Here is a 53,942-nt window from a genome sequence, read left to right as displayed (position 1 = left end):
AACCTTTAACCTTTAACCTTTAACCTTTAACCTTTAACCTTTAACCTTTAACCTTTAACCTTTAACCTTTAACCTTTAACCTTTAACCTTTAACCCTAACTTTTTAACTTCTTCTTTTCTAAAGCAATTATTACTATGATCGTTAACCATTCCACAGGCCTGCATGTAGGCATACACTGTGGTTGGGCCTAAAAACTTAAAACCGCGCTTTTTTAAATCTTTTGCAAATAACGTCGATGCCTCAGTAACTGCAGGGTAATCCGCAAGCGTCTCTAAATCGTTTACCTGAGGTTTATTACCAACAAATCGCCACTGATAATCACTAAAACTGCCAAACTCTTCTTGAATAGTAATAAAGCATTTTGCGTTATTAATTGTTGCGACAATTTTTAAGCGGTTGCGAACTATGCCCGCATTTTGCATTAATTTTTCTATATCGTGTTCAGTAAAGGCCGCTACTTTGTGTACATCAAAGTTTGCAAAGGCGTTTTTATAATTCTCACGCTTTTTTAATATGGTATACCAGCTGAGTCCTGCTTGTGCCGATTCTAATGTTAAAAACTCAAAAAGTAGTTGATCGTCATACACAGGGACGCCCCATTCATGATCATGATATTCTACATAGTCAGGTTTTGTTGTATCTAACCATGGACAGCGATACTGAGCTTCTTCTTTCATGCTTATTCCTTAGCGCGTCATTTTTACGGCACGTATTTTAACTGTTTAAATTGTTGATATTATAAGGAAATAATTTTGGTACATATTGTGCATTATCCAGTGTATCTACATTATTTTAGAGAGTTGATTATGGCCCTTGCAAGTGTGCTAAAACCTCAGTTTATTTCTGCTAATCAGTATAACCCATGTTTACTGCAAGAGGAGTATGTTGGTGAGTTGAGTGATTTGCGTCAACAAGCAAGTTGGCTCTCTCATCTGGTTGATACCATGCCTGCGGGCGTGATTGTACTTGATGGTAAAGGAATGATCGCTAAGGCAAACCAAATAGCTATCGATATGCTCGGCGAGCCATTAGAAGGAGAGAAGTGGTTTAGCGTTATTCAGCGCTCATTTCGTCCTCATCAAGATGATGGTCATGAAGTGTCGTTAAAAGATGGACGCTTAATAAAGCTCGATATTACTGCACTCGCGCCTGAGCCTGGGCAACTTATACTAATGACCGATTTAACCGAAACCCGACGCTTACAAAAGCGAGTCGCGCATATGCAGCGTTTAAGTGCCTTAGGTAAAATGGTGGCGTCTTTGGCTCATCAAGTACGCACACCGTTATCAGCGGCTATGTTGTATGCTGCAAATTTAGGCTCAAAACGCTTACCCGAAGCTTCTCGCGGCAGTTTTCATACTAAATTAATGTCACGTTTAAAAGATTTAGAAACCCAAGTAAACGACATGCTGTTATTTGCTAAAAGTGGTGATCAGCAAGTTGTTGAGCAAGTGTCGATGCAACAGCTACTAAGTGAAGTTAAAGCCGGTGCCGATGCTATGGTAGCGCTCAATGATAGCGAATTAAATGTGAGCTTACCTGAACCCGATATTGAAATTATGGGTAACAAAACAGCATTGGCAAGCGCAATTCAAAACCTAATTCATAATAGTATTCAAGTCATTGGCAGTGGTGCACAAGTACATCTTAGTGCTTTGCGTGATACGCAAGACCCTGATTATGTCCGCATTAGTGTTAGTGATAATGGCCCTGGGATTGACTTAGCGCAAAGCGAAAAAATATTTGAACCCTTTTATACCACTAAAAGTCAAGGTACTGGTTTAGGACTTGCCGTTGTAAGTTCAGTGGCCAGTGCACATCAGGGACGTGTTGAAGCAAACAACAACCCACAAGGGGGAGCAATTTTTAGTATGTTGCTACCTATTAGTGTCACATCTAAATTAGGGGAGTCACAATGAGTAACACTATTTTAGTTGTAGAAGATGACGCCGGACTTCGTGAAGCATTAATTGATACGCTTGAAATGTCAGGTATAGCCTGTATGGCCGCCAATAGTGCCGAGCAAGCCATGGTGCTACTAAAAAAAGAAGCATTTTCATTGGTGGTCAGTGATGTACAAATGGGCGCAATGAGCGGCTTGGATTTATTACGTAGTATTAAATTAAATTACCCTGATTTACCCGTACTAATGATGACGGCCTACGCCACTATTGATGATGCTGTAGAGGCTATGCGTTTAGGCGCGATTGATTATATGGCTAAGCCATTTGCACCAGAAGTGCTATTGAATATGGTGAGTCGTTACTTACCAGAAAAAGAAAAAGAAACAGACGGGCCCATTGTCGCCGATCCTAGTAGTATTCAATTACTCGAACTTGCTAATAAAGTTGCTCGTTCAGATGCCAGTGTGATGGTGCTTGGGCCAAGTGGCTCTGGTAAAGAAGTACTGGCGCGTTATATTCATGACAAATCAAAACGCTGTAATGAACCGTTTGTTGCGATTAACTGTGCTGCTATTCCTGAAAATATGCTCGAAGCCACTTTATTTGGTTATGAGAAAGGCGCGTTTACCGGTGCTATTCAAGCTTGCCCTGGTAAGTTTGAACAAGCACAGGGCGGTACTATTTTACTTGATGAAATCACCGAAATGGATTTAGGCCTGCAAGCCAAGCTGTTACGTGTACTACAAGAGCGTGAAGTTGAGCGTTTAGGTGGTCGTAAAACCATTGCACTGGATGTACGTGTGCTTGCCACAAGTAACCGAGAGTTAAAAGAAGCGGTTGCTGAAAACCAGTTCCGCGAAGATTTATACTATCGACTCAATGTTTTCCCACTGCTGTGGCGACCACTGTGTGAGCGCCCAGGGGACATTATAGTGTTGGCTAAACATTTGATTGAACGTCACTTAAGTAAAAGCAAAGAGCCAATGGCGTATTTAGATAGCAGTGCAGAGCAAAAACTGCTTAGCCATAGCTGGCCCGGTAACGTACGCGAACTAGATAACGTTATTCAGCGAGCATTAATTTTACGCAGTGGGAATAGTATTGATGAGCATGCTATTTTTATCGAAAATCTAGCTCCAACGCATTTTGTGGCAGAAACTAAAGCTGACATTGAGCCTGTAAAAAGTAGTCTCAGTAACGCTTATTATGATGAAAAAGCAGCGCCTGCAGATGAGCAAAAAAATGATTTGTTAGCCGTCGATACTGGTAGTTACAAAGATGAGCTTAAAGATAAAGAACATCGTATTATTTTAGAAACCTTGGCACGCTGCCAAGGAAAACGTAAAGAGGTCGCCGAAACCTTAGGTATTAGCCCGCGTACTTTACGCTACAAATTAGCACAAATGCGTGATTTAGGTATTTCCCTCCCAGCATAACCCCCATAAGCCCTAAGTTCAATCACTTGAATTTAGGGCTGTCAAAACTCTGACTGCTTAATTATTTTACTTAAAGCGTTGTTTTAATTGATTTTAATTTTTGGCATGTTTTGTGCTTTATTCTCTTTAAGAGTTTACTGCATTATCAGAGACAATTATGAAAATTCAAAACAGTGCTTTATTTCAAGAAATGCAATCAATGGCTGCAGAGGCCACACGTAGTAATCAAGTTAATAACTTGCCAACGCAAGTGCAATCAACCTCTACAGCACAGTTTGGTGACATGTTGAGTAATGCCCTTAATACAGTGCATGAACTTCAGCAAGACGCAGGGCAAAAAGTAAAAGCGGTAGAGAATGGCGACAGAAGCGTGTCACTTGCCGAGGCTATGATTGCTTCGCAAAAGTCTTCTGTGGCATTTGAAGCTACGGTACAGGTTCGTAATAAGCTTGTTGAGTCTTATAAAGAAATTATGAACATGCCTGTTTAATTAGGTAGTGGAGAATTATTGTGGCGCAATCTAATCAATCTACAGATCTGGCACTTGCTGATGGCATGATGGAGCAAAGTGAAAACGAAGATCAACAAGAGCAAAAATCAGGCTATTTCAGTGCCCTTGGCGGTGTTGATGTTTTACGTCAAATTACCCTGATTGTTGCATTAGCTATTTGTTTAGCCATTGCTATTTTCGTTATTATTTGGGCTCGTCAGCCAGATATGCGCCCTTTAGGTAAAATGCAAACTGAAGAGTTAATAGAAACACTCGACTTTTTAGATGCACAAAAAATTGACTACCAACTTGATGGCAATGTGGTCTCGGTGGATGAAACTGAATATCAAAATATCAAGTTATTGATGACCCGTGAAGGTTTAGATCAAGGGCCTACATCAGGTAGCGACATTATTATGCAAGACATGGGGTTTGGGGTAAGCCAACGTTTAGAACGTGAGCGCCTTAAACATGGCCGTGAGCAACAACTTGCCCGTACTATAGAAGAGCTAAATAATGTTACTCGCGCCAAAGTATTGTTAGCTATTCCCAAAGAAAATGTATTTGCCCGTAGAGAGAAAAAACCCTCTGCGACTGTTGTACTTACTCTTAAACGCGGTCGCTCTCTAGATGGCGAAGAAGTTGACTCGGTTGTTGATATGATAGCTTCAGCGGTACAAGGGCTTGAGCCTTCGCGCGTTACTGTGACCGATCAAAATGGTCGTTTATTAAATTCAGGCTCGCAAACCTCTTTAGCTGCACGCTCGCGTAAAGAATACGATATAGAACGTAAACGTGAGCAAGAATACCTAGAAAAAATCGACAGTATTTTGATCCCCGTGGTTGGATTAGGTAATTACACCGCACAAGTAGATTTAAGTATGGACTTTAGTGCGGTAGAAGAAACACAAAAACGTTACAACCCAGATTTACCTGCGGTAAGAAGTGAAACGACCTTTGAAGAAAATAATATTGGTGGCCTAGCGGTTGGTATTCCAGGCGCGCTGACTAATCAGCCACCAGTTAACTCAACTATTCCTGAAGATGCGATGGCGGGCGGTGCAGGCACTGCAACCTCACCGAGTAGAACTCACAAAGAAGCCACTCGTAACTATGAACTCGATACCACTATTTCACATAAGCGTCAGCAAACTGGAGTGATCCGCAGAATAAGCGTCTCTGTTGCGGTTGATTACCTGCCTACGGTGGGTGAAAATGGTGAAACAACTATGACGCCACGCTCGGTTGAAGCCCTGTCAAATATTCGTCGCTTGTTACAAGGTGGCGTAGGCTTTGATATGCAACGTGGCGATGCACTTGAAGTAGTGACCGTACCATTTGTTCGTGAAGACTCAGCGCTTGATTTTGAGTTGCCTTTATGGGAACAAGATTGGTTTATGAAAATGATGCGCTTAGTATTAGGTGCACTGGTTATTATTGTACTGATTTTAGCTGTCGTTAAACCTATGCTTAAACGCTTAATCTACCCAGATAATACACTTGAAGAATACGATGAAGATTCTCTTAGTTCAGGTGTTGATCTTGGTGACAGCACATTAGATATGCTAAATAATGACTTTGATTCTGCTTCTGTTGGCTTCTCAAGCGATGGTACACTACGCTTACCAGACCTACACGGCGACGAAGACTTACTCAAAGCGGTTCGTGCCCTTGTAGCCAATGAACCAGAACTATCATCACAAGTAGTGAAAGCGTGGTTAACAGAAGATGACTGATCAAGAACAAAAACAACTACCTCAAGCGTTTGATGTTGATAAACTTGATGGTGTAGATAAAGCCGCGATATTATTGCTGAGCTTAACTGAAGAAGATGCAGCGCAAATCCTAAAGCACTTAGAGCCAAAACAAGTGCAAAAGGTCGGTATGGCCATGGCGGCAATCGATGATTTGTCGCAAGCTAAAATTAGCGCGGTTCATAATTTATTTATTGAACAAATTCAAAGCTTTAGTACGATAGGTTTTCAGTCTGAAGACTTCATCAAAAAAGCACTTACAGCCGCATTAGGTGAAGATAAAGCCGCCAGCTTGATAGACCAAATAGTGATGGGTTCAGGCGCTAAAGGCCTTGATTCATTAAAATGGATGGACTCTAAACAGGTGGCTAACATTATTCGTAATGAGCATCCACAAATTCAAACAATTGTTCTCTCTTACCTAGAGCCTGAACAGTCGGCTGAAATTTTAGCGCAATTTCCTGAAAAAGTGCGCCTCGATTTAACCATGCGTATTGCTAATTTAGAAGAAGTACAACCGGCAGCATTGCAAGAATTGAATGAAATTATGGAAAAACAATTTGCCGGTCAAGCGGGTGCACAAGCTGCGAAAATGGGTGGCTTAAAAGCTGCGGCAGATATCATGAACTACCTCGATACCAATGTTGAAGGGCAGTTAATGGATTCAATCCGTGAGCATGACGAAGAAATGTCGCAACAAATTCAAGACTTAATGTTTGTCTTCGAAAACTTAATGGATGTAGACGACAGAGGCATTCAAGCAATCCTGCGTGAAGTGCCGCAAGATGTATTAATGAAAGCCATTAAAGGGACCGACGATGCCCTTAAAGAGAAAATTTTGGGTAACATGTCAAAACGTGCCGCTGAAATGCTCGCTGATGATTTAGAAGCTATGGCTCCTGTGCGCATTAGTGAAGTAGAAGCGGCGCAAAAAGAAATTTTATCAACAGCACGTCGCCTTTCTGATTCAGGTGAAATTATGCTTGGTGGTGGCGGTGGTGAGGAGTTCTTATAACCTATGAGTCACTCTAAAGGTCGCCCGTTACATGCAGATGAAGCTGATGAGTTATTAAAAAATTGGCCAATTCCTGATGTTGCTCCCGATGAGCGAAGCTTTCGCAATCGCTCTACGGCTTATGGCACACCCTTAGCCGAGCTATACCGTAAAGAAATAGCAAAAGAACAAGTAGAAGAACCGGAAGAACCAGAGCTGCCTTCATTAACTATGGTAGAGCTGGAGCGTATTCGCCAAGATGCCTACGAAGAAGGCCTTAAACAAGGGCACGAACAAGGCTATATAGATGGCTTTGACAAAGGCGTAACCGAGGGTAAAGAGGCGGGTTACAAAGAAGGTGTAGAGCTGGGTAAAACACAAGGCCAAGAAGACGTTAAACCCTTAATTGATGAGCAGTTGACCAGCCTGCGTGGCTTACTAGATAGTTTAAGCGACCCGCTTAAAAAAGTGGACGAGCAAGCAGAAAAACAGCTGGTACAGCTAGCCACTATGCTCAGTGAAGCGATTATTTATCAAGAAGTAAAAACATCACCTGATATTATTTTACATACTTTGAAAAAAAGCATTGATGCACTTAATGCAGAACAAGAAAAAGTTCGAATTCATCTTCATCCAGATGACTTAACGCTGATAAAAGCCAGTTATGGTGAACAAGCTATTGAAGATAATCATTGGCAATTAATTGCAGAACCCACTCTAGAGCGGGGCGGTTGTGAAGTTAAAACAACGTTATCATCTTTAGATATGACCTTGAAAACCCGTGTCAAAGAAACGTTGGATAGCTTTTTGCATAATAGTGGTATCTAACTTTTTTATTGGCGTGTCATGTCTGTGAGCGATACTTCATTAAGCGAACGCTTATCTCAATACCAACGACATATTAAAATTCCAGCGCCTGCAGTCGCGGGAGTTTTAACGCGTGTGGTTGGTTTAACACTGGAAGCCAAAGGTTTGCGCGCTCCGGTAGGCAGCCAATGTAAAATTGAAACAATGAACGGCTTTGTTGACGCTGAAATTGTTGGATTTAACGATCAAACTTTGTATTTAATGCCTAACGACCACATTTCAGGCGTACTTCCTGGTGCGCGAGTTATCCCCCAAGTTAATGACACAGGTTTGCCTGTTGGCATGAGCTTACTTGGTCGAGTGGTAGACGGCTTAGGCAGACCTTTAGATGGCTTAGGTAAAATTAATGCAGAACATACACTCAAATTTGCTCAAAATGCAATAAACCCTCTTGCAAGACGCCCCATTAGTAAGCCTATGGATGTGGGGGTACGTGCTATTAACTCGGTGATTACTGTCGGCCAAGGCCAGCGCATGGGCTTATTTGCAGGCTCTGGTGTGGGTAAATCAGTATTATTAGGCATGATGACCCGAGGCAGTGAAGCCGATGTGATTGTAGTGGGTTTAGTCGGTGAGCGTGGTCGAGAAGTAAAAGAATTTATTGAAGAAATACTGGGTGTTGAAGGGCGTAAACGTTCAGTTGTTGTTGCAGCCCCCGCTGATGCCTCACCATTAATGCGATTAAAAGGCTGCGAAAGTGCGGTAACCATTGCAGAGTATTTTCGAGATCAAGGTTTAAACGTATTGTTATTACTCGACTCGGTGACGCGTTATGCTATGGCACAGCGTGAAATCGCCCTTGCCGTCGGTGAGCCCCCTGCAACAAAAGGTTACCCACCTTCAGTATTTGCTAAATTACCTGCGCTGGTGGAAAGAGCGGGTAATGGCGGGGAAGGGCAAGGCTCTATTACTGCCTTTTTTACCGTACTGAGTGAAGGCGATGACATGCAAGACCCGATTGCTGATGCTGCACGTGCCATACTTGACGGACATATTGTTTTATCGCGTGATTTAGCCGACAGCGGCCATTATCCTGCCATTGACATAGAAAAATCGATTTCTCGAGTTATGCCTCAAGTGGTGTCTGAATCGCACATGCAACAAGCTCGGGTGCTTAAGCAAGTGTATTCAATGTATCAACAGAACAAAGACATGATCACCTTGGGCGCTTATCAAAAAGGCAGTGATCAAATGCTCGATCAGGCAATAAACATGATGCCAAGAGTGAACGCATTTTTACAACAAGGGATGCGTGATGTGATTAGCTATGATGATGGCCTTCAAGGGCTCGCGCAATTATTAGGACAAGCATAATGGCAAAAAATAAACTGCATTTGTTGCTCAGGCTTGAAAACGAAAAAGAAGAAACGTTGCGCATGAGCTACTTGCAAGCTAATCAAAATTTGCAAGTAAATCAGCAAAAGCTGCAGGGCTTAAATGACTTTCGACTTGAATACACGCAGCAACTTCATATTAAGGGGCAGTCGGGTTTATCAAGTGCCGGATTTAGTCAGTATCATGCATTCATTGCTAAGATTGAAGAAGCGATACGTCAACAAGCAAGCACTGTTAACACTGCAAAGCAGGTGGTTAGCCAGCGTAAAACCTTGTGGTTAAAGCAACAAGTAAAAGCGAAAGCGGTTGCTAAGTTAATTGAAAAACAACAGATAAAAGCGGATATGTTGGCCGCTAAAAGTGAGCAAAAAATGCTCGATGAATTTTCCTCTAATCAGTTTTATCAAAGGCATAAAGCACTATAAGGTAGGCATGCTAATTGCTTAGATTCTACAAGAGCAATGATTTTTAGGATTGTGCGGTGGGCTGTTGCCGCTTTTATTAGGTGATTTATGGCGATAAATGATATTTCAATGTTAGCGGTATCTGAGCAAGACTCATACTTAGTTAAAAAAGACAGTGATAAAACAAAGCTAGATAGCAGTAATGATGCTGGCTTTTTTGATCAATTAGCCCTTGCTAACCAAGCTTCTGAAACACACAGTACGCAAGCTAAAGCGCCAAACAAACAATCAGCAGATGAACAATCCGATCTAAAAGAGCAAAGTAGCGAAGAAAAGCCTTTGAGCGGTGAAGATATGCTGGCGCAAATTAATGCGGCACAAGTCATCGATACCTCAGTAAAAAATAACCCCCATGGTGGTGCGCAGTTAATAGACAAAGACGCTGTTAAAATAAACGCTAAGCCTGAAAATAAGCTGGCACCTATTATTACTATGCCAAGTGATGCCGTTATGGATGATGAAATCATTCCACAAACACAAAATGTACAAGGTGCTAATTTAGCAGGAAAAGGCGAAGGTGAGCCGACACTGCTTGACACAAAAGCGCTAGCAGCTGTTAATGCGAGTCAAAAAGGCGATGTTGTTTCAAGCCAATTAGCAACAGATAAGGTGGCCGATAAGCCGACTGATACCACAACCGTAAAATCATCATTAGACTCATCAATTTTGGCGCTGTTATCAAAAGATGATAATGCCATTAAAGCAGATAAATTATTGGCAAATTTAACACCTGCTCAGCAAGGTGAATTAGCCACTGAGCTTAATGCGATGAGCAAGCCAATTAATAAAGATAACCTAGCGGATTTAAAGCAATTACTCAGTAAGTATGTGAGTGAAAGTGAGAAGCCGCAAACACCTCAGCAGACCATTAATGCACAAATAAGTACGTTAACTACCTCAGAAAAACAGGCCTTACTCAATCAGTTGCAGGGTTACGTTAAAAATGAATCTTTATCAACGAAAGAACTTACCTCGCTAAAAGGAGTAATCAGTGATTTAGAGACCGCGATTAACGCGGACAGCTTGTTTAGCGCCAAAGATAAGCCACTATTTTCAAATAATGCTTTGGCGGGAGCAATAGCGCCAAAAGCACAGGCTGGTACTGAATCAGCCAATGTAAAACCTGAGCTAAAATTAGAGAGTTCAAAATCGGTAGCTGATAACCCTGAAGAGCTTGCCAAACAGTTAGACGCATTACAAAAAGAGAGCATGCGCGGCACTAATGCTGAGCAAATGCCACCGCGTGCAGCACAAATTTTCTCTCAGATCATTAATATATTTGACAAACAGTCGCTTAGTAGTCTCGCTAAATACGATACTTTAGGGTACGAACAAGCTATTATTGAAGCGCAAAGCTTGCAAGCAGGACAGTTACAAAGTACAGCACAAGCGAAACAAGTAAGCATTGATCCTGCCACGTTACAGGCTTTAAACATTATTAAAAGTGATGCGGCTAAAATGCTACAAGAGCGGGTTAGCTCAATGTTAAGTATTAATAATAAAGAAGCTGAAATTCGCCTAGATCCGCCAGAAATGGGCAGCATGCAAATTCGTATTAGAAGTGATGCTGAGCAAGCACAAATCAACTTTGTAGTGCAAAACCAGCAAGCCAAAGAAGCGCTGGAGCAGTCGTTACCTAGGCTTAGAGAAATGCTGATGCAGCAAGGTTTAGAACTAGGTGAAAGCAGTATTTCTTACGGTGATTCCTCAGGTGAGCAAGCACAGCAACAAGAAGGTGATGCACAAGGGCAAATGGCTAATAATCGCTCTACAGATGAGACAAATAGTGAGCAACCAGATAAACAAATACAGGGTTCTGGACAACAAACGTCATCATCAATAGATTACTATGCCTAAGTCCTGCTATTATAATAGTTAAAACAAGCAAATACCTTTGCAAATAAAGGAAACACAATGGCTGAAGATACTAATTTAGAAATAGAAGAAGTAAGTAAAAGTAAAAGCAAACTCATAATAATTATTGCCGCTGTATTACTTATTGTTGGCGCTGTGGCAGGGTACTTTTTATTATCAGGTGGTGATGAGCCAGTAGAAACCCTTGCAGATGATGCTGCCAATGGTGAGGTAGCTGCTGCGCCAACAAGTTCTTCGGCAACGGTTGGCAGTGCTTTATATGTTGCGATGCCTAGACCATTTATTTTTAATGTGCCAGGGGCTAGTCGCGATAGAATTGTACAGATTAAAGTGCAATTATTAGTGCGCGGCGATGGTAATGAAGAAACGGCTAAAAAACACATTCCACTGATTGAAGGCACACTCCTGAGTGTATTTTCCATGACAACGGCTGATGAACTTAGCACCAGTGTAGGCAAAGAAACACTGCGTTTTACTGCACTTGATAAAGTACAGGCCGCTATGATGGATGTTGAAGGGAATAAAGTAATTGAGCGGGTACTATTTACCGGCTTTGTGATGCAATAAGGGGCCAGTGTGAGCGATTTATTATCCCAAGACGAAATTGATGCGCTATTACATGGTGTCGATGAAGTCGAAGAGGAAGATATACACGACGGTGAAGATGGTGAGGGAAGTACACTACAGTACGACTTTTCTTCGCAAGATCGCATCGTGCGTGGTCGCATGCCGACACTTGAAATTGTTAACGAGCGATTTGCCCGTCACATGCGAATCAGCTTATTTAACATGATGCGCCGCACCGCTGAGGTGTCAATTAACGGCGTGCAAATGATCAAGTTTGGTGAGTACATACATACCTTGTTTGTACCAACGAGTTTGAATATGGTGCGTTTTCGCCCACTAAAAGGCACCGGCCTTATTACCATGGAAGCACGCTTAGTATTTATACTGGTAGACAACTTCTTTGGTGGCGATGGCCGTTATCATGCCAAAATTGAAGGACGTGAATTTACCCCAACAGAACGCCGAATCGTGCAAATGCTGCTGAAAATAATCTTTGAAGATTACAAAGAAGCATGGGCACCGGTGATGGATGTGTCGTTCGAGTACCTCGATTCTGAGGTAAACCCTGCGATGGCTAATATTGTTAGCCCAACCGAAGTAGTGGTTATCAGCTCTTTTCATATTGAGCTGGATGGTGGCGGGGGAGACTTTCATATTGCGCTACCTTATTCAATGCTCGAACCTATCAGAGAGCTATTGGATGCGGGTGTTCAGTCTGATACTGAAGATACCGATTTACGTTGGAGTAAGGCGCTTCGTGACGAAATAATGGACGTAGAAGTCGATTTATCGACCCAGCTACTTGAAGTTGATTTAAGCTTAAAACAAATAATGGAGCTCAAAGCTGGGGATATAATTCCAGTTGAAATGCCTGAGCATATTACCGTATTTGTGGAAGAACTCCCTACATTTAGAGCTAAAATGGGTCGTTCACGCGATAACGTTGCGCTACAAATTAGTGAAAAAATTAAACGCCCTGATTCAGTTAAATCTGAGCTGCATGTCTTTACCAAAGGCGGCAAAAAAATTGATTCAGATGCAGAATTAGCAGAACTAGAAGATGATTTACACCTTTCAAACGGTGTAGACTTAGACTGGTAATTGATTAAAAGGTTAAAAGTATGAGCGATGATCAAGATACAATGGACGAATGGGCAGCAGCACTTGCTGAAGCTGAAGGCACTGACGATAGTCCTGAGGTCAAAGTAACCGAGCTTGATGAGCTTGATGATTCAAAGCATGAACTCAGCGGTGAAGAAAAACGTAAACTCGATACTATTTTAGATATTCCCGTTACTATTTCTATGGAAGTAGGGCGTTCTAAAATTAATATTCGTAATTTATTACAACTTAACCAAGGTTCGGTCGTTGAGCTTGACAGGGTTGCCGGCGAACCGCTCGATGTTTTAGTTAATGGTACTTTGATTGCGCATGGCGAAGTGGTTGTGGTGAACGATAAGTTCGGTATTCGTTTAACGGATGTAATTAGCCAGGTTGAACGGATCAAAAAGTTACGATGATAGCACTAGCCAGTTTAAGCAATTCGGTGTTTGCAGCAACAGATGCTGCAACACCGACCACAGATATCGTATCCATGGTGTTATCTTTGGGTATGGTTGTGGTGTTAATTTTAGTGTTGGCTTTTTTTGTAAAAAAGCTCAATCCAAATTTAACCAATAACGATGAGTTTAAAGTGATCCGCAGTCTTCCGTTGGGATCACGTGAGCGCTTAATGGTGGTTGAAATAGATAATGCACAGCACCTATTAGGGGTTACTCCACACAGTATTAATTATCTACACAAGTTAGAAACCCCCCTAACAGAAAAAGAGTTACCAGAATTAGCGAAGCGGTTTGGCAAAATGTTGAATCCGCAACTTAATCAAAATAAAAAGAACTAATATTATGACTAAATGGCTGCTTTTCCTATTTGCCATGGTGTTTGTCCCAGGGGTCAATGCCGAGGGGATTGACGCGCTGACGATCACTACTAATGCCGATGGCACCCAAGACTACTCAGTGACGCTACAAGTGTTGGCGATCATGACGGCTATGAGCTTTATTCCAGCCGCCATTATCATGATGACCTCTTTCACTCGAATTATTGTTGTTTTAGCTATTTTGCGCCAAGCCATTGGTTTGCAGCAAACGCCTTCGAACCAAGTATTACTAGGTATGTCGCTGTTTTTAAGTATTTTTATTATGGCGCCTATTTATGAGCAAATAAACGAACGTGCAATCGAACCGTACTTAAGTGAGCAGGTAACATCACTAGAGGCACTCGATTTAGCCAAAGAGCCAATGAAAGCCTTTATGCTTTCTCAAGTACGACTAAAAGATTTAGAAACCTTTGCAAAAATAGCTGGGTACGATCAGCTTGATTCACCTGAAGCAACGCCAATGATTGTTCTTATTCCGGCGTTTGTAACCAGTGAGCTACAAACGGCCTTTATTATTGGGTTTATGTTCTTCATTCCCTTTTTGATTGTCGATTTGGTGGTTGCATCGGTGTTGATGGCCATGGGTATGATGATGCTATCCCCCATGATTGTATCGCTACCGTTTAAGATTATGTTGTTTGTATTGGTTGATGGTTGGAGCTTGGTGATGGGTACGCTCGCTAAAAGCTTTGGTTTAGGCACATAGCAGTGCTTTATAAATTGAACCAATCACACTAGGAGTCGCCCATGGAACCTGAAGTATTTGTTGATATTTTAAGTGGAGCCCTGTTTTTAGTGATTAAGCTGGTGTCTGCTATTGTGGTCCCTGGTTTAATTATTGGTTTAGTAGTGGCAGTATTTCAGGCGGCAACCTCAATTAACGAACAAACACTGAGCTTTTTACCGCGTTTATTAATTACCATTGGTGCATTAATTGTGGGTGGACATTGGTTTACTCAAGAGCTGATGGACTTTTTTAATCGCTTAGTACTTCTTATACCCGAAATAGCAGGTTAACGATGGAGTTTCCATTTTCCGTTGTTATTCAATGGCTAAGTGATTTTTTACTGCCTTTGGTCCGCATAAGCTCAATGATCATGATCATGGCGGGTATTGGCGCCAAAAATGTACCCTCTCGAATTAAAATGGGCTTAGCTGTGGTAGTCACATTTTTAGTAGTGCCTGTTTTACCTCCTGCTACGTTTACTAATTTATTTTCTTTTGAAATGATTTTAGTGGTACTACAACAAATGCTGATTGGTGTCGCGATTGGTTTTGCATCTACACTATTGCTCAATACGTTTGTATTAGCAGGGCAAATTCTTGCTATGCAAACCGGTTTAGGTTTTGCGTCTGTTGTTGACCCCTCAAATGGAATGAGTGTGCCTGCTGTAGGGCAGTTCTACCTCATTTTAGCTACCTTGTTATTTTTTGTATTTAATGGCCACTTAATGATGATTCAAATGGTGGTGCATAGTTTTCAGGTATTGCCAATTGATGGTAATTGGTGGGCGGTTGATCATTACTGGGACATAGTGACATGGGGTGGTTGGATGTTTACCACTGCATTAGTGCTGTCATTAGCACCATTAACCGCCATGCTGGTTATTAATATGGCATTTGGTATTATGACCCGTGCTGCACCGCAGTTAAATATTTTCTCGATAGGCTTCCCGTTTACCTTAGTGGCAGGGCTCGTTATTATTTGGGCAACGCTCGGTAACTTTGTCACTCAGTTTGAGTTCCAATGGCTAAAAATGGTTGAGCTGATGTGTACTCTAATTGGTTGTTCCCCTTAGGAGAGCGTAATGGCTGAAGATTCCGGACAAGAAAAAACCGAAGAACCCACCCCAAAAAAAGTTGATGATGCTAAAAAGAAAGGCCAAATAGCGCGTTCTAAAGAGTTAGGTACCATGTTTGTGCTTATTTTTTCTGCTATTTCCTTATTAATGTATGGGCCTGAAATTGGCAAAGGCTTGTACCGCATTATGGGAAGAATGCTGAGTCTTAACCGCAATGAAACCTACGACACCACCAAAATGTTTGCCGTATGGGGAGAGGTGGCCGACGTACTGTTATTTCCTATGTCGATGTTTGTACTCATTATTGTATTGGCTGCATTTATCGGTAATACCATGCTTGGCGGCTTTAATTTTAGTTGGCAAGCAGCTGCGCCCAAAGCCAGTAAAATGTCGCCAATGAAAGGCTTTACCCGCATGTTTGGTCCACAAGCGGCTATAGAATTGCTTAAGTCATTATTAAAGTTTGGCTTGGTGGCCGCATTTGCTATTTTTTTAATTAATACGTTTTTTGATGAAATCTTACATTTAAGTATAGAAAGTGCGCCTGGCAATATTGTTCATGCTTTGGAAATTTTAGCGTGGATGTTTTTAGCCATGTCTTGCACCTTAATTATTATTGCTGCTATTGATGCGCCTTTTCAAAGTTATAGCCATAACAAACAGCTTAAAATGACTATGCAAGAGGTAAAAGACGAATATAAAAACTCAGAAGGTGATCCGCAGATTAAAGCGCGCATAAGGCAAACCCAACGTCAAATGTCGCAAAAGAGAATGATGCAGGATGTGCCAGACGCCGATGTTATTGTTACCAACCCTACTCACTATTCCGTAGCTTTAAAATACGATACAGAGCGAGCAGGCGCGCCTATTGTATTAGCCAAAGGTGTGGATGAGCTCGCCATGCAAATTCGTAAAATTGCATTGGGTAATGAAGTGCCTATTGTTGAGTCTCCAACTTTAACCCGAGCGCTTTATCATACTGCAGAAGTGGGTGAGCAAATCCCCGATCAGCTATTTACTGCGGTTGCTCAAGTGCTTGCTTATGTGTTTCAGCTTAAACGGTTTAAAAAAGGCCGTGGAAAACGCCCTGTTGCCCTTAATAAAAAGCTGCCTATCCCCGATGAATTTAAGTATTAACTGCTAACCAACTAACTTGGAATAGTTATTGCAATTTCAGCGTAGTGTCAATTTTTTGAAATTGTAGAGTTATGGAATTTAAAGCGGTATTACAACAACTTAATAAAGATAAAAAAGAATATGCGAAGGGCGTTGGTACACCGCTTTTGGTGTTGGCTGCGCTGGGTATGGTTATTTTACCACTGCCTCCATTCCTGCTTGATATATTATTTTCGTTTAATATCGCGCTTGCGTTAGTTGTATTACTGGTCACTGTATACACCATGAAACCGCTTGAGTTTGGTATGTTCCCAGCCGTGCTGTTAATTGCAACCATAATGCGCTTAGCACTCAATGTGGCCAGTACCCGGGTGGTACTGCTTGAGGGTCATAACGGTGGGGATGCTGCTGGTAAAGTCATTGAAGCATTTGGTTCAGTGGTAATCGGTGGTAACTACGCCGTGGGCTTGGTGGTGTTTTTAATTCTGATCATCATTAACTTTGTGGTAATCACCAAAGGTGCTGGTCGTATTTCAGAAGTATCAGCGCGTTTTACTCTAGATGCTATGCCAGGTAAGCAAATGGCCATAGATGCAGATATGAATGCCGGTTTTATCAGTGCCGAGCAAGCCAGAGAACGTCGTGAGGAAGTAACTCGTGAAGCTGACTTTTATGGTTCTATGGATGGTGCTAGTAAATTTGTAAAAGGCGATGCTATTGCTGGCATAGTCATTTTAGTGATCAATATTGTGGGTGGCTTATTTGTTGGCATGATCCAACATGATTTAAGTTTTTCACGCGCTATGGAAGTGTACACACTATTGACCATTGGTGATGGCTTAGTCGCGCAATTACCTTCATTACTACTTTCAATTGGTACTGCAATTGTTGTAACCCGTCAAAATGAATCGCACAACATGGGCGATCAGTTTAAGAAGCAATTAGGTAACGAAAAGTCGTTATTTATTGCCTCTGGTATCCTCATAACTATGGGCTTAGTACCCGGTATGCCGCACCTTGCATTTTTAAGCTTAGGGGCGCTTTTAGGCTACCTTGCATACTATACCCAACAAAATAAACTTAAATTAGCGGCTGCTGAAGCCGAAGAAGCTGAAAATGCAGCTTCAGGCACTGGGATTGCAGCTAAACAAGAGCAAAAAGAGCTGGGCTGGGATGATGTACAACAAGTTGATGTTATTGGCTTAGAAGTAGGTTATCGCTTAATTCCTCTGGTTGATCAGTCACAAGGTGGTGAGCTATTAAACCGCATTAAAGGGGTGCGTAAAAAACTATCTCAAGAGCTGGGCTTTTTAGTGCCGCCTGTGCATATACGCGATAATCTAGAGCTCGACCCAAATGCGTATCGCATCACCATGATGGGCGTATCAAGTGGTGAGGGAGAGCTTAAACACGGTGATGAATTGGCAATTAACCCAGGCCAAGTATTTGGTCCGCTAAAAGGCATTGAAACCAAAGACCCTGCATTTGGTTTAGATGCGGTATGGATAAAACCAGATCAAAAAGATGAAGCGCAATCTTTAGGTTATACCGTAGTTGATTCAGCAACTGTTGTAGCCACTCATATTAGCCAGTTACTGACTAATAGTGCCGCTTTATTACTCGGCCATGAAGAAGTACAAAACTTATTAGATATGTTAGGTAAGAGCCATCCTCGCTTAGTTGAAGGGCTAGTACCTGAGGTATTACCGCTAACCACTATCGTTAAAGTGCTACAAAACTTGTTAAATGAAGGGGTAGCAATACGTGATATGCGCTCAATTGTTCAAACCCTTGTTGAATATGGCCCTCGTAGCCAAGACCCTGATGTATTAACGGCTGCAGTGAGAATATCGTTGCGTAGATTAATCGTTCAAGATGCTGTTGGTATGTCTTCTGAAATCCCTGTCATAACCTTGGCGCCTGAGTTGGAACAGATGTTGCATCAGTCACTTCAAAATGCAGGTGATGAGGGTGCCGGAATAGAACCAGGACTTGCTGATAGACTTCAAACATCATTGAATGAAGCGCATCAAAATCAAGAAATGGCCGGTGAACCTTCAATATTGCTAACGTCAGGAATGTTGCGCACTGTGTTATCTCGATTTGTTAAATACACCATTCCAGGATTGAGAGTGATGTCTTATCAAGAGATACCAGATGAAAGACAGATCAAGATTGTCAGCTCTGTAGGCCAACAATAAGATTTTAAAGGGGTTTGAATTATGAAAATTAAACGTTTTTTTGCTAAAGACATGCGCACCGCACTAAAAGAAGTAAAAGAAGAGCTTGGTGTTGATGCGGTTATTATGTCAAATAAGAAACTAGCTAATGGCGTTGAAATTGTTGCTGCTGTTGATTACGACAAAGCCGCGACAAAAGCGCCAGAGCAGCCTCAAAGCCAACCAGTTGCAAGAGCTTCATTTGCGCATACTGAGAGTTCACATAATTTTGTAAAACCAGAACCTCAACGCGCTCAACCTAAGCCACAAGCAAAGGTAGCAGACAGTTTACAAGCTTTACTAGAGCGTCAGTCTCCCCGTCCTCGTTCAGCAGAGCTTGCGTCAATGTTTTCACAATCTGGAATTGACACCTCTGGTCATTACCAAGAACAAGAAGCTGTTCAATCTCGACCTAAAAATATGTTTGAACGTGAACAAAGTGCGCCAGCACGTCCTCGCACCCAAGCTGATAGCTTAGGTTTTGATGATTTAGACAGTGGCTTTGACGATTTAGACTCACCGAGTGCACCGCGCCAGCAAACGATGCAAAACGAGTCGAGTGATATAACCACCATGCGCGAAGAAATGAACGCAATTCGTCAATTACTAGAACATCAAGTATCAGGTTTAATGCAACAAGATATGGCGCGTCGTGATCCAACCCGCGCCTGCATGATTGACCGTTTAGTGGGTATGGGGATAGATAAAGACGTTGCTGAGCAGATGGCATGCTTTGTACCCGACGATGTATCTCGCCAACAAGGTTGGAAAGCCTTATTGAATATGGTTGAAGACCAAATGCAAACCACTAACAATGAAATACTTCGCCAAGGTGGTGTTTATGCATTAGTAGGCCCAACAGGGGTAGGCAAAACCACCACTGTTGCAAAATTGGCAGCATTAGGTGCGCAAAAGTACGGTGCTGATAAAGTTGCGCTTATTACGACTGATACCTACCGTATTGGTGCCTATGAGCAGCTAGCAACTTATGGTCGAATTATTGGCTGTGGCGTAAAACAAGTCAAAGATGCAAATGAATTAGCAGAAGTTTTATACCATTTACGAAATAAACGTCTAGTCTTAATTGATACAGCAGGAATGAGTCAGCGAGATTTACGTTTAACTGAGCAACTTAATACCTTAATGCGTAATCAGCGTGTGGATATACGTAGTTATTTAGTATTAAGTGCAACAGCACAAATTAATGTATTACAAGAAACAGTAAGGCACTTTAAAAAGGTACAGCTCAGTGGGTGTATTTTTACTAAGCTAGATGAGTCATTGAGTTTAGGTGAAATTATTAGTATTGCGATTCAAAACCGCCTCCCAATAGGGTATCTTACTAATGGTCAGCGAGTACCAGAAGATATTAGAGTGGCAAATGCCGAAAAACTAGTAAAAAAAGCTGAGCAATTGTATTTAAAAAGAATAAAAGCACAACAATCACGACACCAATCAGTGGCGTCGAGCACAGTAGAGATGTATGATTAACACAGTTTTAGATCAAGCAAGCGGCCTTCGCAAAATGAGCAACAATAATAATAACGGCGTAAAAGTTATCGCTGTCACCGGCGGCAAAGGTGGAGTAGGTAAAACAAACGTATCCCTTAATACGGCAATCGCGCTAGGCCAACAAGGCAAACGTGTGCTGGTTTTAGATGCTGATTTAGGGTTAGCTAATTGTGATGTTATGCTTGGACTGCGTGTAGAGCGCAATTTATCTCATGTTTTATCGGGCGAATGTGAACTTGAAGATATTTTAGTTGAAGGCCCTGCAGGTATAAAAATAGTACCTGCAACATCGGGTTCGCAAAGTATGGTTGAGTTATCTCCTTCAGAGCACGCCGGACTTATTCGTGCATTTAGCGAGCTTAACACTGATTTTGATATTTTAATTGTTGATACCGCTGCGGGTATTTCCGATATGGTGCTGAGTTTTTCTCGCGCAGCGCAAGATGTGGTTGTGGTGGTATGTGATGAGCCTACATCAATTACCGATGCTTATGCTTTAATTAAAGTACTTAGCCGTGAGCACGGCGTTTACAAATTTAAAATTGTTGCCAATATGGTGCGTAGCTTACGTGAAGGGCAAGAATTATTTGCTAAACTTTCAAAAGTAACCGACCGATTTTTAGATATATCAATGGAGCTGGTTGCAACGGTTCCTTATGATGAGAATATGCGCAAATCAACGCGTCGCCAAAAAGTGATAGTTGAAGTTTTTCCAGGGTCTCCTGCTGCGATTGCTTTTAAAACACTGGCGACAAAAATTGCTAAGTGGCCAACACCTAGTCAAGCCTCGGGTCACTTAGAGTTTTTCATTGAGAAGTTAGTTAGTAACTAACAATGACAATACCGGTGAATAGAGCTATGGGATATCAGTCAACACAGAATTTAAATATGATTGTTGAAAAGCATGCCTCATTAGTCAAAAAAGTGGCGTGCCATTTAATTGCTCGTTTACCGGCCAGTGTGCAACTAGATGATTTGATCCAATCAGGTATGATTGGCTTAATAGAAGCTTCTAAAAACTTTGACGCAAGCAAGGGCGCAAGTTTTGAAACCTTTGCGGGTATTCGCATTCGTGGTGCAATGATAGATGAAATGCGCCGAGGTGATTGGGTTCCACGTTCAGTTCACAGAAAAAGTCGCTTGGTAGCAGAGACAATAGTTGCCCTTGAAAGCAGTTTAAACCGTGAACCCAAAGATATTGAAGTTGCTGAAAAACTTGAAATTTCGTTAAATGAGTACCATCATATTTTAAACGATGTCAATGTAAGTAAAGTTTTAGGTATTGAAGACCTTGGTATTGACGATGATGTGATTACACCTCATGGTCAAGATTTAGCACTAGACAAACCTTTCAATAATGTTAAAAATGAACGGTTTAATGAGTCTTTACTCAGTGCGATAAAGTCGTTACCGGAAAAAGATGCAATGGTGCTTTCTTTGTACTATAACGATGAAATGAATTTAAAAGAAATTGGGCATATACTCGATGTTAGTGAGTCGCGTGTAAGTCAGATACATGGTCAGGCGATGATTAAGCTTAAAGCAAAGATCAATGACTGGATAAACTAGAAGTAAGTAAATAAAGGTTCAGGCCTCACTGGAGGATGTTTTGGATAAAAACATTAAAATTCTTGTTGTTGATGATTTTTCGACGATGAGACGTATTATTAAAAACCTGTTGCGCGATTTAGGTTTTACCAATGTTCAAGAAGCAGATGACGGGTCAACTGCTTTACCTATGTTGCAAAATCAAGTGTTTGATTTTGTGGTAACAGATTGGAATATGCCAGGCATGCAAGGTATTGATCTTTTAAGGGCAATTCGAGCTGATGAAAAATTAAAGCATATCCCTGTTTTAATGGTTACAGCAGAAGCTAAAAAAGAACAAATAATTGCTGCGGCCCAAGCAGGTGTTAATGGTTATATTGTTAAACCATTTACTGCAGGTACATTGAAGACTAAATTAGAAAAAGTGTTCGAACGCTTAGGTTAATGAGAGGGAGAGGCTTATGTCAGCACCTGCTGCGCCTCAGATTACTTTAGAACAAGCTCGCCAATTAGTGGCTTTTTTAGAAAATGGTGAGCAAGATAAAGCGAATCAGTTAATTTTAGAAACAGCTTCACAAGAGCAATCACAGTTATTTGCTGAGGTGGGTAAGTTAACGCGTCAACTGCACGAAGCTTTAAAAAGCTTTGAATTAGATACGCGATTAACAGACATTACCACTGATGCCATCCCTGATGCTAAAAAACGCCTCAACTATGTTATGGAAATGACAGAAAACGCAGCCAACAAAACGATGGATGCGGTTGAAGCAAGCTTACCTTTAGCGCAAGAAATTGCTGACGAAATAGCTGATATCAAGCCAACATGGGATCGGTTAATGAACCGTGAAATTGAGCTTGGTGAGTTTAAGTCACTTTGCCATAGCATTGATAAGTTTATGAACAGCTCTCATCATAAAACGGATGAGTTACAAATGTTGATGACCAATGTATTGATGGCTCAAGACTATCAAGATTTAACTGGTCAGGTTATTCGTCGTGTTATTGAACTTGTGCGTGAAGTTGAAGAGAGCTTAATCCACTTGTTAACTGCATTTGCGGCGCAAGGTGAGGTTGAGCAAGTACAACCAACTGAACAACCAGAAGAAACAGAAGATTCCATTGTTGCACAAACACTAGCAGGTCCAGAAGGGCCTATTATTGATAAAGAATCGCGTAATGATGTTGTATCTGATCAAGATGAAGTTGATGATCTATTATCAAGTTTGGGCTTCTAATAGGAGAGTACTGCATGAGCTTTGAAGTCGATGAAGATATTTTACAAGACTTTTTAGTAGAGGCCGGAGAAATCCTTGAGCTTTTATCTGAACAGTTAGTAGAACTGGAAAACAACCCAGATGATACTGAACTACTAAACGCAATATTCCGTGGCTTCCATACCGTTAAGGGAGGTGCCGGATTTTTGGCAATGACAGAGCTTGTTGATGCATGTCATGGTGCTGAAAACGTGTTTGATTTATTGCGCCAAGGTGTAAGAACAGTTAACTCTGAATTAATGGATGTGATTTTACAAGCACTTGATACCATTAATGAAATGTTTGCCACAATTAAAAATCGTGACCAGCCAGAGCCTGCAGATCCAGAGTTACTTGCAGTACTTCACAAGCTTGGACAACCACCAACGGCTGAAGAACTCGCCGGCGATTCTGTGGTTGAAGACACAGCCCCTGTTGAAACTCCATCGGTAGAGCCTGAACCTATAGCTGAGCAGCCAAGCAATGATGCGGAAGAAGATCCGTTTGCTTTTGATGAATTATTTAGCGGCCCAGATAGCAGTAGCTCAGACTCTCAGATTGATGAAATAACTGAAGATGAATTCGAAAGCTTACTTGATGAGTTACATGGTAAAGGTCAAGCTCCACAAGAAGAACAGTCCTCATCAAGTGATAATGATGTCAGTGGCGATATAACTGACGATGAATTTGATAGCTTATTAGATGAGCTTCATGGTGTTGGTAGTTTTGGCGAAGTGAGCCAAGCAACCGCAAGTACACCACAACAAACACCATCAGCTCCTGTGGCTCCACCAAGTAACGAGCAAAGCTCGGGCGATGATGAAATAAGTGACGATGAATTTGAAGCTTTGCTAGATGAATTACATGGCAAAGGCGCACCTAAATCGTTAGAAACATCGGCTCCAGAAAGTAAACCTGAGCCAGTAGCCGCAAACAAGCCTGCGCCTGCTGCGCCAAAACCTGAGCCTAAACCGGTACCAAAAGCAGAGCCTGCAAAGCCGGCACCTTCTCCACAGCCAGCTAAGGCAGCGCCGGCTAAAAAAGCAGCGCCTCCACCGGCAGAAACAACTGTACGTGTTGATACCAAACGCCTAGACCAAATAATGAACATGGTGGGCGAGTTAGTACTTGTGCGAAATCGCTTAGTGAGTTTGGCGACTAACTCTGATAGCGAGGCTATGGGTAAAGCTATTTCCAACTTAGATGTTGTTACTGCTGATATCCAAGGTGCAGTAATGCAAACACGAATGCAGCCGATTAAAAAAGTATTTGGCCGTTTTCCTCGTGTTGTTCGTGACTTAGCACGAACACTTAAAAAAGATATTAATTTATTACTAGTCGGTGAAGACACCGATTTAGATAAAAATTTAGTGGAAGCATTGGCCGATCCATTGGTGCATTTGGTTCGCAACTCGGTCGACCATGGTATTGAAATGCCCGATATTCGTGAAGCATCGGGTAAACCTAGAACAGGTACGGTGACTTTATCAGCTTCGCAACAGGGTGATCATATTCTACTTACCATCCAAGATGATGGTGCCGGTATGGATGCTGAAAAGCTTAAAAAGATTGCGATTAGTAAAGGGGTGCTTGATCACGACCAAGCGAGTCGTCTTTCTGATACTGAAGCTTATAACCTTATTTTTGCACCTGGGTTTTCAACCAAAGAAGAAATCTCAGATATTTCTGGCCGTGGTGTTGGTATGGATGTGGTTAAAACAAAAATCACTCAGCTCAATGGCTCGGTTAACATAAAATCAGAAATGGGCGTAGGGACTACTTTAGAAATCAAAGTTCCACTAACACTTGCGATATTGCCTACCTTAATGGTGGTGGTGGGAGAGCAAACCTTTGCCTTGCCGCTAGCGGGTGTAAGTGAAATATTCCACTTAGATTTAACAAAAACTAATGTGGTTGATGGCCAGCTAACGATTATTGTTCGTAAAAAGTCGATTCCATTATTCTACCTTGAACATTGGCTTATAAAAGGCGCTGATAGAGGTCAGCGAAAAGCACAAGGGCATGTCGTTATTGTGCAAATAGGGACTCAAAAAGTAGGGTTCGTTGTTGATTCACTAATAGGTCAAGAAGAAGTGGTGATCAAGCCTCTAGATGCATTATTGCAAGGTACGCCGGGTATGGCGGGTGCGACTATTACCTCTGATGGTGGAATTGCACTGATATTAGATGTACCGAGTATGCTAAAGCATTACGCTGGATAATAAAAAGTAGGTATAAACTTTATGCCTACCCATTCATTGAATAAGAGAGCGAAATGGCTGTTAAAGTTTTAGTAGTTGATGATTCAAGCTTTTTTCGCCGCAGAGTGAGTGAAATTCTTGAACAAGACAGCGGCATTGAGGTAATAGGCTTTGCTGTAAATGGCCGAGAGGCCGTCGAAAAAACAGCTCAGTTACGTCCTGATGTTATCACCATGGATGTTGAAATGCCGGTGCTGGATGGTATTAGTGCTGTGAAAGAGATCATGGCGAGTAATCCAACACCTATTTTAATGTTTTCATCGTTAACACGAGCAGGGGCATCTGCCACTTTGGATGCGCTTGATGCTGGGGCGATGGACTTTTTACCTAAAAAGTTTGAAGATATTGCTCGCAATAACGATGATGCAATTAAGTTATTGCAAAATAAGGTTAAGGAAATAGGCCGCCAGCGTATTGGAAGAATTACGAGAACGGCCCCATCTCCAAGTATTAGTAAACCAGCGTCAAACAGCTCTGAGCGCTTTTCTAACCTTGCTAAAAAGCCGATAGTTCAACCTGATCGTAGCTTTAATAATGCGAGTCCTGCATCTACTAGCAGCAGTGCCTCAGCGCGTGCCAGTGGTAAGCAGTATCAGTTAGTTGCTATTGGTACATCCACAGGTGGGCCGGTTGCACTGCAAACTATTTTGACGCAATTACCTGCTAATTTTCCACACCCTATTTTACTCATACAGCATATGCCTGCTGCATTTACCCCGGCTTTTGCTACTCGCTTAGATGGCTTGTGTAAGATTAAGGTAAAAGAAGCGCAGCAAGGCGATAGATTGCAACCTGGGTGCGCTTATTTAGCGCCAGGTGGCCAGCAAATGATGGTAGAAGGACGTGGCTCTAATAGAACCCTTCGTGTGTTTGAAGATAAAAATGAACGAGTAAACTATAAACCAAGTGTTGATATTACCTTTGCCAGTGCGGCCAAAGCGTATCAAGGTGATGTGCTTGCCATTATTTTGACAGGCATGGGTGCAGATGGTCGTGATGGTGCTCGCATGCTTAAGCAAACTGGCGCTACAATTTGGGCTCAGGATGAAAAAAGCTGTGTTGTCTATGGTATGCCTCAGGCTATAGCCAGTGCAGGTTTAGCGAGCGAAAGCATTAGCCTTCATGATGTGGCTGCACGTTTAAAAAGAGAGGCTGGCTGTGGATAAGCTTTCTGTTTTAGGATTACTGGTTGCATTAGGTGCTATTGCAATCGGTTATTCTTTAGAGGGAGGTGTGGTATCTGCGCTGTTTAATGGGCCTGCACTAATTATTGTATTAGGCGGTACATTAGGTGCGGTGATGCTACAAACATCAGCCAATACATTTAAAAAAATGCTTGGTATTACTCATTGGGTTTTTGTTACCGACGACCATGATATTGAAGATGCTATTGAGCAAGTAAAACGCTGGTCGCATAAAGCCCGTCAAGAAGGGTATTTAGCATTAGAAAACGAAGCACTTGCGCATTCAGATCCCTATGCCGCCAAAGGACTGAGTTTATTAGTTGATGGCTGTTCAGAGCAAAAACTACGCGATACCCTCGAGATTGACTTATTACTTGAGCGAGAACGATTACTTGAGGCTAGCCGGGTATATGAAGCAATGGGTGGGTATAGCCCAACTATTGGTATTTTAGGTGCGGTACTTGGGCTTATTCAAGCCATGTCATTTATTAACGATCCTGAGCAGTTAGGAACGGGTATTGCCACCGCGTTCATTGCAACTATATATGGTGTTGGTTTGGCTAATTTATTATTTTTACCTATGGCCAATAAGCTAAAGCAACGGGTTGAACAAAAGATGCTTTATCACGAAATGTTAGCGGAAGGTGTAATTGCTATTAGCCAAGGTGAGAGCCCTATTAATATTGAACTAAAGCTTGAAGCCTACCGCGTTGAACGTCCAATTTTACAGGCCCATTAGCGCCTATGTTACGCCGTCGCTTACGTCATCACCAATTAAAGAGCCAACATACTGAGCGTTGGTTAGTTTCTTATGCGGATTATATGACCATAATGTTTGCATTTTTTGTTGTATTGTATGCAATTGCGATAAACAAAGAAGACAACATCAAGGTTTTATCTGATTCTCTTGAGCATGTTTTTGATAAGTCTGCAAAACAATATTCTAAGCAGGGTAACGGGGTAAATGGTGATGCTTTATTGCTTGAAAGGGTTACCCCTGAGGCTGAAATTCTCTATGGCGAAAGTATTCAAGAGCTAGAGCAAGGCCCAATGTTACTCGATGGTCAAAGTGACAATAGCAATATTAGTCAACGCCACTTAGGTAAGCCGCTGGATAGTTTATTGGCTAAATTACAATCGTCGCTGATTGATGAGATACGCAGTGGCGAGGCTAGCTTAGAACTAAGCCAAGACTGGTTGGTTATTGAGCTCAATTCCGGATTGTTGTTTGCCAGTGGTAGTGCTGTTGCACATAACAAGGCCAAAGAGATTGTAAAAAAAATTGAAGCAATCATTGCATCAGTCGATAACTATATAAGAGTACGCGGGTATACAGATAACGAAACCATACGAAATGAAATATTTCGTTCTAATTGGGAGTTATCAGTGGCGCGTGCAACCTCAATATTAGTTGAGCTAGAGCGTTTGGGCATTGAATCCGCGCGTATGGCCATTGAGGGGTATGGTCAATACTCGCCCTTTGCCGATAATGATACCGAAGCTGGGCGTGCTGAAAACCGTAAAGTCGTGATTGCACTTTCTAAATATGGTTTAGCACCAAAGCCCTCTGATGAACAAACGAAATCATCAATTTCAGTATCAGAGCAAAGTCAGCCAGAAATTGAGCTACCTGCCCAAGACGATACAATAAAAATAATCCGTTTACCGCATGGTGGCATCCGTGTTACAACGCGCAACGAACAGTAATTAGGATGTAATGTGAAAGTTTGGACAGTAGCCAATCAAAAAGGGGGAGTAGGCAAAACCACTACAGCGGTTAGCCTTGCAGGGATCCTTGCGCTTCAAGGCAAGCGCGTGTTATTGATTGATACAGATCCTCATGCTTCACTAACCTATTACTTTGGTATTGATTCAGAAGATTTAGAGGTCAGTGTTTACGATATTTTTACTCGAGGCTCGAGTATGAAAAGCGAAGAAATATTGCAAGCATTATGCCCCTCAACAATTGAAAACCTTGATATTTTACCTGCAACTATGGCGATCGCGACACTTGACCGTAGCATGGGTAATAAAACGGGAATGGGCCTGATTTTAAAAAAAACACTGGCTAAAATTAGCGAGTATTACGATTACGCAATTTTAGATTGCCCACCTGTTTTAGGTGTGCTGATGGTCAATGCGCTTGCCGCCTGTGAAAGAGTGTTAGTGCCGGTGCAAACTGAGTTCTTGGCGCTTAAAGGGCTCGATAGAATGATGCGTACTATGGAGTTAATGCAAACCTCTCAAGCGAAAAGCTATGAATATACTATAATTCCAACTATGTATGATAAACGAACCAAAGCATCGCTTGAGGCCTATAAAACATTACAAGAAACGTATAAAGAAAAAGTATGGCCAGGCGTTATTCCTGTTGATACTAAATTTAGAGATGCAAGTTTAGCGCAAAAAGTACCGGTAGATTTTTGCCCAAATGCGCGTGGAGTCTATGCTTATAAAGCATTACTTAAATATTTAATAAAACAAGGTTAATAAATGAGTAAGCAATTATTTGCTAATGAAAAAGTAGTCACTCAGTACTTAGGGGCGTTATTATCTGATGACGAACCAACAAAAGACCTTGAGCCTGTTGCTAAACTGCTTGAGCAGGTAACGTATGAAGAGCAAAAAGAACAACCAGTAATAGTTGAGCCTGTTGTTGAAGTTGAAAAGCTTAATAAGCAAGTATCGAATGTAGAAATTGACACCCACCAAGAGCAACACGTCGTGCCTGAGCAAGAGGTGGTTGTAGGTGGTGAAGCTGACTACTTTGATGGTGAGTTTCAAGCGCTGTTTTTTGAAGTGGCAGGGCTTACTTTAGCGGTGCCGCTAAAAGCCTTAGGTGGCATTCATGAGCTTGGAGAAGTAAATCATTTATTTGGCAAGCCTAAGTGGTTTAAAGGGGTTATGATAAACCGAGAAGAAAAGCTCAATGTTGTTGATACCGCTCGCTGGGTTATGCCTGAAAAGTACGATGAGCAGTTAGAGGCATCTTTAAATTATCAATATCTCATCACTTTAGGTGATAGCCAATGGGGTTTATTAGCAGAAAAACTAATAAATAACATTACATTGAGTAAAGAAGATGTAAAATGGCGTACAAATAACAGTAAGCGCCCATGGCTTGCTGGAGTAATTAAAGAAAAAATGTGTGCTTTAATAGATGTTAATAATTTAAACGCACTATTAGAGAAAGGCTTAGATAGCCGTCACAAGTAATGACCATTACGAGGTAAGAGCATGAGTGAAGATAAATTACTGTCAGCTAAGAAAAATGCAGATAATAATGATGAGATTTTGCAGTGGGTTACGTTCAAGCTAGAAGATGAAACTTATGGCGTAAATGTAATGCAAGTGCAAGAAATACTGCGTTACACCGAGATTGCTCCTGTACCAGGTGCACCTTCGTATGTGATTGGTATTATTAACTTACGTGGTAATGTTGTTACCGTTATTGATACTCGCTCTCGTTTTGGTTTACCTGATATTGAAGCGACGGATAATTCACGTATTTTAATTATTGAAGCAGAAGAGCAAGTGATTGGCATTCTAGCCGATAGCGTTTCTGAGGTTGTTTACCTACGTAGCTCTGAAATTGACAGTGCGCCAAATGTAGGTACAGAGGAAAGTGCTAAATTTATTCAAGGTGTATGTAACCGCGACAATGAGTTACTTATTCTGGTTGATTTAAATAAACTACTTAGTGATGACGAATGGGATGAGTTAAGCGATATATAAGCTTCTCTACATAAAACTATGTTATTACTTGGTATTGCTATTGCGGGTTTAGTTTTTGGACTATTCTCGCTGCTTTTAATTGTGATGTTTAAAAAGCGCTATGCGAGTGAGCTTGGCGCGCAATTACAACAGTTTAAAGATTCATCAGAGCAGATTAATATTTTACGTAGCGAAGTGTCAGAGTTGCGAACCGGTTTACTGAGTATTGGTAAGCGTGTGCTTGAGGTAGAACAACAAAACCAAGAGCTGATACAGCAACAAGCAGCTCAAAAATACGATGACCCCGATGCTAAAATATACTCTCGTGCGGTAAAAATGGTTGAGTTAGGTGCTGATTTAGATGAGGTTATTCGCGAATGTGAATTACCCCGCGCCGAGGCTGAACTGTTGTTTTCATTACACAAACAAAAAGGCGCTTAGCGCCTTTTTTGCTTTTATAACACTGCGTTATGCTTTTATATTTAGCTTTCCCTGAAAGTCTTGCCAACCAGGCGGAAACTTTCCTCTAACCACGTATGAAAACGCAATGAGCTCAGCAATAACAAAGTACAACTCTTTGGGGATCTCTTCTGAGAGGTCTAGTTTCGATAGTGTATTTGCAAGTGCTTCATCTTGATGGATTAAAATTCCTTTTTCTTTGGCTAGGGCAATAATTTCATCCGCCAGTTCACCAAACCCTTTAGCACTTACAATGGGTGAATGTCCCGCCTCGTAGAGTAGTCCAATTGCTGAATTGCTTTTTGATGACTCAGTCATGGCTAAACCTTAATATTAATAATGGCATGGGATTGGTAAAATGCTTGATGGTTGTCATCCGCTCGTTTTAGTTTAAGCTCACCCACTTGTAAGCCTTGTTTTGCCAGTTTTGAGCGTAAATTATCAAGATGTGGATGAGCTAAAGCGCTCACCGCTTGGGTTGAGGCTAACAACTGACAATCTAAAGCTTTATCCATGAGTTCTGCGATTATTTGTAGCTTACCCAGCTCGGCATAATCAAAGTTGAGCCTAACAAACCAAACATTTTTATCCGCTAGTTTACCGCTACTGTGCTTTTTATACTGCCCTAAAGTTATTTCTGTTTGCGCCGCTTCAGCAGGCAACTTCATCGGTAATAAAAATTGTACCAAGGCGTTTGTGTCAGGTTGTTGACTAATCGCGGGCGTTTGTACTTGGCTTAATGTGTTCTTAATTTGGGTTAATTCACCTGCTAATGCTTGTACTTGTGGTTGCTGTAATTGTTCCAACAATTTATTGGCGCTATTACCCACTTTAAACGTCGGTAATAAAACCTGCAGTAAAGCTTCTAAACCCGTTTGATTATTAATACTCACCGCACTTGGATTTTGGTTAATGATAGGCGCGGCTAAAATGCTTAATGAAAGCTGTTCAACACCTCTATTAAACGAGCTTTGTAAGATGTCGCTTTGAAGTTGTGTGGGCTTTATGGTGCTGAGTATTTCGCGCTGTATGGTTGCTGGGTGCAAATTACTATCTGACAACATGCGATTAAAAGCCTGATTAACTAAACGGTTTAAATCGGTTCCTTGATCAGTCAGTTTGCTTGTAATGGTATTAAGTTGGCTGCTTACTATTTGGTTGGTCGCATCTTTTTGTTCTATTGAGGTGTTTGGACTGTGTTTTAAAACCGTCGCTAATAAGAGTTTTTCTAAAGGCTGTAAGCTCTGACCAAATGTAGCCGCGTTAGTTGGTGAGGATGAAAAAGGAGTCACTAAAGGAGATAAAGCGAGTGCTGCTAACGGTTGTTGTTGCCACATAGAAACGCTTGATTTTATTTGCTGGGTAAATTGCATTAGGGGCGGCGCTAAATTTGACACGTTTTTTAATTGTGTCATGTCAATTTTTTGCATTGGGGTGAGCCATTTTTGCTGAGCATTGCCTGTAAATACTGGTTTTTGAGATGAGCTTACCGAGGTCGTAAATGGCTTGCTTTCAAAGTACTTTACCGCATCTAAAATACGTGTTTTAAAATCAGCAAAACTGCTTTTTAACCATGATTGTATGGGACTGTTTATCGTGCTGAGCGGATGCTGTTTACTTGGCGAGGGATCAATTAGGCCTTGCGACTGTTGCAAAGAGAGCATCTCATTAAACGGTTTACTAAATGAGTTTTTAAGGCTCACAGTCATAGTGTGATAAGCGGTTTTGATCAGTAATTTATCTGCTTGGTGAGTAATGTTTACCTTAGTCGGGATGGTAGGTAGTTCACTTAATTGTCGGTGACTTAGGTTAATAGTTAATGAGTCTTTAAAAGAGTTTGGGCTTAATACCGCAAACTTAGGCATAGCATGAAGCTGAGCATGACCTAAATTGTTAGCAACTAATTGTGTTAGTTTTGCTTGGCTTAAAGGTTGAGAATGTACAATGTCAGCAAAACGATTAATGATATTTAGCCGTGTACCTTTGCCATCAGTCTCAATTATGCCTTTTAATAAGGGTTCTTGTGCTAGTAATTGCGCTATTTGTTTATTAATGGCGATGCTGGCATTAAATTTTTCAATCACCAGTTTTGGCGTTGGCTTTAAAGTAACTTGTATCGATAGCGGGTTGTTTTGAATATCACTTTGGGTATTTATAAAATTTAAAAATCGTTGCAACTGAGCCGGTTGTTTAATTGTTAAAGTTGTATTGTTAGGGATGATGGTTAGGCTTTTACCATCTGCACTTAACTGTATGTTAGCGCTTGCTATTTTTTCAACGTTTGTGAATGTCTCAGTTGTCCCAAGGCGAATCGTTTGCCAATGCTTATTCATAAACACATCAAGCGTGACTGAATCTTTAGAAAACTGAATATTTTTTGCCGCCAGCACTTCAGGTGGCAGTGTTGCTAACGCAGCCTTACCTGAATCAGTTGTTTGATTACTAACCTGTGGGTTAGACAATGTGATGTGCGTTGGTGTATTCATTATTTTATATCAAGTTTTCTTTATTTTAAGTAAATCGATTCTAAAGCAATATTCGTATTACCCTATCATTATGGTAGACTTACGGCTAATTTTTGGCAGAGAGAATCGTCATCTTGTTACACATTAAGTCCGTTACTTGTATCAAGCAAGAGCGTTGTTTGTTTGATGAACTTAATTTTAGCCTTAAAAGCGGTCAAATCATGCAGTTAGCTGGCCCTAATGGGGCTGGTAAAACATCATTATTGCGCATTATTGCTGGTTTTTCGCTGCCGGATGAAGGTGATATTTTATACCTAAATCAATCTATCAAAAAATATTATGACGAATATGCCAGAGACTTATTATTTATAGGCCACAAAACAGGTGTTAACGTTCAACTCAGTGCACTTGAAAATGTAGCACATTGGTTGGCTATTAATGGTTATGTTGATACTCCTGACTTATACCCTATATTAGGTAAATTAGGGTTAGTGGGGCTGGAAGATGTGCCAGTAAGAACGTTATCTGCGGGTCAACAGCGGCGAGTGGCTCTCGTTCGATTATGGTTATCTGAAGCGAAGTTATGGATTTTAGATGAACCTTTCACGGCGCTAGATAAAAGCGGGGTTGCCTTTTTACAGCAACGTTTTACTGAGCACTTATCAAAGGGGGGCGCTATTTTGTTAACAACACACCAAGATTTAACCACCCACTTTAGTGACTTACAAACGTTGACTTTGGAGTACCGCCACTAATGACACGACAGCATTCATATTGGCAGTTATTTGTCGCGGTATTTAGCAAAGACGTTAAGCTCGCTTTTCGTCAGCGCGCTGAAATAGTTAATCCTATCTTGTTTTTTTTAATTGTTATCTCACTGTTTCCATTAGCCATAGGGCCTGAGCCAGGCTTGTTATCAAGAATGGCACCGGGCATTATTTGGGTTGCGGCTTTATTATCGACCATGCTTGGCCTTGATAAACTGTTTAGAGATGATTACCACGACGGCTCTTTGGAGCAGCTCATTGCTTCGTCATACCCCTTATCATTAACGGTGCTGGGCAAAGTAGCCGCACACTGGGTGATCACCGGCCTCCCGTTAGTGCTAATGACCCCTTTATTTGCTTTACTACTAAATTTAGATACGACGGCCCTAATGGCTACGTTATTAACGCTATTATTGGGTACGCCTTTATTAAGCTTCATAGGCGCAATAGGGGCGGGCTTGACTGTGGGATTACAAAAAGGCGGCATTTTAATGAGTCTGCTCGTTTTGCCTTTGTATATTCCGGTTTTAATTTTTGCAACTTCCGCTATTGATACCAGCACTATGTCGCTGGATTACAGTGGTCAGCTTGCAATCCTTGGTGCAATGTTAGTCGTTGCGACTATCAGTGCGCCAATTGCCATATCATCAGCATTAAAAGTGAGTGTAAGTTAATATGTGGAAGTGGTTACATCCGTATGCGAAAGCAGAGCGAGCATATCAATTATGCAATACTCTACTGCCATATTTTGCAGTAGTAACGGTTATTAGTATGATTGTCGGTTGGGTATGGGGATTAGGTTTTGCTCCTGCCGATTACCAACAAAAAGACAGTTACCGTATTATTTTTATTCACGTGCCCTCCGCTATTTTATCTATGGGCGCCTATTCATCAATGGCGATTGCAGCCATTGTTGCGCTTGTATGGCAATTACGCAATGCAGAGCTTGCGGTGATTGCAATAGCACCCGTAGGTGCCTGCATGACCGCAATAGCCTTAATCACCGGTGCTGCGTGGGGTAAACCTATGTGGGGTGCTTGGTGGGTATGGGATGCACGACTGACCTCTGAACTCATTTTGTTATTTTTATATCTAGGGGTGTTGTCTTTGTACCATGCCTTTGAAGATAAAAAATCAGCCGGTCGCGCCGCGTCTATTTTAGCTATTGTTGGGGTTATTAACTTGCCTATCATTCACTTTTCGGTGGAATGGTGGAATACCCTGCATCAAGGGGCAAGCATCACTAAGTTTAACCGTGACGCGGTAGATCCAAGTATGTTTTGGCCGTTAATGATTAATATTTTAGCCTTTGCCGCGTTTGTTGGTACTGTGACTTTAATTCGTCTTAAAAATGAAATTTTACACCGTGAAAAGCACCGCCCATGGGTGCGACAGTTGTTAACTAAGGGGTAATTATGCAGTTTGACTCGTTTTCAGATTTTATTGCAATGGGAGGCTATGGCTTTTATGTATGGCTTTCTTTTGGTACATGCGCATTAATTTTATTAGGCATTTTATTTAGCTCGTTACGCGACAAAAAACAAATTTTAGCGTCGGTAGAGCAGCAAATTGCGCGTGAAACTCGAATTAAAAATTCTAAGCAGGAGCAAACCACGTGAACCCTAGACGTAAAAAACGCCTTTTGGTTATTATTGCCGTACTCTTTGGTATTGGTGGATCAATTGGTTTAGTGTTGTACGCCTTACAAGAAAACATTAATTTGTTTTACACCCCCAGTGAATTAATTGATGGTAAAGGCCCGAATAAAGAAAAGCCTCATATAGGACAAAAGCTCCGCATTGGTGGTATGGTTGTCCCTGGTACAGTGCAAAGAAATGAGCAAAGCTTACAGGTAAGCTTTAAGTTGATTGATACTGGCCCATTGGTCACGGTGCGTTATCAAGGAATTTTGCCTGATCTATTTCGTGAAGGGCAAGGAATTGTTGCACAAGGTGTGTTAGTTGAACCTAACGTCATTGAAGCGTTTGAAGTACTGGCTAAACATGATGAAGAATATATGCCAGCCGAGGTTGCCGAGGCAGTAAAAGGAATTAAGCACGAGAAACCAAAATACAATTTAGATAGTGGGAGCTAATATGATCCCAGAACTTGGTTATTTTTCCCTAACATTGGCCATGGTACTGAGTATTCTGTTGTGTATTTTCCCACTTTGGGGTGCACACACAGGAAACCTTCGTTTGATGCGCGCTGCGCCATCACTTGCTATTGGTCAGTTTGCATTTGTTGCTTTGTCTTTTGCTGCGCTTATTTATGCCAGCTTAACCGATGATTTTACCGTATCTTATGTAGCGTATCACTCAAGTAGCACCTTGCCTTGGTATTATAAAATAACCTCAACATGGGGTGGCCATGAAGGCGCTATTTTACTGTGGTTATTAATGCAGGCCGGTTGGACCGCCGTTGTTGCTGTGCGTTCAAAGTCACTGCCTTGGGTACTTCGTGCTCGCGTATTAGGTGTGCTTGGCTTTTTAGGTGTCGGATTTATGATGTACACCTTGCTACTTTCAAGTCCGTTTGAACGTTTACTGCCCTATTTCCCTGTTGAGGGACGCGATTTAAATCCATTATTACAAGACCCAGGGATGATCATTCACCCTCCATTACTTTATATGGGGTATGTCGGTCTTTCTGTTGCTTTTGCCTTTGCTATTGCCGCGTTGTTAACCGGCAAGCTTGATAACACCTGGGCAAAATGGTCACGCCCATGGACAATGACGGCATGGGGCTTTTTAACCTTAGGTATCACCATAGGTAGTTGGTGGGCCTATTCAGAGCTAGGCTGGGGCGGCTGGTGGTTCTGGGATCCTGTTGAAAATGCATCACTCATGCCATGGTTAGTCGCAACCGCGTTACTGCACTCTTTAAGTGTGACTGAAAAACGTGGCGTATTTAAATCATGGACAGTGTTACTGGCTATTGCGGCATTTTCATTAAGTTTACTAGGCACCTTTATCGTTCGCTCAGGAATTATTGTTTCGGTGCATGCCTTTGCAACAGACCCTGATCGTGGCTTATTTATTCTTGGCTTTTTGGCCGTAGTTGTTGGCGGCGGTTTAGCGTTATATGGCTTGCGTGTCTCACAAGTTAAAAGTGAAGGGCGTTATAAGTTTGTATCGCGTGAAGTGGCACTTTGGTTAAACAATATTTTCTTAGTGGTTGCTACGTTAATTGTACTGTTAGGTACATTATTACCTATGGTGCACAAGGAAATGGGGCTAGGCAGTATTTCAATTGGCGAACCTTTCTTTAATAAAATGTTTGCTATTTTACTGGTGCCATTTGCTATTTTAATGGGCATTGGACCTTTCCTGCGTTGGAAGCAGAATAAGTGGGCCTTTTTACAAAATAAAATATTTGTAGGCGCATTAGTCAGTATTATCATTACCTGTGCGTGGTTATTTAGTAGCTATGAGGTAGTGACTCCATTAACACTTTTAGCAACCACGCTAGGTGTATGGATATTTATTGCCACTTTTATTGATTTATATACCAAAGCAGCGGTTCATGGCTCGCTTAAACTCGGTATAAAGCGCTTAGGTTTAAGCTATTGGGCAATGGTGCTGGGGCATGTTGGTTTAGCCTTTGTTATAGCGGGCATTACACTCACCTCGGCGTATTCAGTTGAGCGTGATGTATCAATGAAGCCTGGTGATAGCGTACAGCTAAATCAGTATCAATACCGCTTTGAAGGTGTGAAGACTATTCGTGGTGCAAACTACAGTGGTCATGCAGGTGTCGTGACGGTATTAAAAGGGAATGACACTGTAACGCGTTTATATGCAGAAAAGCGTCGTTACGATATTGGTATGCAATTTATGACCGAAGCCGCTATTGATGCCGGATTCACTCGTGATTTATATCTTGCGCTTGGTGAGCAACTAAGTGAAGGGGCATGGTCATTACGTATTTACCATAAGCCGTTTGTACGTTGGATGTGGATTGGCGGTATTCTGATCTCACTCGCTGGTTTTGTGATTTTATTCGATAAGCGCTATCGCGCCTCACCGCGAAAAGATGAAATAGAGGGGGCAGTATGAACCGTAAACTTATCGCAATTGCCCCTTTATTAATTTTTATCTTTATCTGTGTGTTTTTATACCAAGGGTTGTTTGCCAACCCGCGGGAAATACAAACAGGGCGAATTGGTCAAACGGTGCCTGCGTTTAATTTACCTGATTTAATGCAAGACGATAAACGTTGGACTGATGAGCAGCTAAAGGGTGACGTGTATTTGCTAAACGTTTGGGGCACATGGTGTCCGACGTGTTTAGCTGAGCTTGGCTATTTAACTAAGCTACGCGAGCAAGGGGTTAAAATTATCGGCTTGTATTATGTACAAAGTTACGACGCCGATTTTGATGGCCCATTTGATATGCAAGCGCTGCGTGATGATGTGAGTAATATGCTTTCACGTGCGGGCGACCCTTATCAATTTAATATTTTAGATTTAGAACGTTCATTGTCTTTAGATTTAGGGGTGTCCGGTGCACCAGAGACATTTTTAGTAGATAAAAATGGCACCATTTTGTTACATCACACTGGTGATATAAACCCTCGAGTTTGGCGTGCTAAGTTTGCGCCTATTATGCAGGAGCTGCAGCCATGAGATTGTTTTTATTAACCCTTAGCTTGTTTGTTAGTGTAGCTGCGTTTGCTCAGCAAGACCGTTATCAATTTGATAGCAACGAGCAAGCTGTTCGCTTTGAAGAGCTAACAAAAGAATTACGTTGCCCGAAGTGTCAAAATCAGAATATTGCTGACTCTGATGCTGTTGTCGCAAAAGACTTGCGCGAGCGAGTGCTGGCGTTGGTAAAAGATGGCAAAACCAAAGATGAAGTTATTGATTACATGATTGATCGATATGGCTATTTTGTTCATTACGATCCACCGGTAACACCTGCCACGTTAATACTGTGGGTACTTCCGGTACTCATCGTAATAATTGGGTTTGGCTTTATTGTGATTCGCCAACGTAAAGCGTCGGTAAAACAAACTTGGAGTGACGCTGATGAAGTGATGCTCAATAAGCTGATTAAACAAAATAAACATCAGGAGCAAAGTTAAATGATTTTAATGTGGGCGTCTTTTGCTTTACTCACACTCATTGCATTGCTGTTTATTATTGTGCCTTTTTTAAAAAAAGAGCGCATAGTAACCATCACCCACAACGCCAATGCACAGCTTATCAGCATTTATGAACAGCGTTTAGTTGAATTACAGGCAGATTTAGATAATCAACGTATAGACTCGCAAAATCACAGCGAAGCTATTATTGAATTAAAACGCCGTTTACTTAATGAATTATTGCCAGAGAAGTCACTAAATAGCCGTGGTGACAATCGTATATTTGCTTTAACAGGGGCGGCGTTTTTAATTGCATTAGCAGGTATTTTTTATGCAATGACAGGCAGCCAGCAACAAATTGCAGCTTGGCATGATGCAATGGATAACTTGGCCGATTATGGTCAGCGCGCCGTAATGCAAAAGGGCGAGCCATTAACTAAAAATGAGTTACAAGCGTTTGCCCTAGCACTGCGTACTAAGTTAAGCCAAAGCGGTGATGATGAAGTCGCTTGGATGTTGTTAGGGCGTGTTGCTTTAATGCTAAATGAATTTGATATGGCGAAACAGTCATTTGATAAAACATTAAAAATAAACCCTGATAATATGCAGGCGCTTGTTAGCTACTCTCAGGTGCTATTACTTGAGGGCAGTGAAGAGAACATGACTCGTGCAGCGGGTATGCTTTCTAAAGTACTGCAAGCTCAACCAAATAACCTTGATGCGATTTCGTTACTTGCACTGATCGCCTTTGAGAGAAAAGACTGGCTACAGGCAAAGGCAGCGTTTGAGGTGTTACTTGCAAGTATGGATGAGTCTGATACGCGCTATGCTATGATCAACCAACGTATTAGCGAAATCGATCTACAAATTGCTCAGCAAAACGTGGCAACCAGTGGCGATCAGTTAGCGGCTCAAAGTATTCAAGTTACCGTTGATATCGATAGCCAACTTGCAGACAAACAGCCCAATAACGGTATTTTGTTTGTGTTTGCTAAAGCGGCTAAGGGATCACCGATGCCTTTAGCCGTGGTCAAACTAACAGACTATAGCTTTCCAATTACGGTTGAGCTGAGCGATGCTAATGCCATGATGGCAGGGCTAAACTTATCGAGTGCGAGTGAAATTATCATTTCTGCGCGTATCTCTAATGATGATTCAGTTATGCCAAGCACTGGGGAGCTTGAAGGGCATTCTCAAGTGCTTGCTTCTAAAGAGGTGCGCCAAGTGCAACTGAACATTGATACATTAATACCTTAAGGATTTGAGATGTTAAAACAAGGCTTACTTTTATTATGTTTACTCACGTTATCGGGTTGTGCTCAAGTGCCTGAGAGTAAATATGATGAGCGCGATCCCATACAAAGTGTAAACAGACCTATTTATGACTTTAATATGGACGTACTTGATGCTTATATTTTAAGGCCTGCGGCAGTGGGTTATATAACAGTAACCCCACAGCCTGTGCGTCGAAGTATTGTGCATTTTACCGATAATATTACAGCACCGGTTGATATTATTAATGCGGGTCTGCAAGGAAAGCCAAGCAGTGCCGGAATTAATTTTGCGCGCTTTTTAGTGAATTCTACGGTGGGAGTGTTTGGCTTATTTGACGTTGCAAGTTCGTTAGGGCTTGAAGTAACTGATGAAGATTTTGGCCAAACCTTAGGTGTGTGGGGAGTAGGCGATGGTGCCTATTTAATGATCCCGGCAATGGGGCCATCAACTGCACGTAACTTAACCGGTGATGTTGTTGATAATGTGGTTTTACCTAAAATTGCACTGACTACACCACAAACAATTTTAGTGTTTGCGTTAAAGGCGGTTGAGGCAAGGGCGTCTTTAATGGCTCAAGAGGGTTTATTAAATGATTCATTAGACCCATACCTGTTTGTTAAAGACATTTACTTTCAGCGTCAGTTATATGAACTCTACGATGGCAATCCGCCAATAAAAGAAGAGCCTGAAGATTTTGACGAAGATTTCTTAGAAAGCCTTTGATAAAAATAAAAACGCCAGCAAATGCTGGCGTTTTATTTTTAGTTATTAATTACTAGGGTCTGTTGACCTTTGCGGATTACAATTTGTTCAAACTAGGAGCGGTTTAATCGCGGCGCGAGATTTGTAACCTAGTGGGCTAAGTAAAAACCGAGCAAAGCTTCCGCGTCCTGCTCACGCCCCTTACCTACATCCATGTAGGCAACAAAGAGTAAATCGCTCCTAGACAGAACCCGAAGGGCAGCGCCTGTTTGGCATTGATGCTGCGTTATCGCCTATTTATGGGGAATAACCACACCACATAAGCTCTGCCTTGCCTAAATACCAAATAGACTGCTGAAAATTTAACCTTGAAAGGTCAACAGACCCTAATGAGCGCTTTAATTATCAATCATTATCTGCATTTGTTCACTAACCCAATTAAGTGCTTCGTGGTAAGCATCAGGCACATCATCACCTAAATTAAGCTGTTGGGCTTTATCGTTAGCAGCGTGCCAGTTACCCTGCTCATAGAGGGTTACTAAGTTTAAATACTCAGCAAGCAGCCCTTCATTGTTTAACAGTGCCGCTTTTATCTCATTTGAAAGCGGTAGTTTAAGCATTACACTGTCCATCTCTTCATCTAGTATGGCATCCATAAGCGACATCATGCCGGCTAAAAACGCTATTCCAGTATCTCTAAGTTTGCCATGTGAAATTGCTAAAAGCTCACAAAAACGCGCGCGTGTTAGCGACAGCCTAATAAGCTCCAGAGGTTTGTCTGCAGAGACTTGTGCGGCAAATAATAAAGAGAGTAGTTTTTTTATTTCAGCCGCGCCCAATACAATAAGCGCTTGTTTTATAGTGTTTATTTCAGAGCGGCGAGCAAATGCTGCCGAATTTGAGTAGCGTAGCAGCTTATACGATAAGTTGACATCACGCTCAAATACATCGGTGATTTTTTTAAGATCCATTTCTACGCTGGAAGTTTCATAGAGTAGCTCAGCCAGTGCCATGCCCGATGGCGGTAATGCCTTGCTTTGCACCATTTCTGGTTTTGAAAAGAAAAAGCCTTGAAAGTATTCAAAACCTAGTTCAAAAGCTTGATTGTAAAGCGCGTAAGTTTCAACCTTTTCAGCAAGTAATTTTATATGTGGATAAGGTTTTAAATCCTCTATGATCGTTTTAACGTTTTCAATATCACAAGTTAAAAAATCGACTTTAATAATATCGATAAACGGATAAAAGTGCCGCCATACAGGTTGATGTGCATAGTCATCTAGCGCTAGCGTATAGCCTTTTTCTTTTAGGTCTTTAACAATTGCCAATAAGCGTTTACCTGGCTGGACGGTTTCGAGTATTTCAATTACCACCCCATCTTTGTTTAAAAGGGTTGGGTAGTCTTTTAACAAGGTGTCTAAGGTAAAGTTAATATAAGCGGGTTTATTATCAGTTAAATCTTCTAAGCCAAAGTTAAATTGACTGCCTTCAATCAGTCGAGACGTGGCTTCATCGCCGTCAATATCTGGAAATACGTTATCAACTCCATCACGAAATAAAAGCTCATAGCCAATTAGTTCTTTATTGCGATCTAAAATAGGTTGCCGAGCAGCGTAAAAATACATATAGGATTCCGAAAGAGTAGAAATTGATTAACATTGTAATAATATATTGGAAAACATTCAAAATAGCATCGGTAAAATGAACATTATTAATAAAATACTATGGTTGGTTTGGTATTTCTTAATCTAATTTTATTGTTTTTCATTTTATTTGTTGCAAAAGTGAGCTAACCGATGGTTTTTTATCTACTTAAATGAGCGGGTTGGAGTTATTAGCAATTACCGTGTTATAGTTCAGTAGAAAGCTTTTATTCCAATACTGTCTTAATTATAAGATTTCAAGAGTCATTATTTGGATTAAAAGCCTGTTATTACTTATTTAAGTGGAGGCAAATTTGGAAACAGGAATGATTATTTCACTGGCATTATATTTTATTGTAATGCTGGGAATAGGACTATACGCATATAAGCAATCTACCAGCGATATATCAGGGTATATGCTAGGTGGTCGTAATTTAGCCCCCAGTGTTGCTGCCTTATCAGCGGGTGCATCAGACATGAGTGGTTGGTTACTTATGGGCCTACCTGGCGCAATGTACTTATTTGGGCTTAGCAAGGTTTGGATTGCTATTGGCTTAGTATTAGGCGCATGGGCAAACTATTTCTTAGTCGCCCCAAGACTGCGTGTTTATACTGAAAAAGCAAATGACTCTATTACCATCCCTGATTATTTTGCAAATCGTTTTGATGATAACAAGAATATCCTCCGTGTGATCTCTGCAATTGTTATTATTGTGTTCTTTACTTTGTATACTTCATCAGGCGTAGTCGCCGGTGGTAAGTTATTTGAAAATTCATTTCAGATGAGTTACGAAATGGGTTTATACATCACCACGGGTGTGGTTGTTGTTTACACCTTATTTGGTGGTTTTTTAGCGGTTAGCCTAACAGACTTCGTGCAAGGTTGTATTATGTTTATCTCCTTGCTTGCAGTACCTATCGCTACTTATATGATGCTTGATCAGCCATTTATGGATACTTTAGCAAATGCAAATTACCAGCAGTTGTTAAGTTCACCAAAAGCCAGTGAAATCCATTCATTGAATATGCTTGATTGGTTTGCTGGTGGTTCTACCATTGCTATTATTTCTGCGATGGCTTGGGGCTTAGGCTACTTTGGTCAGCCACATATTATTGTTCGCTTTATGTCTATTCGCTCAGTGAAAGAAATGCCAACTATGCGTCGTATTGGTATGTCTTGGATGACACTATCTGCGATTGGTGCGGTATTTACCGGTTTATTTGGTGCTGCCTTTATGATTGAAAACCAAATGCCTATTGCCGATAAAGAGACCATTTTCTTAGTATTAGCTGAACTTATTTTCCACCCATTAATTGCTGGCTTCCTACTGGCTGCTATTTTAGCTGCGATTATGAGTACGATTTCATCGCAATTATTGGTGTGTTCAAGCTCGCTTACTGAAGACTTCTACAAGATTTACTTAAACCGCGATGCCTCGCAAACTGAGCTGGTGTTAGTAGGGCGTATTAGCGTAATACTGGTTGCGTTATTTGCTATTTACCTAGCGTATGACCGTAATAGTTCAATACTTGATTTAGTTAGCAACGCATGGGCTGGTTTTGGTGCTGCATTTGGTCCACTTGTCTTGTTTAGCCTTTACTGGAAACGTATGAACTTAAAAGGGGCTATTAGCGGTATGGTTGTTGGTGCTTTAACAGTGCTTGTATGGATTTATGCGCCTATTACCATTAATGGTGAGAGCTTAAGCAGTGTAATTTATGAAATCGTCCCAGGTTTCATTTTAGCGAGTATTGCTATTGTGGTAGGAAGCCTTGTGACAGCTGAACCGAAAAAAGAAATTACTGATCTGTTTGATGAAGTTGAATCGTCATTGTAACTGATTAGCTAACGTAAAGTGTTGGTTTTTATAAATGCCAATCAGTTTAACTGGTTGGCATTTTTTATTGGCTGACCTTTAGCAGAGACCATTCATCTCGTTTAAACAGCTGAGATTATGACGCTTAATCACCGATTACTTGCCTTTAGCTATTATTATTTAACCTGAACTCTGGATAATAAATCTATCTCAAGCAGCTATTTTCAGCGCTAACTGCGTTGAATTTACTTGCAATAGGCTAGCTATTGACGCGTAATTTCGCCTTGTTTTCACTGGAAATCTCTGGCTAGAGAAAAATAAACATAAATATCATTTTTTGATTCAATACGTTAGTAAATCTCTTAACCAGAGTTCAGGTTATTTAAAGGCATAAAAAAACTGAATTCGAATAACGAATTCAGTTTTTTTAATAATTACTATTGAGCTTTTAAAAGTACTAACTCGCTGCTTTCTCTTTTATATCTGCAACGTTATCTGACTTTGTTTTTTTAGCCTTGGCGGGTACTTCTTTACCACCTTTAAGTACGGCCATAAAGTCGTCTTTACTTTTTGCAATCTCCAGCGCGAGCGACTCAACCTGTTGTTCACTTAGTGGTACATCTACTTTTTCAAGCATGAGTTCTAGTGACTCGGCAATATCGAGCATTTTGTCATAGGCATCAGCTTCTTTTTTAGTAGTAAACGTCATGCGCTCGACTCCGTTTCGTTCTACAACATATTTAACAACAACAGCCATGATTTCTCCTGCTTACTTACGTGGCAATATGATTAATTTAAATCATTAGATTACTGTTTTTATATACAGTACAAGCTTGCGCGCGTTTTTGCAAGCTTTAGCCTTAGTTTATCTGCAGCTTGGTTGACAATAAAGAGTAACTCTACTTTATTTATTAAGTCACTTTATAACGCGTTGCAGTAAAGGAGTCGCAAGGAGTGATTGTTACCGTTAGTACTTAGTAACCACAACGTTATGTAAAAGTGCTGGGTGTAAATAATCAACAAATGTTCATGTGAGAACACAAAAGGAAATAGTATGAAATTAATTAAAATCATCTCATTAGCCGCTGCTTTATGTTTATTACCTATGGGTACCACCTTTGCGCAAAGCGATATGCTATCAGAGCAGATGCAATCAGCCGTGGTTAATATTAATACTGCTGATTTAAAACAGTTAATTAAGTTACCAGGTGTCGGCAAGAAAAAAGCACAGGCAATTATCGATTATAGAGAAACCAATGGTGATTTCGCATCACTTGAAGATCTAGCTAAAGTAAAAGGGGTGGGTAAAAAAATGCTAGCCAAACTTGATGGAAAGGTGGCGTTTTAACTTAAAAGGGCGCTATGCGCCCTGATCAAACTGTTTTAAGGCAGCACCAAGGTGCTTTTTAGCAAAATTAACATCTACGGGGGCAGTTAATAGCGGGTAGCTTAAACCAGCCACAATCAAAAAGGGCACGAGTAGCCATCCTTCAAAAAGGGTAAATATTAAAAAAAATGGGCTTAGCAGCATAAGCTTTACAATACGCATTAACACTCTGTCACTAGGAGAGAGCATACTTAACGAGATCGCAATAACGGTTTGTCTTTGACGAACTTTTAAGTGTTTAAGTTCGTCAACGTGGCTTGAAAAAAAAGTAAACATATTAAAGTGACTTTTTAGTTATTAATCGGCTGGCCACTAATGCAAAAAGTGTGGCGGTAAACAATACAAAAATAACTTCCATCCATGCTGGCATACTTAAGCCTGCAAATTGCCAATCTATATTTCCACAATCACCAGTTGCCTCAAAAAATTGCGGTATCCAATGATGTAATGGCATAAATTCTGGAAAATTCGGCTCAAACTCACAGCTAAATGCAAATGGGTCAGTGGTTGTTTGCATTTCAATGTGCTCACGAGCTATTAGTAACCCCCATACACTTGAAACCCCCCATATTGTATAGGCAACAATACGTACTGCGAGGTTGTTTGGTTTACTGGCGCCAATAATACCGGCAAAAAGTAAACCTAATACCGCGGTGCGTTGGTAAATACACATAATGCACGGTGCTAATCCCATGTTGTATTGAAAAAAGAGCGCGGTTACTTCAAGCAGAAAAACAATCCCACTGAATAATAACCAAGGTGTACGTTGAGTACTTAGATTAGCAAGCCAGTTCATAACAAATCCGTATTTAAATAAGGGCTTAGATTATGACGTAGGATAAACAGCGGAGCAAGTAAAAGGAAAAAAGTGAGGAGCTATGAAATTTCCTAGCTCCTCAAAGTCGGGGAAGCTCTTAATGCCCAGAATTCGCTACAGGGATGTGGTGTTGTATTATCCCCCAGTCATAAAACAAACTGGTTATTTCACTCAAGCCAAAATAAGTCGCGCTTAACCCAACAAAGGTAAGCACAAAAGTGTAAGGTAAAGCCATATACACCATTCGACCGTAAGATAGGCGTAACACGGGAGCTAGTGTTGATGTAAGTAAGAATAAGAAAGCAGCTTGACCATTAGGGGTGGCTACGCTGGGTAAGTTTGTGCCGGTGTTTATCGCCACTGCAAGTAAATCAAATTGGTCTCGAGTTATCTGACCTGCTTTTAGAGCTGCAGCAACTTCATTTATATATACAGTGCCGACAAATACATTATCACTGACCATTGAAAGCAATCCATTAGCGATAAAAAACATCACCAATTGTAAGTGCCCTTCAAATGTTAGTACCCAAGTAATCACGGGAGTAAAGAGTTGTTGATCGATGATTACTGCAACCACACTAAAAAATACACAAAGTAGTGCAGTGAAGGGGAGGGCCTCTTCAAAGGCTTTACCGAGTTGGTGCTCTTCTATTATACCGGCAGACGACGTGGCTAAAATAATCACCGATAAGCCAATTAAGCCTACGGTTGCTAAATGTAACGCTAAGCCAGTAATTAACCAGATAGCGATTAGTGCTTGAATTGTGAGGTTAACTCTATCGCGTTTGGTGCGTTTTTTATCAAGTGTTTGTGCATGGTTTTTTAAAATAGCATGAATTGTTTCTGGCAGTTTTGCCCCATAGCCAAAGGTTTTTGTTTTTTCTAATAAAAAGGTCGTTAATAAGCCCGCAAAAAGCACGGGTAAAGAAACGGGCAGCATTCTTAAAAAGAACTCACCAAATAGCCAACTTGCTCGCTCTGCAATAATTAAGTTTTGTGGTTCACCAACCATAGTACACACGCCGCCAAGTGCGGTCCCAATCGAGGCATGCATGAGTAAATTACGTAAAAAAGCACGAAACTCTTCAAGCTCTTGACGGTTTACCTCTTTTACTTGGTTATCATCGTTAATATCGTGCTCACTAATAAAATCTTTTCCTGAGGCCACCTTGTGATAAATACTATAAAAGCCCATGGCCACCGCAATAACAACCGCCATTACAGTCAGGGCATCCAAAAAAGCTGATAAAAACGCAGCAGCTATTGCAAAGGCAAGCGATAAAACGGTCTTACTTCTTACTGAAACCACTAACTTGGTAAAAATATACAGCAGCAGATCTTTCATGAAATAAATACCGGCAACCATAAAAATAAGTAATAAAAGCACATCTAGGTTTTGTGCTATTTCATGTTCAACTTGCGTGGTTGATGTCATACCAATTAATAGTGCCTCAATGGCAAGTAGACCACCAGGTTGCAGTGGGTAACACTTGAGCGCCATGGCCAATGTAAAAATAAACTCAATAACCAGTACCCAGCCAGACAAATAAGGGTTTAATTGAAACAGCAGCGGGTTAATTATTAAAAATGCAATAATGGTGTATTTATACCATTGAGGTGCTTTACCTAAAAAATTTATAAATATTGCAGATGGGACACTCTGTTGCATGATTTTTCCCTAGGGAGGCGTTTAATAGTCTGGTTAATGTCATTAACTTAGTCCAGCCTATAGAGGGTGTAAACAACTAAATAATAATAGTCAAAGTGTCTGGTATGAATAATAGGTTGGCATTCATATTGTGTTTAAAACCTATCGGTAAAACTAGCGAATCATACAAGTAAAGTTGCCTTTTTAATCACATACCTAGGTAATTTAACTTACTTTACTTGTTAGTTGTGGCTTGTCTGGTACAATCAGTCAGTTAATCGTATGTAGCGATGTGATGTGAATTAATTCGAGTAGGAATTGAATGAGAATTTTTAAAGCGAAAAGCCCAGCAGGATTTGCTGAGGAATACATAGTAGAGTCAATCTGGAATGGTGATTTTCCTCCAGGTTCAATTCTGCCAGCTGAGCGTGAACTCTCAGAGTTAATTGGTGTTACTAGAACCACATTGCGTGAAGTGTTACAACGATTAGCCAGAGACGGTTGGTTAACAATCCAACATGGTAAACCCACTCGCGTTAATAATTTTTGGGAAACGTCAGGATTAAACATTCTTGAAACACTGGCACGTTTAGATGAAGATAAAATGCCAGAGCTAACCGATCAGTTACTCTCAGCACGTACTAATATCAGCGCAATTTATACCCGTGCAGCTATAAAACTTGCACCAGAGCGTGTTATCGAAATTTTATCACAAAGCGATGAATTAGAAGATAGCGCACAAGCGTTTGCAGATTATGATTATAAAGTTCATCATGAATTAGCTGTTGCCGGTAACAATCGCATTTATGTGCTCATCCTTAATGGCTTTAAAGGTTTTTATTCTAAGATTGGCTGTCATTACTTTTCAGATCCTCGCACTCGCGAGCTTGCACGCCAGTTTTATAAAGACTTAACTAAGCTTGCTGAGAATAAAGAGCACGATGGTGCAATATTCATGATGCGTAAATATGGTCATCAAACCGGTGAAATATGGCAACATATTCGCGGTGATATGCCTAGCGATATTATGGATTAGTAAAAAGAACCTGCTTAAAGCAGGTTTTTTTATGATCAAAAATCAGTCCATTTATCAAGCGTTCGCTATTTTAGAACGGTGCTATCTATAAATACGATTGTTAATTTATTTTTTATAGCCATAGAATAATGTTTAATTAAATATGGTTTCTATTGTAATTTTAAAATTAGTGCCCATATTAGTAATCAGTATTGCGTAAGCAATTGACAATAAACTCAAAATATTTGGAGAATAAAATGGGTGTATTAGTAGGCCGTCAGGCACCAGACTTTACCGCTGCAGCTGTTCTAGGTAACGGTGAGATTGTAGATAGCTATAACCTTCACGAAAAAATCAAAGGTAAAAAAGCAGTAATCTTTTTCTACCCTCTAGATTTCACATTTGTATGTCCTTCTGAGCTTATTGCTTTTGATAAGCGTTATGCAGAATTCCAAAAACGTGGTGTAGAAGTAATTGGTGTTTCAATCGATTCACAGTTCTCACACAACGCATGGCGTAACACGGCTGTAGCAGACGGCGGTATTGGTAAAGTTCAATACGCACTAGTTGCAGACGTTAAACACGAAATCTGTAAAGCATACGACGTTGAGCACCCAGAAGCGGGCGTTGCATTTCGTGGTTCTTTCCTAATCGATGAAGAAGGTAACGTACGTCACCAAGTAGTGAACGACTTACCACTGGGTCGTAACATCGACGAAATGATCCGTATGGTTGATGCACTAGCATTCCACAGCGAGCACGGTGAAGTATGTCCTGCTGGTTGGACTGAAGGTAAAAAAGGAATGGACGCAAGCCCTGAAGGCGTTGCTAAATTCTTATCTGAAAACGAAGGCGAGCTATAATTTAGCCCTTTAGTTTAAGATAAAAAACCGCCAAAATGGCGGTTTTTTATTATTTTAAATTAAAACGAAAAGCTCACTTTAGTATAAATGTAACGACCTCGAGGGTTGTGTACACCCGATGCGTAACCATACAGATCTGAATCACCGTCACCAATTGCAAACGGTGGCTCTTCATCAAATAAGTTGTTCACACCTAGCGATACTTTTGCTGACTCAGTAATACGGTATGATGTTTGTAAATCTACCAGTACTTGTGAATCAACAGTACGCGATGTATTACTATCGAAGTCTAAGTTACCATCGAAGTCGATATCTGGCGTATCTTCAAACTCACCTACATAACTAATGTTCATGTTTGTGTTGAACTGACCAATTTCCCAGTTAGTTGAGAAAATCCAGCGATGCTCTGGGTAACCATATTCACCAGTGTAATCGCGGCCATCTTTTTCAAATTTATCTTGGTAAGCCCATTCTAAATTGAATTTTAGTAAGCCTAAATCATCCAGTGAGTGGTTGTAATTTGCTGAAATATCAACGCCCGAAACTTCTTGTGATGATACATTTTCAAAAGTACTGAAAATCTTTTGAATAGTCCCTAAACTGTCTGTACCTGAAGGAGGTAAGCGAACACATACGGTACTGTTTTGGTTATTACACTCTGAGTTGTAAATTGGACCAAACTCTTGCTCATCAATTTTATTGTCTTGGGTGATACTCCATACATCTACACTCAAACCAAAGTCAGTTGTAGGTGCCCAAATAAAGCCGACGTTCCAAGATTCAGACTCTTCAGCCTCTAAGTCAGGATTACCAGCAAATTCAATGTTGTAATCTAGTGCATCACAATCTTTACCTGTTGCGTCACAACGGTAATTATCGATAAAGAACTGGCTCTCTTGAGATGGCCCTAAACCTACTTGTGCAAGTGACGGTGCTCTAAAGCCTTGTGCCCAAGAACCACGCACTGTGATTTCATCAGTAGGTGCCCAGCGTAAAGCGACTTTAGGATTGGTTGTGGTACCAAAGTCACTGTAATCATCGTAACGACCAGCAAGTTGTAGCTCTAAGTTCTCAGCAAGTGGAATTGAAAACTCTACATAGGCAGCGTATTGGTCACGCTCTGCTGCAGCTGACACAGACTCGGTACCAAAGATTAATCCTCGTTGGAATTGATCATCTGGCGTATCCGTTACGTCCTCTTCGCGGTATTCAATACCGGCCGCCATCATGACAACATCATCACCAAAGCTAAATGCTTCACCTGAAATGTTAGCATCGAACGACGTCATATGAGACTCGCCTTGACGAACCAAGCTCGTAGTAATTCTATCAATTACGGCCGGATCGTTGTAAGTGCCGCCAAATGGGTTGTAGTTACCGGCATCAATTTCTTGTTGTAAGAAGTCGGTGCGTACCCAACCTTGTGAGCGATCCCCAGTTTGTAATGACTTACTACGTCCTTTTTGTACCGCTGTTTCCCAGCTCCAATCGTTTATTTCACCTTTTAAACCAGCAACAAAACGTAATGTGTCTGATTCGATATCCCATTGGCGCGCACCCGCATCTACGGTTCTGTAACGACCTATTTCAATATCTTGGCCGAATGGGTTATTAGGGTGACTACCTGGTACTGTTAAGCCCGCATCTTCATCAAGTGGCGTTGGGGCACCTGCTGCAATTGAGCTGTTATGCTGAACGGCCATTTCTAAGAAGCCCGTTATGCCATTATCAAAGCGGTATTCAAATTGTGAAATAGCACCTACACGTTCTGATGCCGGCGCAATATAGCCAAATGGACCATAGTCAAATAAACAACTGCCACTTGATGTTGCATTTTCTGCAGGACACGCAGGGTCAATTGTTTTAACGCCATCAACATAGAAGTAGCCAGGGAAGCCACGTGATGAACGGAAATCTTCACCGCCATATGGAGATTGATTAGCAGTACCTAAACGCCCCATTTCATCTGATGATAAAGAGGTGTTTTTAAAGTAATCAATAATAACGGATGCGCTACTTTTTGCACTAGTAGTACCCCAAACAATACTGGCTGTAGTTTCTTCATAGTTAGGGCCATCTGTGCCGCCGTAACCTAAGTTTACTTCAATACCGTCAATATCTTTTTTCAAGATAACGTTTACAACACCCGCTACAGCATCAGAGCCATAGATTGCTGAGGCGCCATCTTTTAAAATATCAATACGTTCGATTGCTGAAACAGGAATACTGTTGATATCAACGAATGAGTTGGTGATCCCTTCAGCAAATGCGCTGATTGCAACACGACGACCATTAATAAGTACCAAGGTAGCATCGGCGCCTAAGCCACGAAGGCTGACGGCAGCTGAGCCATTTGCAGTTGAGTCTTGGTTATTACCACGGGTTGAAAAAGTACCATTACCTGCAACAGGCATTCTTTCAAGAAGCTGTTGTAGGTTGTCATAACCCATGTTTTCGATGTCTTCTTTATTAATGGATTGTACTGGTGATGGGCCTTCTATATCGGAACGTTTGATACGAGAGCCTGTTACTTGAATACGTTCTACTTTTTCTGCAGTTTGCTGTGCAGCGTAAGTTGTTGTACTAAAACCTGCTGACAATGCGATAGTAGCACCGATGATTAAGCTCGGTGTAAATGCAATTGAGCGATACCAACCCATCATAGAAAATGTTTGCTCAGAGAGCGTTCTGCTGGATTTTATCAAGGCGCCATGATGATGTAATAGTGGTTTCTATTACGAAGAGTGGTAACGCAGAGAAAGTTCTGCAGATGCTCTCCCATAGGGCGAGTTTTAAAAGTGCTTAAACTGCGTTTTTTGAATTTTAAAGAGAGCCACACTTAATTCATTCAAATGCCTTGCCTAAGTACTTTTAAATTCTCGCTGAGCGTCCATTTTCTATAAAGGGTTGGTATGTATCCTTAAGTCCTTGTTGATATGTTAATAATTTACTTGTTTTACAAGTCGAATTATTAATACCATGTAACTTAACTGTTATCAATTGGCCACAAAGATGATTTTGTTATCTGCACTAATATGTACTGATTTTCTCAATAAAGGTAAACGATAGGATGCTCGCTATTTGGCGCTGTAACGTGATTTAGTTATTATTGATAAACAAAACGCCGAGCGACTTTAATTTGTAATAATTTGTATTTTCCTAAAAATTTAGCAAAAAAAAGCCTAACATGATGTTAGGCTTTTTCATTTAAACTTTATGTTTCATTAAGCGTTCTTTTTCACGAGACCAATCTTTATTTTTACCGTCTTCACGTTTGTCATGCATTTTCTTACCTTTCGCTAAATGGAATTCAAGCTTTACCCAGCATTTTTTCCAATACATAGCTGTGGCAATTAATGAATAACCATCACGCTCGGTTGCACCAACCAAACGGTCAAGTTCACGTCTGCTTAGTAATAATTTACGATAACGCAGCGGGTCGCAAATAACATGGGTTGATGCACTATTTAAAGGCTGGATTGTGCTGCCTAATAAAAACGCTTCACCGTTTTTAAGATGAATATAAGTTTCAGAGATATTTACTTTACCTGCTCGGATACTTTTTACTTCCCAGCCTTGGAGTTCAATACCTGCTTCAAACTTGTCGTGTAAAAAATACTCGTGTCGCGCTTTTTTATTTAGCGCGATGGTATTACTTGTCGATTTTGAAGAATTTTTCTTAGCCATAGTGCCCTATAATATACGTTATACGAGATGTTTTACATCGATTTTTTTAAATTATACATGCAAAAGCGAAGGATTCCACG

The 53,942-nt window shown here is 41.0% G+C and carries 55 protein-coding genes; 45 read left to right on the top strand and 10 right to left on the bottom strand.

All coding sequences use genetic code 11. The features are described from left to right. Positions 1-75: 75 nt before the first annotated feature. Positions 76-678: a DNA-3-methyladenine glycosylase I gene (locus tag ACTRWE_RS11630; protein WP_096038657.1), complete on the bottom strand. Its 603-nt coding sequence runs from the start codon at positions 676-678 to the stop codon at positions 76-78. Positions 679-807: 129 nt separating this feature from the next. On the opposite strand from ACTRWE_RS11630, the gene ACTRWE_RS11625 reads away from it, so the two are divergent. The 31 genes from ACTRWE_RS11625 to ACTRWE_RS11475 all read left to right on the top strand — a co-directional run bounded on the left by ACTRWE_RS11625 (position 808) and on the right by ACTRWE_RS11475 (position 30,676). After that, positions 808-1,920, top strand: a complete 1,113-nt coding sequence (locus ACTRWE_RS11625) for a sensor histidine kinase (RefSeq protein ID WP_008112173.1) — start codon at positions 808-810, stop codon at positions 1,918-1,920. Then, complete coding sequence (locus ACTRWE_RS11620) at positions 1,917-3,341, top strand: sigma-54-dependent transcriptional regulator (RefSeq protein ID WP_008112175.1); 1,425 nt, start codon at positions 1,917-1,919, stop codon at positions 3,339-3,341. Before ACTRWE_RS11625 ends, ACTRWE_RS11620 begins: the two co-directional genes overlap by 4 nt. 157 nt (positions 3,342-3,498) lie before the next feature. Continuing rightward, a complete protein-coding gene (fliE, locus tag ACTRWE_RS11615) occupies positions 3,499-3,831 on the top strand; it encodes a flagellar hook-basal body complex protein FliE (protein ID WP_008112177.1) in 333 nt (110 codons plus the stop codon). Positions 3,832-3,851: 20 nt separating this feature from the next. Beyond that, positions 3,852-5,567 carry a flagellar basal-body MS-ring/collar protein FliF gene (fliF, locus tag ACTRWE_RS11610; RefSeq protein WP_008112179.1) on the top strand — a complete coding sequence of 572 codons (1,716 nt, stop codon included), beginning with the start codon at positions 3,852-3,854 and terminating at the stop codon, positions 5,565-5,567. Further along, complete coding sequence (gene fliG / locus ACTRWE_RS11605) at positions 5,560-6,600, top strand: flagellar motor switch protein FliG (RefSeq protein WP_013465559.1); 1,041 nt, start codon at positions 5,560-5,562, stop codon at positions 6,598-6,600. The genes fliF and fliG overlap by 8 nt, the downstream gene beginning before the upstream one ends. A 3-nt stretch (positions 6,601-6,603) precedes the next feature. Then, complete coding sequence (gene fliH, locus ACTRWE_RS11600; protein WP_024602024.1) at positions 6,604-7,407, top strand: flagellar assembly protein FliH; 804 nt, start codon at positions 6,604-6,606, stop codon at positions 7,405-7,407. 18 nt (positions 7,408-7,425) lie between these two features. Further along, complete coding sequence (gene fliI, locus ACTRWE_RS11595) at positions 7,426-8,760, top strand: flagellar protein export ATPase FliI (protein WP_008112184.1); 1,335 nt, start codon at positions 7,426-7,428, stop codon at positions 8,758-8,760. Continuing rightward, on the top strand, positions 8,760-9,206 hold the full coding sequence (gene fliJ / locus ACTRWE_RS11590; protein ID WP_008112186.1) for a flagellar export protein FliJ: 447 nt from the start codon (positions 8,760-8,762) through the stop codon (positions 9,204-9,206). The genes fliI and fliJ overlap by 1 nt, the downstream gene beginning before the upstream one ends. Positions 9,207-9,293: 87 nt before the next feature. After that, on the top strand, positions 9,294-11,102 hold the full coding sequence (locus ACTRWE_RS11585) for a flagellar hook-length control protein FliK (RefSeq protein WP_290169733.1): 1,809 nt from the start codon (positions 9,294-9,296) through the stop codon (positions 11,100-11,102). Positions 11,103-11,159: 57 nt separating this feature from the next. Continuing rightward, positions 11,160-11,687 (top strand): flagellar basal body-associated protein FliL, encoded by a 528-nt coding sequence (gene fliL, locus ACTRWE_RS11580; RefSeq protein WP_013465555.1) that lies wholly within the window; start codon positions 11,160-11,162, stop codon positions 11,685-11,687. A 9-nt stretch (positions 11,688-11,696) separates the two neighbouring features. Then, on the top strand, positions 11,697-12,788 hold the full coding sequence (gene fliM / locus ACTRWE_RS11575) for a flagellar motor switch protein FliM (protein ID WP_010387912.1): 1,092 nt from the start codon (positions 11,697-11,699) through the stop codon (positions 12,786-12,788). Between the two features lie 20 nt (positions 12,789-12,808). Next, entirely contained in the window at positions 12,809-13,207 is a 399-nt protein-coding gene (gene fliN / locus ACTRWE_RS11570; protein WP_013465554.1) for a flagellar motor switch protein FliN, read from the top strand. Continuing rightward, entirely contained in the window at positions 13,204-13,587 is a 384-nt protein-coding gene (gene fliO / locus ACTRWE_RS11565; protein ID WP_024602027.1) for a flagellar biosynthetic protein FliO, read from the top strand. Before fliN ends, fliO begins: the two co-directional genes overlap by 4 nt. Positions 13,588-13,591: 4 nt before the next feature. Then, on the top strand, positions 13,592-14,332 hold the full coding sequence (gene fliP, locus ACTRWE_RS11560; protein WP_462880042.1) for a flagellar type III secretion system pore protein FliP: 741 nt from the start codon (positions 13,592-13,594) through the stop codon (positions 14,330-14,332). Positions 14,333-14,373: 41 nt separating this feature from the next. Further along, positions 14,374-14,643 carry a flagellar biosynthetic protein FliQ gene (locus ACTRWE_RS11555; protein WP_008112198.1) on the top strand — a complete coding sequence of 90 codons (270 nt, stop codon included), beginning with the start codon at positions 14,374-14,376 and terminating at the stop codon, positions 14,641-14,643. A gap of 2 nt (positions 14,644-14,645) precedes the next feature. Next, positions 14,646-15,425 carry a flagellar biosynthetic protein FliR gene (gene fliR, locus ACTRWE_RS11550; RefSeq protein WP_008112199.1) on the top strand — a complete coding sequence of 260 codons (780 nt, stop codon included), beginning with the start codon at positions 14,646-14,648 and terminating at the stop codon, positions 15,423-15,425. 9 nt (positions 15,426-15,434) lie between these two features. Then, a complete protein-coding gene (flhB, locus tag ACTRWE_RS11545; protein WP_008112201.1) occupies positions 15,435-16,565 on the top strand; it encodes a flagellar biosynthesis protein FlhB in 1,131 nt (376 codons plus the stop codon). 71 nt (positions 16,566-16,636) lie between these two features. Next, the gene (flhA, locus tag ACTRWE_RS11540; RefSeq protein ID WP_008112204.1) at positions 16,637-18,745 is read left to right on the top strand and encodes a flagellar biosynthesis protein FlhA; all 2,109 of its coding nucleotides are present in this window, start codon (positions 16,637-16,639) and stop codon (positions 18,743-18,745) included. Positions 18,746-18,766: 21 nt separating this feature from the next. Continuing rightward, positions 18,767-20,254, top strand: coding sequence for a flagellar biosynthesis protein FlhF (gene flhF, locus ACTRWE_RS11535; RefSeq protein WP_008465389.1), 1,488 nt, complete (start codon positions 18,767-18,769; stop codon positions 20,252-20,254). Further along, positions 20,247-21,107, top strand: coding sequence for a MinD/ParA family ATP-binding protein (locus tag ACTRWE_RS11530; RefSeq protein ID WP_008465391.1), 861 nt, complete (start codon positions 20,247-20,249; stop codon positions 21,105-21,107). Before flhF ends, ACTRWE_RS11530 begins: the two co-directional genes overlap by 8 nt. Before the next feature lie 26 nt (positions 21,108-21,133). Beyond that, on the top strand, positions 21,134-21,844 hold the full coding sequence (locus tag ACTRWE_RS11525) for an RNA polymerase sigma factor FliA (protein ID WP_036933071.1): 711 nt from the start codon (positions 21,134-21,136) through the stop codon (positions 21,842-21,844). 40 nt (positions 21,845-21,884) lie between these two features. After that, a complete protein-coding gene (gene cheY, locus ACTRWE_RS11520; RefSeq protein ID WP_008465395.1) occupies positions 21,885-22,268 on the top strand; it encodes a chemotaxis response regulator CheY in 384 nt (127 codons plus the stop codon). A gap of 16 nt (positions 22,269-22,284) precedes the next feature. Then, the gene (locus tag ACTRWE_RS11515) at positions 22,285-23,058 is read left to right on the top strand and encodes a protein phosphatase CheZ (protein ID WP_008465396.1); all 774 of its coding nucleotides are present in this window, start codon (positions 22,285-22,287) and stop codon (positions 23,056-23,058) included. 14 nt (positions 23,059-23,072) lie between these two features. Continuing rightward, positions 23,073-25,298 (top strand): chemotaxis protein CheA, encoded by a 2,226-nt coding sequence (locus tag ACTRWE_RS11510; RefSeq protein WP_462880041.1) that lies wholly within the window; start codon positions 23,073-23,075, stop codon positions 25,296-25,298. A 53-nt stretch (positions 25,299-25,351) separates the two neighbouring features. Then, positions 25,352-26,503, top strand: coding sequence for a protein-glutamate methylesterase/protein-glutamine glutaminase (locus tag ACTRWE_RS11505; RefSeq protein ID WP_010387935.1), 1,152 nt, complete (start codon positions 25,352-25,354; stop codon positions 26,501-26,503). Next, a complete protein-coding gene (locus ACTRWE_RS11500) occupies positions 26,496-27,260 on the top strand; it encodes a flagellar motor protein (RefSeq protein WP_462880040.1) in 765 nt (254 codons plus the stop codon). The genes ACTRWE_RS11505 and ACTRWE_RS11500 overlap by 8 nt, the downstream gene beginning before the upstream one ends. A 5-nt stretch (positions 27,261-27,265) precedes the next feature. Continuing rightward, positions 27,266-28,228, top strand: a complete 963-nt coding sequence (locus ACTRWE_RS11495) for a flagellar motor protein MotB (protein WP_462880039.1) — start codon at positions 27,266-27,268, stop codon at positions 28,226-28,228. Between the two features lie 12 nt (positions 28,229-28,240). Continuing rightward, positions 28,241-29,011, top strand: a complete 771-nt coding sequence (locus tag ACTRWE_RS11490; RefSeq protein ID WP_008112222.1) for a ParA family protein — start codon at positions 28,241-28,243, stop codon at positions 29,009-29,011. A 3-nt stretch (positions 29,012-29,014) separates the two neighbouring features. Beyond that, the gene (locus ACTRWE_RS11485) at positions 29,015-29,737 is read left to right on the top strand and encodes a chemotaxis protein CheW (RefSeq protein WP_008112224.1); all 723 of its coding nucleotides are present in this window, start codon (positions 29,015-29,017) and stop codon (positions 29,735-29,737) included. A 21-nt stretch (positions 29,738-29,758) separates the two neighbouring features. After that, positions 29,759-30,256, top strand: coding sequence for a chemotaxis protein CheW (locus ACTRWE_RS11480; RefSeq protein WP_008112225.1), 498 nt, complete (start codon positions 29,759-29,761; stop codon positions 30,254-30,256). 18 nt (positions 30,257-30,274) lie between these two features. Continuing rightward, positions 30,275-30,676 carry a DUF2802 domain-containing protein gene (locus ACTRWE_RS11475; RefSeq protein WP_008112228.1) on the top strand — a complete coding sequence of 134 codons (402 nt, stop codon included), beginning with the start codon at positions 30,275-30,277 and terminating at the stop codon, positions 30,674-30,676. Positions 30,677-30,703: 27 nt separating this feature from the next. Here ACTRWE_RS11475 and ACTRWE_RS11470 read toward each other — a convergent pair whose 3' ends face one another. Further along, positions 30,704-31,012 carry an EscU/YscU/HrcU family type III secretion system export apparatus switch protein gene (locus tag ACTRWE_RS11470; RefSeq protein WP_008112230.1) on the bottom strand — a complete coding sequence of 103 codons (309 nt, stop codon included), beginning with the start codon at positions 31,010-31,012 and terminating at the stop codon, positions 30,704-30,706. A gap of 2 nt (positions 31,013-31,014) precedes the next feature. Further along, positions 31,015-33,180, bottom strand: a complete 2,166-nt coding sequence (gene fliK / locus ACTRWE_RS11465; RefSeq protein ID WP_462880038.1) for a flagellar hook-length control protein FliK — start codon at positions 33,178-33,180, stop codon at positions 31,015-31,017. Between the two features lie 113 nt (positions 33,181-33,293). Here fliK and ccmA point away from each other — a divergent pair, with 113 nt between their 5' ends. The 10 genes from ccmA to ACTRWE_RS11415 are packed head-to-tail and all read left to right on the top strand — an operon-like array spanning position 33,294 to position 41,009. Continuing rightward, positions 33,294-33,914, top strand: coding sequence for a cytochrome c biogenesis heme-transporting ATPase CcmA (gene ccmA / locus ACTRWE_RS11460; protein WP_462880044.1), 621 nt, complete (start codon positions 33,294-33,296; stop codon positions 33,912-33,914). Further along, a complete protein-coding gene (gene ccmB, locus ACTRWE_RS11455) occupies positions 33,914-34,600 on the top strand; it encodes a heme exporter protein CcmB (protein ID WP_033104087.1) in 687 nt (228 codons plus the stop codon). The genes ccmA and ccmB overlap by 1 nt, the downstream gene beginning before the upstream one ends. Position 34,601: 1 nt before the next feature. After that, positions 34,602-35,339, top strand: coding sequence for a heme ABC transporter permease (locus tag ACTRWE_RS11450; protein WP_029609912.1), 738 nt, complete (start codon positions 34,602-34,604; stop codon positions 35,337-35,339). Positions 35,340-35,341: 2 nt separating this feature from the next. Next, entirely contained in the window at positions 35,342-35,545 is a 204-nt protein-coding gene (gene ccmD, locus ACTRWE_RS11445; protein WP_462880037.1) for a heme exporter protein CcmD, read from the top strand. Beyond that, positions 35,542-36,021, top strand: a complete 480-nt coding sequence (gene ccmE / locus ACTRWE_RS11440; RefSeq protein ID WP_008465420.1) for a cytochrome c maturation protein CcmE — start codon at positions 35,542-35,544, stop codon at positions 36,019-36,021. The genes ccmD and ccmE overlap by 4 nt, the downstream gene beginning before the upstream one ends. Before the next feature lies 1 nt (position 36,022). Further along, on the top strand, positions 36,023-37,984 hold the full coding sequence (locus ACTRWE_RS11435; RefSeq protein ID WP_290155396.1) for a heme lyase CcmF/NrfE family subunit: 1,962 nt from the start codon (positions 36,023-36,025) through the stop codon (positions 37,982-37,984). Next, on the top strand, positions 37,981-38,553 hold the full coding sequence (locus ACTRWE_RS11430) for a DsbE family thiol:disulfide interchange protein (protein ID WP_013465537.1): 573 nt from the start codon (positions 37,981-37,983) through the stop codon (positions 38,551-38,553). Before ACTRWE_RS11435 ends, ACTRWE_RS11430 begins: the two co-directional genes overlap by 4 nt. Continuing rightward, positions 38,550-39,011, top strand: a complete 462-nt coding sequence (locus ACTRWE_RS11425; protein WP_013465536.1) for a cytochrome c-type biogenesis protein — start codon at positions 38,550-38,552, stop codon at positions 39,009-39,011. Before ACTRWE_RS11430 ends, ACTRWE_RS11425 begins: the two co-directional genes overlap by 4 nt. After that, positions 39,012-40,268 carry a c-type cytochrome biogenesis protein CcmI gene (ccmI, locus tag ACTRWE_RS11420; RefSeq protein ID WP_024602040.1) on the top strand — a complete coding sequence of 419 codons (1,257 nt, stop codon included), beginning with the start codon at positions 39,012-39,014 and terminating at the stop codon, positions 40,266-40,268. A gap of 9 nt (positions 40,269-40,277) precedes the next feature. Then, on the top strand, positions 40,278-41,009 hold the full coding sequence (locus ACTRWE_RS11415; RefSeq protein ID WP_008112252.1) for an MlaA family lipoprotein: 732 nt from the start codon (positions 40,278-40,280) through the stop codon (positions 41,007-41,009). Between the two features lie 377 nt (positions 41,010-41,386). Here ACTRWE_RS11415 and ACTRWE_RS11410 read toward each other — a convergent pair whose 3' ends face one another. Next, entirely contained in the window at positions 41,387-42,610 is a 1,224-nt protein-coding gene (locus ACTRWE_RS11410; RefSeq protein WP_462880036.1) for an EAL and HDOD domain-containing protein, read from the bottom strand. A 344-nt stretch (positions 42,611-42,954) separates the two neighbouring features. Here ACTRWE_RS11410 and putP point away from each other — a divergent pair, with 344 nt between their 5' ends. Continuing rightward, entirely contained in the window at positions 42,955-44,466 is a 1,512-nt protein-coding gene (gene putP / locus ACTRWE_RS11405; protein WP_008113313.1) for a sodium/proline symporter PutP, read from the top strand. 436 nt (positions 44,467-44,902) lie between these two features. Here the strand turns inward: putP and ACTRWE_RS11400 are convergent, their stop codons facing one another. Beyond that, complete coding sequence (locus ACTRWE_RS11400) at positions 44,903-45,202, bottom strand: YebG family protein (RefSeq protein WP_064662605.1); 300 nt, start codon at positions 45,200-45,202, stop codon at positions 44,903-44,905. Between the two features lie 297 nt (positions 45,203-45,499). Between ACTRWE_RS11400 and ACTRWE_RS11395 the strand changes: the two genes are divergently transcribed. Beyond that, positions 45,500-45,793: a ComEA family DNA-binding protein gene (locus ACTRWE_RS11395; protein ID WP_024602041.1), complete on the top strand. Its 294-nt coding sequence runs from the start codon at positions 45,500-45,502 to the stop codon at positions 45,791-45,793. Between the two features lie 12 nt (positions 45,794-45,805). Here the strand turns inward: ACTRWE_RS11395 and ACTRWE_RS11390 are convergent, their stop codons facing one another. The 3 genes from ACTRWE_RS11390 to nhaB form a co-directional block, all read right to left on the bottom strand. Continuing rightward, positions 45,806-46,108: a DUF6170 family protein gene (locus ACTRWE_RS11390; RefSeq protein ID WP_024602042.1), complete on the bottom strand. Its 303-nt coding sequence runs from the start codon at positions 46,106-46,108 to the stop codon at positions 45,806-45,808. A gap of 1 nt (position 46,109) precedes the next feature. Further along, complete coding sequence (gene dsbB / locus ACTRWE_RS11385; RefSeq protein ID WP_462880035.1) at positions 46,110-46,628, bottom strand: disulfide bond formation protein DsbB; 519 nt, start codon at positions 46,626-46,628, stop codon at positions 46,110-46,112. 118 nt (positions 46,629-46,746) lie between these two features. Next, positions 46,747-48,318 carry a sodium/proton antiporter NhaB gene (gene nhaB / locus ACTRWE_RS11380; protein ID WP_013465528.1) on the bottom strand — a complete coding sequence of 524 codons (1,572 nt, stop codon included), beginning with the start codon at positions 48,316-48,318 and terminating at the stop codon, positions 46,747-46,749. 301 nt (positions 48,319-48,619) lie between these two features. On the opposite strand from nhaB, the gene fadR reads away from it, so the two are divergent. Next, positions 48,620-49,333, top strand: a complete 714-nt coding sequence (fadR, locus tag ACTRWE_RS11375; RefSeq protein ID WP_008109093.1) for a fatty acid metabolism transcriptional regulator FadR — start codon at positions 48,620-48,622, stop codon at positions 49,331-49,333. 236 nt (positions 49,334-49,569) lie between these two features. After that, the gene (locus tag ACTRWE_RS11370; RefSeq protein WP_008109095.1) at positions 49,570-50,175 is read left to right on the top strand and encodes a peroxiredoxin; all 606 of its coding nucleotides are present in this window, start codon (positions 49,570-49,572) and stop codon (positions 50,173-50,175) included. Positions 50,176-50,234: 59 nt separating this feature from the next. Here the strand turns inward: ACTRWE_RS11370 and ACTRWE_RS11365 are convergent, their stop codons facing one another. Both ACTRWE_RS11365 and smpB read right to left on the bottom strand, forming a co-directional pair. Then, on the bottom strand, positions 50,235-52,838 hold the full coding sequence (locus ACTRWE_RS11365; RefSeq protein WP_290218573.1) for a TonB-dependent receptor: 2,604 nt from the start codon (positions 52,836-52,838) through the stop codon (positions 50,235-50,237). Between the two features lie 544 nt (positions 52,839-53,382). Then, positions 53,383-53,862 (bottom strand): SsrA-binding protein SmpB, encoded by a 480-nt coding sequence (gene smpB, locus ACTRWE_RS11360; RefSeq protein ID WP_013465526.1) that lies wholly within the window; start codon positions 53,860-53,862, stop codon positions 53,383-53,385. Positions 53,863-53,942 lie beyond the last annotated feature (80 nt).

It is taken from the genome of Pseudoalteromonas sp. G5_S1_54_S4 (genome assembly GCF_054968565.1).
This window is presented reverse-complemented; position numbering and strand designations above follow the sequence as displayed.

What these genes read in the sequence shown, in the direction of transcription:
- ccmB (WP_033104087.1), top strand. Translation starts at nt 33,914, where the DNA reads ATGACACGACAGCATTCATATTGGCAGTTATTTGTCGCGGTATTTAGC.
- dsbB (WP_462880035.1), bottom strand. Translation starts at nt 46,628, where the DNA reads ATGAACTGGCTTGCTAATCTAAGTACTCAACGTACACCTTGGTTATTA.
- ACTRWE_RS11430 (WP_013465537.1), top strand. Translation starts at nt 37,981, where the DNA reads ATGAACCGTAAACTTATCGCAATTGCCCCTTTATTAATTTTTATCTTT.
- ACTRWE_RS11365 (WP_290218573.1), bottom strand. Translation starts at nt 52,838, where the DNA reads ATGATGGGTTGGTATCGCTCAATTGCATTTACACCGAGCTTAATCATC.
- ACTRWE_RS11470 (WP_008112230.1), bottom strand. Translation starts at nt 31,012, where the DNA reads ATGACTGAGTCATCAAAAAGCAATTCAGCAATTGGACTACTCTACGAG.
- flhB (WP_008112201.1), top strand. Translation starts at nt 15,435, where the DNA reads ATGGCTGAAGATTCCGGACAAGAAAAAACCGAAGAACCCACCCCAAAA.
- ACTRWE_RS11510 (WP_462880041.1), top strand. Translation starts at nt 23,073, where the DNA reads ATGAGCTTTGAAGTCGATGAAGATATTTTACAAGACTTTTTAGTAGAG.
- smpB (WP_013465526.1), bottom strand. Translation starts at nt 53,862, where the DNA reads ATGGCTAAGAAAAATTCTTCAAAATCGACAAGTAATACCATCGCGCTA.
- ACTRWE_RS11400 (WP_064662605.1), bottom strand. Translation starts at nt 45,202, where the DNA reads ATGGCTGTTGTTGTTAAATATGTTGTAGAACGAAACGGAGTCGAGCGC.
- ccmI (WP_024602040.1), top strand. Translation starts at nt 39,012, where the DNA reads ATGATTTTAATGTGGGCGTCTTTTGCTTTACTCACACTCATTGCATTG.
- ACTRWE_RS11530 (WP_008465391.1), top strand. Translation starts at nt 20,247, where the DNA reads ATGATTAACACAGTTTTAGATCAAGCAAGCGGCCTTCGCAAAATGAGC.
- fliR (WP_008112199.1), top strand. Translation starts at nt 14,646, where the DNA reads ATGGAGTTTCCATTTTCCGTTGTTATTCAATGGCTAAGTGATTTTTTA.
- ACTRWE_RS11630 (WP_096038657.1), bottom strand. Translation starts at nt 678, where the DNA reads ATGAAAGAAGAAGCTCAGTATCGCTGTCCATGGTTAGATACAACAAAA.
- ACTRWE_RS11425 (WP_013465536.1), top strand. Translation starts at nt 38,550, where the DNA reads ATGAGATTGTTTTTATTAACCCTTAGCTTGTTTGTTAGTGTAGCTGCG.
- fadR (WP_008109093.1), top strand. Translation starts at nt 48,620, where the DNA reads ATGAGAATTTTTAAAGCGAAAAGCCCAGCAGGATTTGCTGAGGAATAC.
- ACTRWE_RS11415 (WP_008112252.1), top strand. Translation starts at nt 40,278, where the DNA reads ATGTTAAAACAAGGCTTACTTTTATTATGTTTACTCACGTTATCGGGT.
- fliK (WP_462880038.1), bottom strand. Translation starts at nt 33,180, where the DNA reads ATGAATACACCAACGCACATCACATTGTCTAACCCACAGGTTAGTAAT.
- fliO (WP_024602027.1), top strand. Translation starts at nt 13,204, where the DNA reads ATGATAGCACTAGCCAGTTTAAGCAATTCGGTGTTTGCAGCAACAGAT.
- ACTRWE_RS11495 (WP_462880039.1), top strand. Translation starts at nt 27,266, where the DNA reads ATGTTACGCCGTCGCTTACGTCATCACCAATTAAAGAGCCAACATACT.
- ACTRWE_RS11370 (WP_008109095.1), top strand. Translation starts at nt 49,570, where the DNA reads ATGGGTGTATTAGTAGGCCGTCAGGCACCAGACTTTACCGCTGCAGCT.
- ACTRWE_RS11620 (WP_008112175.1), top strand. Translation starts at nt 1,917, where the DNA reads ATGAGTAACACTATTTTAGTTGTAGAAGATGACGCCGGACTTCGTGAA.
- fliI (WP_008112184.1), top strand. Translation starts at nt 7,426, where the DNA reads ATGTCTGTGAGCGATACTTCATTAAGCGAACGCTTATCTCAATACCAA.
- ACTRWE_RS11525 (WP_036933071.1), top strand. Translation starts at nt 21,134, where the DNA reads ATGGGATATCAGTCAACACAGAATTTAAATATGATTGTTGAAAAGCAT.
- flhA (WP_008112204.1), top strand. Translation starts at nt 16,637, where the DNA reads ATGGAATTTAAAGCGGTATTACAACAACTTAATAAAGATAAAAAAGAA.
- ACTRWE_RS11475 (WP_008112228.1), top strand. Translation starts at nt 30,275, where the DNA reads ATGTTATTACTTGGTATTGCTATTGCGGGTTTAGTTTTTGGACTATTC.
- ACTRWE_RS11450 (WP_029609912.1), top strand. Translation starts at nt 34,602, where the DNA reads ATGTGGAAGTGGTTACATCCGTATGCGAAAGCAGAGCGAGCATATCAA.
- ACTRWE_RS11625 (WP_008112173.1), top strand. Translation starts at nt 808, where the DNA reads ATGGCCCTTGCAAGTGTGCTAAAACCTCAGTTTATTTCTGCTAATCAG.
- putP (WP_008113313.1), top strand. Translation starts at nt 42,955, where the DNA reads ATGATTATTTCACTGGCATTATATTTTATTGTAATGCTGGGAATAGGA.
- ACTRWE_RS11555 (WP_008112198.1), top strand. Translation starts at nt 14,374, where the DNA reads ATGGAACCTGAAGTATTTGTTGATATTTTAAGTGGAGCCCTGTTTTTA.
- fliL (WP_013465555.1), top strand. Translation starts at nt 11,160, where the DNA reads ATGGCTGAAGATACTAATTTAGAAATAGAAGAAGTAAGTAAAAGTAAA.
- flhF (WP_008465389.1), top strand. Translation starts at nt 18,767, where the DNA reads ATGAAAATTAAACGTTTTTTTGCTAAAGACATGCGCACCGCACTAAAA.
- fliN (WP_013465554.1), top strand. Translation starts at nt 12,809, where the DNA reads ATGAGCGATGATCAAGATACAATGGACGAATGGGCAGCAGCACTTGCT.
- ccmD (WP_462880037.1), top strand. Translation starts at nt 35,342, where the DNA reads ATGCAGTTTGACTCGTTTTCAGATTTTATTGCAATGGGAGGCTATGGC.
- fliH (WP_024602024.1), top strand. Translation starts at nt 6,604, where the DNA reads ATGAGTCACTCTAAAGGTCGCCCGTTACATGCAGATGAAGCTGATGAG.
- ACTRWE_RS11485 (WP_008112224.1), top strand. Translation starts at nt 29,015, where the DNA reads ATGAGTAAGCAATTATTTGCTAATGAAAAAGTAGTCACTCAGTACTTA.
- fliG (WP_013465559.1), top strand. Translation starts at nt 5,560, where the DNA reads ATGACTGATCAAGAACAAAAACAACTACCTCAAGCGTTTGATGTTGAT.
- ACTRWE_RS11505 (WP_010387935.1), top strand. Translation starts at nt 25,352, where the DNA reads ATGGCTGTTAAAGTTTTAGTAGTTGATGATTCAAGCTTTTTTCGCCGC.
- ACTRWE_RS11410 (WP_462880036.1), bottom strand. Translation starts at nt 42,610, where the DNA reads ATGTATTTTTACGCTGCTCGGCAACCTATTTTAGATCGCAATAAAGAA.
- fliJ (WP_008112186.1), top strand. Translation starts at nt 8,760, where the DNA reads ATGGCAAAAAATAAACTGCATTTGTTGCTCAGGCTTGAAAACGAAAAA.
- ACTRWE_RS11435 (WP_290155396.1), top strand. Translation starts at nt 36,023, where the DNA reads ATGATCCCAGAACTTGGTTATTTTTCCCTAACATTGGCCATGGTACTG.
- ACTRWE_RS11480 (WP_008112225.1), top strand. Translation starts at nt 29,759, where the DNA reads ATGAGTGAAGATAAATTACTGTCAGCTAAGAAAAATGCAGATAATAAT.
- ACTRWE_RS11515 (WP_008465396.1), top strand. Translation starts at nt 22,285, where the DNA reads ATGTCAGCACCTGCTGCGCCTCAGATTACTTTAGAACAAGCTCGCCAA.
- ACTRWE_RS11390 (WP_024602042.1), bottom strand. Translation starts at nt 46,108, where the DNA reads ATGTTTACTTTTTTTTCAAGCCACGTTGACGAACTTAAACACTTAAAA.
- nhaB (WP_013465528.1), bottom strand. Translation starts at nt 48,318, where the DNA reads ATGCAACAGAGTGTCCCATCTGCAATATTTATAAATTTTTTAGGTAAA.
- fliE (WP_008112177.1), top strand. Translation starts at nt 3,499, where the DNA reads ATGAAAATTCAAAACAGTGCTTTATTTCAAGAAATGCAATCAATGGCT.
- fliP (WP_462880042.1), top strand. Translation starts at nt 13,592, where the DNA reads ATGACTAAATGGCTGCTTTTCCTATTTGCCATGGTGTTTGTCCCAGGG.
- ACTRWE_RS11395 (WP_024602041.1), top strand. Translation starts at nt 45,500, where the DNA reads ATGAAATTAATTAAAATCATCTCATTAGCCGCTGCTTTATGTTTATTA.
- ACTRWE_RS11585 (WP_290169733.1), top strand. Translation starts at nt 9,294, where the DNA reads ATGGCGATAAATGATATTTCAATGTTAGCGGTATCTGAGCAAGACTCA.